At 55.9% G+C, this 54,084-nt stretch carries 71 protein-coding genes, 1 rRNA gene and 1 other annotated feature (1 of these 73 cut by a window edge); of the genes, 4 read left to right on the forward strand and 68 right to left on the reverse strand.

Translation table 11 applies throughout. The features are described from left to right. The 3 genes from M516_RS0121995 to M516_RS0122005 all read right to left on the reverse strand — a co-directional run. Positions 1–769: ribosomal RNA gene (locus M516_RS0121995) — 16S ribosomal RNA — on the reverse strand; it reaches 738 nt to the left of the window's first position. A gap of 194 nt (positions 770–963) precedes the next feature. After that, complete coding sequence (locus M516_RS0122000; RefSeq protein WP_029101031.1) at positions 964–1,197, reverse strand: hypothetical protein; 234 nt, start codon at positions 1,195–1,197, stop codon at positions 964–966. Positions 1,198–1,305: 108 nt separating this feature from the next. Further along, positions 1,306–1,959 carry a stage II sporulation protein M gene (locus M516_RS0122005; RefSeq protein WP_029101032.1) on the reverse strand — a complete coding sequence of 218 codons (654 nt, stop codon included), beginning with the start codon at positions 1,957–1,959 and terminating at the stop codon, positions 1,306–1,308. A gap of 124 nt (positions 1,960–2,083) precedes the next feature. On the opposite strand from M516_RS0122005, the gene pdaB reads away from it, so the two are divergent. Next, a complete protein-coding gene (pdaB, locus tag M516_RS0122010) occupies positions 2,084–2,848 on the forward strand; it encodes a polysaccharide deacetylase family sporulation protein PdaB (protein ID WP_029101033.1) in 765 nt (254 codons plus the stop codon). 27 nt (positions 2,849–2,875) lie between these two features. On the opposite strand, the gene M516_RS0122015 is transcribed toward pdaB, so the two are convergent. Further along, the gene (locus M516_RS0122015) at positions 2,876–3,463 is read right to left on the reverse strand and encodes a KinB-signaling pathway activation protein (protein ID WP_029101034.1); all 588 of its coding nucleotides are present in this window, start codon (positions 3,461–3,463) and stop codon (positions 2,876–2,878) included. Positions 3,464–3,582: 119 nt separating this feature from the next. Here M516_RS0122015 and gerD point away from each other — a divergent pair, with 119 nt between their 5' ends. After that, a complete protein-coding gene (gene gerD, locus M516_RS0122020) occupies positions 3,583–4,206 on the forward strand; it encodes a spore germination lipoprotein GerD (protein WP_029101035.1) in 624 nt (207 codons plus the stop codon). Between the two features lie 46 nt (positions 4,207–4,252). Here the strand turns inward: gerD and M516_RS0122025 are convergent, their stop codons facing one another. The 38 genes from M516_RS0122025 to rpsJ all read right to left on the reverse strand — a co-directional run bounded on the left by M516_RS0122025 (position 4,253) and on the right by rpsJ (position 25,736). Then, entirely contained in the window at positions 4,253–5,356 is a 1,104-nt protein-coding gene (locus M516_RS0122025; protein WP_029101036.1) for an Mrp/NBP35 family ATP-binding protein, read from the reverse strand. A gap of 113 nt (positions 5,357–5,469) precedes the next feature. After that, complete coding sequence (gene cwlD, locus M516_RS0122030; protein WP_029101037.1) at positions 5,470–6,186, reverse strand: N-acetylmuramoyl-L-alanine amidase CwlD; 717 nt, start codon at positions 6,184–6,186, stop codon at positions 5,470–5,472. 130 nt (positions 6,187–6,316) lie between these two features. Further along, a complete protein-coding gene (gene rpsI / locus M516_RS0122035) occupies positions 6,317–6,709 on the reverse strand; it encodes a 30S ribosomal protein S9 (RefSeq protein WP_029101038.1) in 393 nt (130 codons plus the stop codon). A gap of 20 nt (positions 6,710–6,729) precedes the next feature. Then, a complete protein-coding gene (rplM, locus tag M516_RS0122040; protein WP_029101039.1) occupies positions 6,730–7,167 on the reverse strand; it encodes a 50S ribosomal protein L13 in 438 nt (145 codons plus the stop codon). 265 nt (positions 7,168–7,432) lie between these two features. Next, positions 7,433–8,167, reverse strand: coding sequence for a tRNA pseudouridine(38-40) synthase TruA (truA, locus tag M516_RS0122050; protein WP_029101040.1), 735 nt, complete (start codon positions 8,165–8,167; stop codon positions 7,433–7,435). Then, entirely contained in the window at positions 8,164–8,961 is a 798-nt protein-coding gene (locus tag M516_RS0122055; protein ID WP_029101041.1) for an energy-coupling factor transporter transmembrane component T family protein, read from the reverse strand. Before M516_RS0122055 ends, truA begins: the two co-directional genes overlap by 4 nt. A 3-nt stretch (positions 8,962–8,964) precedes the next feature. Then, a complete protein-coding gene (locus M516_RS0122060; protein ID WP_029101042.1) occupies positions 8,965–9,837 on the reverse strand; it encodes an energy-coupling factor transporter ATPase in 873 nt (290 codons plus the stop codon). Beyond that, entirely contained in the window at positions 9,813–10,664 is an 852-nt protein-coding gene (locus tag M516_RS0122065; RefSeq protein ID WP_029101043.1) for an energy-coupling factor transporter ATPase, read from the reverse strand. The genes M516_RS0122060 and M516_RS0122065 overlap by 25 nt, the downstream gene beginning before the upstream one ends. 120 nt (positions 10,665–10,784) lie before the next feature. Beyond that, the gene (rplQ, locus tag M516_RS0122070) at positions 10,785–11,144 is read right to left on the reverse strand and encodes a 50S ribosomal protein L17 (protein WP_029101044.1); all 360 of its coding nucleotides are present in this window, start codon (positions 11,142–11,144) and stop codon (positions 10,785–10,787) included. Between the two features lie 121 nt (positions 11,145–11,265). Beyond that, complete coding sequence (locus M516_RS0122075) at positions 11,266–12,210, reverse strand: DNA-directed RNA polymerase subunit alpha (protein WP_029101045.1); 945 nt, start codon at positions 12,208–12,210, stop codon at positions 11,266–11,268. A gap of 155 nt (positions 12,211–12,365) precedes the next feature. Further along, the gene (gene rpsK / locus M516_RS0122080; RefSeq protein ID WP_029101046.1) at positions 12,366–12,767 is read right to left on the reverse strand and encodes a 30S ribosomal protein S11; all 402 of its coding nucleotides are present in this window, start codon (positions 12,765–12,767) and stop codon (positions 12,366–12,368) included. A 16-nt stretch (positions 12,768–12,783) separates the two neighbouring features. Then, on the reverse strand, positions 12,784–13,152 hold the full coding sequence (gene rpsM / locus M516_RS0122085; RefSeq protein WP_029101047.1) for a 30S ribosomal protein S13: 369 nt from the start codon (positions 13,150–13,152) through the stop codon (positions 12,784–12,786). A gap of 21 nt (positions 13,153–13,173) precedes the next feature. Continuing rightward, positions 13,174–13,287: a 50S ribosomal protein L36 gene (gene rpmJ / locus M516_RS25060; protein ID WP_003333770.1), complete on the reverse strand. Its 114-nt coding sequence runs from the start codon at positions 13,285–13,287 to the stop codon at positions 13,174–13,176. 31 nt (positions 13,288–13,318) lie between these two features. Continuing rightward, complete coding sequence (infA, locus tag M516_RS0122090) at positions 13,319–13,537, reverse strand: translation initiation factor IF-1 (protein ID WP_003333772.1); 219 nt, start codon at positions 13,535–13,537, stop codon at positions 13,319–13,321. Positions 13,538–13,653: 116 nt separating this feature from the next. Continuing rightward, the gene (gene map, locus M516_RS0122095) at positions 13,654–14,400 is read right to left on the reverse strand and encodes a type I methionyl aminopeptidase (protein WP_029101048.1); all 747 of its coding nucleotides are present in this window, start codon (positions 14,398–14,400) and stop codon (positions 13,654–13,656) included. A 6-nt stretch (positions 14,401–14,406) separates the two neighbouring features. Next, the gene (locus tag M516_RS0122100) at positions 14,407–15,051 is read right to left on the reverse strand and encodes an adenylate kinase (protein ID WP_029101049.1); all 645 of its coding nucleotides are present in this window, start codon (positions 15,049–15,051) and stop codon (positions 14,407–14,409) included. Positions 15,052–15,136: 85 nt separating this feature from the next. Then, positions 15,137–16,432 (reverse strand): preprotein translocase subunit SecY, encoded by a 1,296-nt coding sequence (gene secY / locus M516_RS0122105; RefSeq protein WP_029101050.1) that lies wholly within the window; start codon positions 16,430–16,432, stop codon positions 15,137–15,139. Next, positions 16,432–16,872: a 50S ribosomal protein L15 gene (gene rplO, locus M516_RS0122110; RefSeq protein ID WP_029101051.1), complete on the reverse strand. Its 441-nt coding sequence runs from the start codon at positions 16,870–16,872 to the stop codon at positions 16,432–16,434. Before rplO ends, secY begins: the two co-directional genes overlap by 1 nt. A 33-nt stretch (positions 16,873–16,905) precedes the next feature. Then, on the reverse strand, positions 16,906–17,091 hold the full coding sequence (gene rpmD, locus M516_RS0122115) for a 50S ribosomal protein L30 (RefSeq protein WP_029101052.1): 186 nt from the start codon (positions 17,089–17,091) through the stop codon (positions 16,906–16,908). 16 nt (positions 17,092–17,107) lie between these two features. After that, on the reverse strand, positions 17,108–17,605 hold the full coding sequence (gene rpsE / locus M516_RS0122120) for a 30S ribosomal protein S5 (protein ID WP_029101053.1): 498 nt from the start codon (positions 17,603–17,605) through the stop codon (positions 17,108–17,110). Positions 17,606–17,623: 18 nt separating this feature from the next. Continuing rightward, entirely contained in the window at positions 17,624–17,986 is a 363-nt protein-coding gene (gene rplR, locus M516_RS0122125) for a 50S ribosomal protein L18 (RefSeq protein WP_029101054.1), read from the reverse strand. A 33-nt stretch (positions 17,987–18,019) separates the two neighbouring features. Continuing rightward, positions 18,020–18,556 carry a 50S ribosomal protein L6 gene (rplF, locus tag M516_RS0122130; protein ID WP_029101055.1) on the reverse strand — a complete coding sequence of 179 codons (537 nt, stop codon included), beginning with the start codon at positions 18,554–18,556 and terminating at the stop codon, positions 18,020–18,022. 32 nt (positions 18,557–18,588) lie between these two features. Beyond that, positions 18,589–18,987, reverse strand: a complete 399-nt coding sequence (gene rpsH, locus M516_RS0122135) for a 30S ribosomal protein S8 (RefSeq protein ID WP_029101056.1) — start codon at positions 18,985–18,987, stop codon at positions 18,589–18,591. Positions 18,988–19,014: 27 nt separating this feature from the next. After that, the gene (locus M516_RS0122140; RefSeq protein WP_019123526.1) at positions 19,015–19,200 is read right to left on the reverse strand and encodes a type Z 30S ribosomal protein S14; all 186 of its coding nucleotides are present in this window, start codon (positions 19,198–19,200) and stop codon (positions 19,015–19,017) included. Positions 19,201–19,224: 24 nt separating this feature from the next. Further along, on the reverse strand, positions 19,225–19,767 hold the full coding sequence (gene rplE, locus M516_RS0122145) for a 50S ribosomal protein L5 (RefSeq protein WP_029101057.1): 543 nt from the start codon (positions 19,765–19,767) through the stop codon (positions 19,225–19,227). A gap of 26 nt (positions 19,768–19,793) precedes the next feature. Next, complete coding sequence (rplX, locus tag M516_RS0122150) at positions 19,794–20,108, reverse strand: 50S ribosomal protein L24 (RefSeq protein WP_029101058.1); 315 nt, start codon at positions 20,106–20,108, stop codon at positions 19,794–19,796. 50 nt (positions 20,109–20,158) lie between these two features. After that, entirely contained in the window at positions 20,159–20,527 is a 369-nt protein-coding gene (rplN, locus tag M516_RS0122155; protein WP_029101059.1) for a 50S ribosomal protein L14, read from the reverse strand. Between the two features lie 42 nt (positions 20,528–20,569). Continuing rightward, positions 20,570–20,836, reverse strand: a complete 267-nt coding sequence (gene rpsQ, locus M516_RS0122160) for a 30S ribosomal protein S17 (protein ID WP_029101060.1) — start codon at positions 20,834–20,836, stop codon at positions 20,570–20,572. 22 nt (positions 20,837–20,858) lie between these two features. After that, positions 20,859–21,056 carry a 50S ribosomal protein L29 gene (gene rpmC / locus M516_RS0122165; RefSeq protein ID WP_029101061.1) on the reverse strand — a complete coding sequence of 66 codons (198 nt, stop codon included), beginning with the start codon at positions 21,054–21,056 and terminating at the stop codon, positions 20,859–20,861. Beyond that, on the reverse strand, positions 21,046–21,480 hold the full coding sequence (rplP, locus tag M516_RS0122170; protein ID WP_029101062.1) for a 50S ribosomal protein L16: 435 nt from the start codon (positions 21,478–21,480) through the stop codon (positions 21,046–21,048). Before rplP ends, rpmC begins: the two co-directional genes overlap by 11 nt. 2 nt (positions 21,481–21,482) lie before the next feature. Next, a complete protein-coding gene (rpsC, locus tag M516_RS0122175) occupies positions 21,483–22,145 on the reverse strand; it encodes a 30S ribosomal protein S3 (RefSeq protein ID WP_029101063.1) in 663 nt (220 codons plus the stop codon). A gap of 13 nt (positions 22,146–22,158) precedes the next feature. Further along, on the reverse strand, positions 22,159–22,491 hold the full coding sequence (gene rplV / locus M516_RS0122180; protein ID WP_029101064.1) for a 50S ribosomal protein L22: 333 nt from the start codon (positions 22,489–22,491) through the stop codon (positions 22,159–22,161). Between the two features lie 29 nt (positions 22,492–22,520). Beyond that, complete coding sequence (rpsS, locus tag M516_RS0122185; protein WP_029101065.1) at positions 22,521–22,802, reverse strand: 30S ribosomal protein S19; 282 nt, start codon at positions 22,800–22,802, stop codon at positions 22,521–22,523. A 51-nt stretch (positions 22,803–22,853) separates the two neighbouring features. Then, a complete protein-coding gene (gene rplB, locus M516_RS0122190) occupies positions 22,854–23,684 on the reverse strand; it encodes a 50S ribosomal protein L2 (RefSeq protein WP_029101066.1) in 831 nt (276 codons plus the stop codon). 32 nt (positions 23,685–23,716) lie between these two features. Next, positions 23,717–24,007, reverse strand: a complete 291-nt coding sequence (gene rplW / locus M516_RS0122195) for a 50S ribosomal protein L23 (protein ID WP_029101067.1) — start codon at positions 24,005–24,007, stop codon at positions 23,717–23,719. Next, the gene (gene rplD, locus M516_RS0122200) at positions 24,007–24,630 is read right to left on the reverse strand and encodes a 50S ribosomal protein L4 (RefSeq protein ID WP_029101068.1); all 624 of its coding nucleotides are present in this window, start codon (positions 24,628–24,630) and stop codon (positions 24,007–24,009) included. The genes rplW and rplD overlap by 1 nt, the downstream gene beginning before the upstream one ends. A gap of 17 nt (positions 24,631–24,647) precedes the next feature. After that, positions 24,648–25,280 (reverse strand): 50S ribosomal protein L3, encoded by a 633-nt coding sequence (gene rplC / locus M516_RS0122205; protein ID WP_029101069.1) that lies wholly within the window; start codon positions 25,278–25,280, stop codon positions 24,648–24,650. Positions 25,281–25,427: 147 nt separating this feature from the next. After that, a complete protein-coding gene (rpsJ, locus tag M516_RS0122210; protein ID WP_029101070.1) occupies positions 25,428–25,736 on the reverse strand; it encodes a 30S ribosomal protein S10 in 309 nt (102 codons plus the stop codon). A gap of 435 nt (positions 25,737–26,171) precedes the next feature. On the opposite strand from rpsJ, the gene M516_RS0122215 reads away from it, so the two are divergent. After that, positions 26,172–26,573 carry a globin domain-containing protein gene (locus M516_RS0122215; RefSeq protein WP_029101071.1) on the forward strand — a complete coding sequence of 134 codons (402 nt, stop codon included), beginning with the start codon at positions 26,172–26,174 and terminating at the stop codon, positions 26,571–26,573. 34 nt (positions 26,574–26,607) lie between these two features. Here the strand turns inward: M516_RS0122215 and M516_RS0122220 are convergent, their stop codons facing one another. The 26 genes from M516_RS0122220 to M516_RS0122345 all read right to left on the reverse strand — a co-directional run bounded on the left by M516_RS0122220 (position 26,608) and on the right by M516_RS0122345 (position 53,343). Further along, positions 26,608–27,528 (reverse strand): DMT family transporter, encoded by a 921-nt coding sequence (locus M516_RS0122220; RefSeq protein WP_029101072.1) that lies wholly within the window; start codon positions 27,526–27,528, stop codon positions 26,608–26,610. Between the two features lie 165 nt (positions 27,529–27,693). Then, on the reverse strand, positions 27,694–28,884 hold the full coding sequence (gene tuf, locus M516_RS0122225; protein WP_029101073.1) for an elongation factor Tu: 1,191 nt from the start codon (positions 28,882–28,884) through the stop codon (positions 27,694–27,696). Positions 28,885–29,006: 122 nt separating this feature from the next. Beyond that, the gene (gene fusA, locus M516_RS0122230) at positions 29,007–31,085 is read right to left on the reverse strand and encodes an elongation factor G (RefSeq protein ID WP_029101074.1); all 2,079 of its coding nucleotides are present in this window, start codon (positions 31,083–31,085) and stop codon (positions 29,007–29,009) included. A gap of 69 nt (positions 31,086–31,154) precedes the next feature. Continuing rightward, the gene (gene rpsG, locus M516_RS0122235) at positions 31,155–31,625 is read right to left on the reverse strand and encodes a 30S ribosomal protein S7 (protein ID WP_029101075.1); all 471 of its coding nucleotides are present in this window, start codon (positions 31,623–31,625) and stop codon (positions 31,155–31,157) included. A 58-nt stretch (positions 31,626–31,683) separates the two neighbouring features. Next, the gene (gene rpsL / locus M516_RS0122240; protein ID WP_029101076.1) at positions 31,684–32,118 is read right to left on the reverse strand and encodes a 30S ribosomal protein S12; all 435 of its coding nucleotides are present in this window, start codon (positions 32,116–32,118) and stop codon (positions 31,684–31,686) included. Between the two features lie 117 nt (positions 32,119–32,235). Continuing rightward, a complete protein-coding gene (locus M516_RS0122245; RefSeq protein ID WP_029101077.1) occupies positions 32,236–32,490 on the reverse strand; it encodes a 50S ribosomal protein L7ae-like protein in 255 nt (84 codons plus the stop codon). Between the two features lie 149 nt (positions 32,491–32,639). After that, entirely contained in the window at positions 32,640–36,266 is a 3,627-nt protein-coding gene (gene rpoC / locus M516_RS0122250; protein ID WP_029101078.1) for a DNA-directed RNA polymerase subunit beta', read from the reverse strand. Between the two features lie 29 nt (positions 36,267–36,295). Beyond that, positions 36,296–39,835 (reverse strand): DNA-directed RNA polymerase subunit beta, encoded by a 3,540-nt coding sequence (rpoB, locus tag M516_RS0122255; protein ID WP_029101079.1) that lies wholly within the window; start codon positions 39,833–39,835, stop codon positions 36,296–36,298. A 244-nt stretch (positions 39,836–40,079) separates the two neighbouring features. Beyond that, positions 40,080–40,676: a class I SAM-dependent methyltransferase gene (locus M516_RS0122260; protein ID WP_029101080.1), complete on the reverse strand. Its 597-nt coding sequence runs from the start codon at positions 40,674–40,676 to the stop codon at positions 40,080–40,082. A gap of 95 nt (positions 40,677–40,771) precedes the next feature. Further along, entirely contained in the window at positions 40,772–41,140 is a 369-nt protein-coding gene (rplL, locus tag M516_RS0122265; RefSeq protein WP_029101081.1) for a 50S ribosomal protein L7/L12, read from the reverse strand. Positions 41,141–41,221: 81 nt separating this feature from the next. Continuing rightward, positions 41,222–41,737 (reverse strand): 50S ribosomal protein L10, encoded by a 516-nt coding sequence (gene rplJ / locus M516_RS0122270; protein WP_029101082.1) that lies wholly within the window; start codon positions 41,735–41,737, stop codon positions 41,222–41,224. Between the two features lie 24 nt (positions 41,738–41,761). Continuing rightward, positions 41,762–41,931, reverse strand: a sequence feature (ribosomal protein L10 leader region). Positions 41,932–41,978: 47 nt separating this feature from the next. Beyond that, positions 41,979–42,662 carry a 50S ribosomal protein L1 gene (gene rplA, locus M516_RS0122275; protein WP_029101083.1) on the reverse strand — a complete coding sequence of 228 codons (684 nt, stop codon included), beginning with the start codon at positions 42,660–42,662 and terminating at the stop codon, positions 41,979–41,981. Positions 42,663–42,751: 89 nt separating this feature from the next. Beyond that, on the reverse strand, positions 42,752–43,177 hold the full coding sequence (rplK, locus tag M516_RS0122280) for a 50S ribosomal protein L11 (protein WP_029101084.1): 426 nt from the start codon (positions 43,175–43,177) through the stop codon (positions 42,752–42,754). 254 nt (positions 43,178–43,431) lie between these two features. Then, the gene (gene nusG, locus M516_RS0122285) at positions 43,432–43,968 is read right to left on the reverse strand and encodes a transcription termination/antitermination protein NusG (RefSeq protein ID WP_029101085.1); all 537 of its coding nucleotides are present in this window, start codon (positions 43,966–43,968) and stop codon (positions 43,432–43,434) included. Between the two features lie 43 nt (positions 43,969–44,011). Beyond that, entirely contained in the window at positions 44,012–44,227 is a 216-nt protein-coding gene (secE, locus tag M516_RS0122290; protein ID WP_029101086.1) for a preprotein translocase subunit SecE, read from the reverse strand. A gap of 33 nt (positions 44,228–44,260) precedes the next feature. Continuing rightward, positions 44,261–44,410, reverse strand: coding sequence for a 50S ribosomal protein L33 (gene rpmG / locus M516_RS0122295; protein WP_029101087.1), 150 nt, complete (start codon positions 44,408–44,410; stop codon positions 44,261–44,263). Positions 44,411–44,644: 234 nt separating this feature from the next. Then, a complete protein-coding gene (gene sigH / locus M516_RS0122300) occupies positions 44,645–45,295 on the reverse strand; it encodes an RNA polymerase sporulation sigma factor SigH (RefSeq protein ID WP_029101088.1) in 651 nt (216 codons plus the stop codon). A gap of 80 nt (positions 45,296–45,375) precedes the next feature. Then, entirely contained in the window at positions 45,376–45,900 is a 525-nt protein-coding gene (locus tag M516_RS0122305; RefSeq protein ID WP_029101089.1) for an NYN domain-containing protein, read from the reverse strand. Position 45,901: 1 nt separating this feature from the next. Beyond that, on the reverse strand, positions 45,902–46,657 hold the full coding sequence (gene rlmB / locus M516_RS0122310; RefSeq protein WP_029101090.1) for a 23S rRNA (guanosine(2251)-2'-O)-methyltransferase RlmB: 756 nt from the start codon (positions 46,655–46,657) through the stop codon (positions 45,902–45,904). Beyond that, on the reverse strand, positions 46,650–47,063 hold the full coding sequence (locus tag M516_RS0122315; protein WP_029101091.1) for a Mini-ribonuclease 3: 414 nt from the start codon (positions 47,061–47,063) through the stop codon (positions 46,650–46,652). The genes rlmB and M516_RS0122315 overlap by 8 nt, the downstream gene beginning before the upstream one ends. A gap of 15 nt (positions 47,064–47,078) precedes the next feature. Further along, on the reverse strand, positions 47,079–48,485 hold the full coding sequence (gene cysS, locus M516_RS0122320; protein WP_029101092.1) for a cysteine--tRNA ligase: 1,407 nt from the start codon (positions 48,483–48,485) through the stop codon (positions 47,079–47,081). Further along, on the reverse strand, positions 48,466–49,131 hold the full coding sequence (gene cysE / locus M516_RS0122325) for a serine O-acetyltransferase (protein ID WP_029101093.1): 666 nt from the start codon (positions 49,129–49,131) through the stop codon (positions 48,466–48,468). The genes cysS and cysE overlap by 20 nt, the downstream gene beginning before the upstream one ends. Positions 49,132–49,472: 341 nt before the next feature. After that, entirely contained in the window at positions 49,473–50,939 is a 1,467-nt protein-coding gene (gltX, locus tag M516_RS0122330) for a glutamate--tRNA ligase (RefSeq protein WP_029101094.1), read from the reverse strand. 113 nt (positions 50,940–51,052) lie between these two features. Continuing rightward, complete coding sequence (gene ispF, locus M516_RS0122335) at positions 51,053–51,541, reverse strand: 2-C-methyl-D-erythritol 2,4-cyclodiphosphate synthase (protein ID WP_029101095.1); 489 nt, start codon at positions 51,539–51,541, stop codon at positions 51,053–51,055. Continuing rightward, positions 51,538–52,230, reverse strand: coding sequence for a 2-C-methyl-D-erythritol 4-phosphate cytidylyltransferase (ispD, locus tag M516_RS0122340; RefSeq protein WP_029101096.1), 693 nt, complete (start codon positions 52,228–52,230; stop codon positions 51,538–51,540). Before ispD ends, ispF begins: the two co-directional genes overlap by 4 nt. A gap of 21 nt (positions 52,231–52,251) precedes the next feature. Continuing rightward, on the reverse strand, positions 52,252–53,343 hold the full coding sequence (locus M516_RS0122345) for a PIN/TRAM domain-containing protein (protein ID WP_029101097.1): 1,092 nt from the start codon (positions 53,341–53,343) through the stop codon (positions 52,252–52,254). A gap of 290 nt (positions 53,344–53,633) precedes the next feature. Here M516_RS0122345 and M516_RS0122350 point away from each other — a divergent pair, with 290 nt between their 5' ends. Continuing rightward, a complete protein-coding gene (locus tag M516_RS0122350; protein WP_029101098.1) occupies positions 53,634–54,029 on the forward strand; it encodes a nucleoside triphosphate pyrophosphohydrolase family protein in 396 nt (131 codons plus the stop codon). The last annotated feature ends 55 nt before the right edge of the window (positions 54,030–54,084 follow it).

The raw sequence follows: 54,084 nt of genomic DNA on the forward strand, positions 1-54,084 counted from the left end.
CCTCAGCGTCAGTTACAGACCAGAAAGCCGCCTTCGCCACTGGTGTTCCTCCACATCTCTACGCATTTCACCGCTACACGTGGAATTCCGCTTTCCTCTTCTGCACTCAAGTCGAGCAGTTTCCAATGCGTACCGGGGTTGAGCCCCGGGCTTTGACATCAGACTTACCCGACCGCCTGCGCGCGCTTTACGCCCAATAATTCCGGACAACGCTTGCCCCCTACGTATTACCGCGGCTGCTGGCACGTAGTTAGCCGGGGCTTTCTCGTCAGGTACCGTCAAGGTACCGCCCTGTTCGAACGGTACTTGTTCGTCCCTGACAACAGAACTTTACAATCCGAAGACCTTCATCGTTCACGCGGCGTTGCTCCATCAGGCTTTCGCCCATTGTGGAAAATTCCCTACTGCTGCCTCCCGTAGGAGTCTGGGCCGTGTCTCAGTCCCAGTGTGGCCGGTCACCCTCTCAGGTCGGCTACGCATCGTCGCCTTGGTAGGCCGTTACCCCACCAACTAGCTAATGCGCCGCAGGCCCATCCGCAAGTGGTAGCTTGCGCCACCTTTCCGCACCCTCTCATGCGAGAAGGTGCCCTATCCGGTATTAGCGTAAGTTTCCCTACGTTATCCCGGTCTTGCGGGCAGGTTGCCTACGTGTTACTCACCCGTCCGCCGCTAACCTGTCTGAAGCAAGCTTCAAACAGGTCCGCTCGACTTGCATGTATTAGGCACGCCGCCAGCGTTCGTCCTGAGCCAGGATCAAACTCTCCAATAAAGTTGAGTTGAATCATTAGCTTCAAGAAAAAGAATTGCTAGGCTCGTTCAACGCTTTCGCTGTTCAGTTTTCAAGGAGCATGATCACTGTTTTCGCCTCGAGCTCCTCGTCGTTTTTGACTTGTTCTCTCGAGGACAAGAATTAATCTATCACGTGTACCCACTTTAAGTCAATAGGTTTTTTAAAAATATTTATCAGGTAAAATATTCCTTTTGTGAGTTCCTGCGTCTGACGTACTTGGAGAGCTCGTTGGGCGAGGCGATGCGGGCGTACATGCGAAAGATAATCGAATACCTTTCCTCCATGGCCCGCTTGACCAGATAATCAATCCGCTTGTCGCCAAAGTCCAGCAGCATCTCTTCCAGTTCTCGCTTTAGCAGATACTCCAGCTCTTGCACTTCTTTTGCATTGAATAAAAACCCCAGCAACCATATCGACCTCCGCCTCACCGAGTCTACCCTTTATCATGTCCAACCAATTTCGGGCATATTCACGAACAAAACAAACCCCCTCTGATCAGAGGGGGTCCGGCGAAGCTACTGGAGCCATTTCACTTGTTGAAGCTGTTCCCCTATGGTCGAGTGGAGAAGCAACGGGGTCACCACGCTCTCCACCACGGCAGCCACAAACAGCAAACCAATGACGGTCAGCACGGCAGTGGGGAATTGTTTCAACACGTCGTACCAGTCGTTTTTTACCCGCTCCCAACTGCTCGGCTGAAAAAGTCCGCCAACGGAACGCAAACTGAGCACGCCCAAACGCATGCCCAAGCCGGCAGCGAACAGGACCGTCGGCAGCTCAATGATGCCATGCGGCAAAATGCCGACCGCGAAGATGAGCCACGGGCTTATTCCCGCCGCGCTGTACTGCGCCAGGATATAGCCGAACAGCACGCCGTTGGCCACCATCCCGATCACGGGGAAAACGGCAAAAAACAGCCCCAACGCCATCATCATCAGCGAACTGGTGACGTTGTTGACAAAGATCGCCCAAAACAAAGCCGTCACCCCTTGGCCGCTATCCCTGATGCGCTGGGCCATGTCCTTCAATTCGTCCATCAGGCCGCTGACCATATCGTGCACGGTATGGGACTGCAGAAAGCCGACCATGGCTCCACCCAAAAACAGCAGGCAGGCGGTCACAATGTACCACTTGTTGTCCGTCCACAGGCGTCGAAACCGAGTGTTCATGAAGTACGCTCCTTTACAGCCTGGTTAGTACACTATATGCATTGTACCGCAACAATACCCACCCGGACAAAGAATATCCTCCTCAATCCGGCATAAACTGTAAGGGGACAAAGGAGGTGCCGTCATGAAATTCATGTTCGTCTTGAGCGCGCAACGCTTGAAACAGGTGCTGATCATCCTCACCGCTCTCCTGATGGCGGCTGGCATCGCCTATGCCGAACGGGACGCCATCACCGTCATCTCGGACAGCAGCAAAGCTCCCCAAGCCATTTACAAGGTGGATACCAAAGAGAAAAAAATCGCCCTGACCTTCGACATTAGCTGGGGAGAGACGAGAGCCGTGCCCATTTTGGACATCCTGAAGGAAAAAAAGGTAAACAAAGCGACCTTTTTCCTGTCTTCCCCCTGGAGCCAGCGTCATCCGGAGATCGTCAAGCGGATCGTCGACGACGGATTTGAAATCGGTTCCCACGGGCATAAACACGACTATTACAGCAAATATACGGACGAGGAAATTCGCGCCCAGATCGGCAGGGCCCACACGATTCTGACCGAACTGACGGGGAAAAAGCCCAAGCTGATCCGCATGCCGAACGGAGACTTCGACAAGCGCGTGCTGCGGATTGCCGATGAAATGGGCTACACGGTCATCCAGTGGGACACCGACTCCAAGGACTGGATCAATCCCGGCGTCGACACGATTGTAAACAACGTCTTGTCCAAAGCCCATCCGGGCGACATCGTGCTGCTCCACGCCAGTGATTCCTGTAAGCAGACCCACCTCGCCCTGCCCCGGATTATCGACAAGCTGCGGGCCGACGGCTACGAGTTCGTCACCGTCTCGGAACTGATTGCCGGTTCCCAGGTACAAAGCCAGGAAGTCAAGTAAGCGAAAAAAGCTGACCGTTGACAGCGGTCAGCTTTCCCGTTTGACCAGACGATGCAATTGCATGACTTGCCAGACGTTGCAAAACAAGAGCGGCACCAGCATCGACAAGGTAGCGTGCACGTTGTATTGTTTCAACGCGGGAATCCATTCGATGGCGGAAAACACGAACATGAAAAACAGCGTGGGCACCCATGCCGTCTGGTTGGTCAGGCGCGCTTTCCCGTAGGCGGTGACCACGGCGACCAGCAGGAGCAGGATCGGCTCCACGAAAAACGGCCAGACGGAGCCGTCTTCGCCCAACAGGGTGTAACGCAGGTACACCATGTCAAAAAATACAAACAACACCAAAAATACCTGGATGCTCTTCCACAACGAAGGGTTTTTGAACAGCCCTCGCGCAAGGTAATTGATCGTCATGTAGGCAAAAAAACCCATTTGCGCCACAATGCTGATGGTCATCCCGTACAGCATTTGCATGAACGTGCCCATAAAAAAATTGGCCATGCCGCCTTCCAGCAATTTTTCCGATGCGAAAATCATGCCGACCAGAATCCCGCCCAACCCGCCAAGCAGCAGGGTGGTAAAAAACAGCCAGCCGTACTTGCGCAGACTCACCGTACGTCCCTCCTATCCACATCGATAATGATTGTACCAACCCGTGCAAGAAAATACTAGCGTAAGAACAAAACAATCGGTGCACGTTAAGGGTAGCCGGGTAAAGGAGGTCACCGCCCATGAGGAAGCGAACCGTATCGTTTTGGTTGTTGCTGGCGGTCAGCCTGATCATGACAAGCTGCGGCGTCGGCGGACCAGCTCAGAACACGACACAGCCTGATTATAGAAGCATGAAGGACATGGTCCTGGACATTTTGAAGACGGACGAAGCCAAAAAATCCGTAATCAACATGATGAAGGACGAATCGTTCAAGCAAAGCCTCATCATGGACGAGTCCACGGTACGCACCGCGCTGATCCAGAGCATTTCCAAGCCGGACAATCCGCAAATCAAAGAAGCGTTCAAGGACCCGAAATTCACCAGCACGCTGGCCAAATCGATGAAGAACGAGCACAAGGCGCTGATAAAAGACCTGATGAAGGATCCCGAGTACCAGAAAATGATGATCAGCATCATGCGGGACCCGGAGTTCGAAAAAAATATGATGGAACTGATGAGAAGCTCCGCGTACCGGAAACAAACCATGCAAATCATGAAGGAAGCGATGCAAAGCCCCCTGTTCCAGGCCGAGATGATGACGTTGATGACCAAGGCCACGGAAGACATGATGAAGCCGAAAACCATGAAAAAAGGCAAGAAAAAAAGCGGCAGCGGGGAAGGCGGCGGAGACAGCCAATCCTAAAGAGAAAGGTGAGCTCCCATCAAGAGCCCACCTTTTTGTTTTTCGCTTATTGGCCGATGGCTGCTTCGCACTTTTCGGCGACGCGCTTGGCCATATCCAGATACAGCTTGCCGATCGGCGAATCGGCCCGGTAGACGGACGGCGAATAGTCCGGCTCGGCCGGATGGTTGTCCGGCTGACCGAGCGGAATCTGGGCCAGCAGTTCGGTGCTGAGCACCTCGGCCAGTTTCGCCCCGCCTCCTTTGCCAAACACGTACTCCTTGGAGCCATCCTTCGCCTCGTACCAGGCCATGTTTTCCACGACCCCGAGGATCTCGTGTCCGGTCCGTTTGGCCATCGCCCCCGCCCGGGCGGCTACAAACGAGGCTGTCGGGTGCGGCGTCGTCACAATGATTTCCTTGCTCTGCGGAATCATCGTGTGCACGTCCAGGGCCATGTCTCCCGTTCCCGGCGGCAGGTCGAGCAGCAAATAGTCGAGGTCATCGCCCCAGTGCACTTCCGTAAAGAAGTTGCGCAGCATCTTGCCCAGCATCGGACCGCGCCAGATCACCGGCGAGTTGTCCTCCACGAAAAAGCCCATGGACATCACTTTCACGCCGAATTGTTCCACCGGCAAAATCGTTTCGCCGATCACCGTCGGACGCTGTTCGATGTTCATCATGTCCGGTACGCTGAACCCGTAAATGTCTGCGTCGATAATGCCGACGCGTTTTCCCATGCGGGCCAGCGAGACGGCCAGATTGACGGTGACGGTGGACTTGCCGACACCGCCTTTTCCGGAGGTGATGGCGATAAAGGTGGTGTGGGAGTCTTTGGCCAGAATCGGGTTCAACAGCGGCGCTTGTCCCGCAGGAGCAGCCGGTGTCTGCCCCCCGCGCAATTGGGCGCTTAGGGCGGCCCGCTCCTCGTCTGTCATCGCTCCAAATTGGAGGCGTACCTCTTTGGCCCCCAATTGCTTGAGCGCGTCGATGACGTCCTGCTCGATCTTCGCCTTCAGCGGACAGCCGGTAATCGTCAGCACGACGGTCAGGCTGACCGTTTCTCCGTCGATGCGGATGTCGCGAATCATGTTTAATTCCACCAGGCTGCGGTTAATTTCCGGGTCTTTTACGTCACGCAGCGCTTCCAGCACTTGTTCTTTCGTCAACATATCGTCCACCCCAGGCATCAATATTTGTCAAGATGTCCCAACCATTTGTCCTACAGTCGTACGCGCGTCCATTATAGCATATCCAACAGGGCTGGACACGTTTGCGGGCGCGCTTACGGCAGGTTTGGCACCTTTTCGCCCGAATAATGGCGCAGCATGCCCTGGTAAATGGCGTTGGCCAGCGCTTTCTGATACTCGACGGAACGAAGCCGTTTCGCTTCCTCCGGGTTGCTGGCAAAGCCCACCTCCACCAGCACGGCCGGGCAGTTCACTTCGCGGATCAGGAAGACGTCATCCGTCTTGATCGGATGGCGATCGGTATTGTTCAGCACCCGTTTGATTTCGTTCTGGATCAGGTAGGACATTTCCGCGCTCTTCTTGTAGGCCGGATAGTAGAAGGTCTGCGCGCCGGACCACCGCGGCGAGGGAATGGCATTGACGTGAATGCTGACGAGAAAATCGGGCGTGCTGTCGTTGACCAGCTTGACCCGGTTGCGAATGTCTTCCGACTTGCGCTGCCGCAGCTTCTGCACCTCCGGGGAAGCGAGGTCCTTGTCTTCCTCCCGGGTCATGATCACGTAAGCTCCCGCCTGCTGCAGGAAATCGCGCAGATACATGCTGATGGCCAGGGTCACCTCTTTTTCCACGACCGTGCCGTCCGCGGAAACGGCCCCGCCGTCCGGTCCGCCGTGCCCCGGATCAATGGCGATCACCGTACCGGCCAGCGGCAGCGACCAGGCCGTCCAGGAGGAGCGTTCCGGCGCTTCATAGGTGAACAACACCAGCAGCAAAAAGAAGGCAAGCACCCAGCCGACTACTTTTCGAGCCACCTTGCACCGTCCCCTTTGTCCCATTCTCTTTCCCATCATATGGACAATACCGGACAATTATGACGGCTCACGGGAAAAACAAAAACCCCTGTCTGCAAGCCAGACAAGGGGTTTTGCATCGAACAGCCGATTAGCGCTTGGAGAATTGCGGAGCGCGGCGAGCTGCTTTGAGACCGTATTTTTTACGCTCTTTCATGCGCGGATCGCGAGTCAGGAAGCCGGCGCGTTTCAGGGCGCCGCGCAGTTCCGGATCTGCTTTCAGCAGCGCACGAGCCACACCGTGACGGATGGCACCAGCTTGACCGGTGGTACCGCCACCTTTTACGTTGACCAATACATCGTAGCGACCCAGCGTTTCAGTCAGTACGAGCGGTTGTTTCACAATCAGTTTCAGGGTTTCCAACCCAAAGTAGTTATCCATGTCACGCTTGTTGATCACAATGCGACCTTCGCCAGGAACCAGGCGAACGCGTGCTACGGAGTGCTTACGACGACCTGTACCGTAGTATTGTACTTGTGCCACGAGTCTTTCCTCCCTTTACCTTATCCGCGGATTTGCCAAACTTCCGGTTTTTGTGCTGCGTGCGGATGTTCCGGACCAGCGTATACTTTCAGCTTGGTGAAGATTTGACGTCCCAGGCTGTTTTTCGGCAGCATGCCTTTTACAGCCAGTTCAAACATTTTTACAGGTTTGTTTTTCAGCATGTCGCCTGCTGTCGTCTTTTTCAGACCACCCGGGTAGAGGGAGTGGGAGTAGTAGATTTTGTCCTGCAGTTTTTTCCCGGTCAGTTTTACTTTGTCCGCGTTGATCACGATTACGAAATCGCCGGTGTCAACGTGCGGGGTGAATTCCGGTTTGTATTTGCCGCGCAGAATGGAAGCGACTTCGCTAGCCAGACGCCCGAGCGTTTGACCTTCTGCGTCAACGATGTACCATTTGCGCTCGACTTCGAGCGGTTTCGCCATATATGTGGTACGCATGTTTGTCCCTCCTAAATTGTTACCGTTCCATCTGGAATCATGGAAATCATGAAGTGGAGAACGCTGCCTGTAACGGGTGAGCAACTTCTCCAGGTGTTTCATTGAAACCACGTTCTTGTTTTTCAATCCCGGGGCTAGAGTGGGGCTAGCGGGGTATGAAAATACCAAGGAATATCGTACTACATCGGAGAGGCTGAGTCAAGAGCCGACTTCCTCCCCAACGGCTGGAAAAAGGCCTGTCCGGTCTTGAGCCGGTCGCCGAGCGTCAATAGATGACCTCCCACATCGTCAGCCCTTTCGCGGGCGCCGTTTTTCCGGCCTGTTCCCGGTCCCTCGCCCGCAGAATCTCCTTTACCTCGTCCGGGTGGCGCTTGCCCTGGCCCACTTCCACCAGGGTGCCGACGATGATCCGCACCATGTTGTACAAAAACCCGTTGCCCCGGCAGACGACCCAAATCTCGCTGCCCGTCCGCTCCACGCGCAGGTCGTTCACAGTCCGCACCTTGTCCTCGACAAAGGTTTTGGCCGAACAAAACGACGTGAAGTCGTGCTCGCCGATCAGGTGAGCGGCAGCACGCCGCATCGCCTCCAGATCGAGCGGGTGGCGGATATGGTCGGCGTAGCGATGGCGGAAGACGTCGGGGACCGGTCGGTTGTCGATGCAGTAGCGGTACTCCTTGACCTTGACGTCGAAACGGGCGTGAAACGCCGGATCCGCCTCCTCCACCGAGCGGATGACGATGGAATCGGGGAGCTGATTGTTCAGCACAAACGCCCACTTGTCGATCGGAATGCCGCTGGCGGTATCGAAGTGGAAAACCTGGCCGCGGGCGTGGACGCCGGCGTCGGTCCGGCCGGAACCGACAATCTGGATCTCCTCTCCGGTGATCCGCCGCAGCGCGGCTTCGATCTCGCCCTGAACCGTAATCTGATCGGGCTGTACCTGAAACCCGCTGTAATCCGTGCCGTCGTAGGCCACGACGCACTTCAAACGCCTCATGTGCGCCACCATCCTATCACAAACGTAAGTGCACAAGCCGCCGCGGCCACGCAGCCGTCCCGCCAGCTCCACTTCAGCCTGCGTAGACGCGTGCGCCCCACTCCCCCGCGATAGCCGCGCGCCTCCATCGCCAAAGCCAGCTCTTCTGCCCGGCGGAATGCGCCGACAAACAGCGGAATGACGATCGGCATCAGACTGCGGGCGCGGCGGACGAGGCTGCCCTCGGTCAAATTGGCCCCCCGGGCCGTCTGCGCCTTGATGATCTTGTCCGTCTCCTCCATCAGCGTGGGGATGAAGCGAAGCGCGATCGACATCATCAGGGCGATCTCATGCACGGGAACGCCGATCCGGCCGGTGGGACCGAGCAGCCTCTCCAATCCTTCCGTCAGGTCAATCGGGGACGTCGTCAGCGTCAAGAGGGAGCTGATCAGCACGAGCAGCGTCAGGCGAAGCGAGATGAACACCGCCTGGCGGACCCCCATTTCCTCCACGCTCAGCCATCCCCAGCGGAAGTAGACCTCTCCCCCCTTGGTGATCACGAGGTGCAGGACCACGGTAAAGAGGATCAGCAGCCAGATAGGGCGCAGGCTTTTCAAAATGTACGACAGCGACAGTCGGGACAACAGGACGCCTGCCAGCATGAAACCCACCAGGACGGCATAGGTGGCCGCGTTGTTGGCCCAAAAGACAAGCGCGGCGAACAGGATGACAAACAGCAGTTTGCTGCGGGGGTCGGTCTGGTGGAGAAACGATTGTCCCGGCACGTACTGGCCGATCGCAATGTGCTGCAGCATGGCCTATCGCTCCTTTGCCACGGACAGCCGCGCCAACAGATGTTCGATCAGCGCTTCTTCCCGATACAGGGACGAAGGCAGCCGTTCCGTTTCCGGCAGCCGTTGATTCAATTGCGTGACCAGCGCCACTGTCTCCGGCACGTCCAGCGCCAGCTCCCGCAGTCGGTCGGCGTGCGCGAACACCTCATCCGGGCTGCCTTCCAGCACCGCCCGTCCCTGTGCCATGACAATCAGCCGGTCGGCGTAGCGGGCCGCTTCTTCCATGCTGTGCGTGACCAGCACGGTGGTGAGCCGCTGTTCGCGATGAATCCGGTAAATGGCTTCCAAAATCGCCTTGCGCCCGGCGGGATCAAGCCCTGCCGTCGGTTCGTCCAAAATCAGCACCTTGGGCTGCATCGCCAATACGCCGGCAATCGCCACGCGCCGCATCTGCCCGCCGCTCAGATGAAACGGGGAGCGGTCCTTGACCGCTTCATAGTCAAGGCCGACGATCTCGAGCGCCTCCCGGACCCTAACCTCCACCAGCTCCGGCGGCATGTCAAAGTTGAGCGGCCCAAACGCCACATCCTTGGCGACCGTCTCTTCAAACAACTGGTGTTCCGGGTACTGAAAGACGAGGCCGATGTCGCGCCGGCGGGCATGGGGCATTTTTTCCCGCGGGGTCACCTTTACGTCCCCCAGGGTGATCGTACCCGACGTCGGCTGCAGCAGACCGTTGAGGTGCTGGATCAGCGTGGACTTGCCCGATCCCGTTTGGCCGATGATGCCCACAAACGAGCCCGCCGGAATGGTCAGCGAGACGTCGCGCAGCGCCGTCCGTTCAAACGGCGTTCCTCTGCCGTAGATGTGGCTTACCTGGTCAAAAGTAATCTGCATAAGTGCTCCACCAGCTCCTCTTGGTGCAGTACAAACGGAAGCTGTACTCCCTCGTCCGCCAGCGCGCGGCGAAGCCGGACGGCAAACGGCACGTCCAGGCCCAGTTCCTGCAGGCGCTCCGGCCGGGCAAACACCTCGGAAGGGGAACCGTCCAGCTCAATCCGCCCGCCGCTCATGACGATGACCCGATCGGAAAAGACGGCTTCTTCGGGAAAATGGGTGATATTCACCACCGTGATTCCCTCTTCCCGGTTGAGCCGGCGGGCCAACGCCAACACGTCACGCCGTCCCTGGGGATCCAGCATCGCTGTCGCCTCGTCCAGAATGAGCACGGATGGGCGCATCGCCATGATGCCGGCGATCGCCACGCGCTGCTTCTGACCGCCCGACAGGTGGTGGGGTTGGTCGTGCAGGTGGCGCTCCATCCCGACGGCCGCCAGCGCTTCGTCCACACGGCGGCGCATCTCGTCCGGCGGCACGCCCATGTTCTCCAGGCCGAATGCCACATCGTCCTCCACAGTGGCCCCCACGATCTGATTGTCCGGATTTTGAAACACCATGCCGACGTGGCGGCGCACTTCCCAGAGCAGCTCGCCGTCCCTGGTGTCCATGCCGCTGACGATGACGGCTCCCTCGTTCGGGAGCAGCAGGCCGTTCGACAGTTTGGCCAGCGTCGACTTGCCCGATCCGTTGGGACCGAGGATGGAGACAAAGGTTCCTTTGGCAATCTCCAAGTCGATCCCGTTCAGCACCGGTACGGCCGCCCCTCCCTCGCCCTCGTAGGCAAAAGAGACGCCCTGGAAAGCCAGCAGTTGTTCCTCCTTCATGAGGCGCTCACATCCTCCCAGCCTTGGACAGGGATTTGAACAAAGAAAAAAGGGCATGAATCAGAGTCCAGCCTAAGACCAGAGTCTGTCCCCACCCTTTTTCACAATCTGAGTGTGCTATTACACTAATTCGATGTACGCCATCGGTGCTGCGTCGCCGCGGCGAGGACCTGTCTTCAGGATACGGGTGTAACCGCCGTTGCGCTCTTTGTAACGAGGCGCGATCTCATCGAACAGCTTTTGAACCGCATCGCGGCCTTCTTCATTCGCCACTTCCTTGCGAACGAAAGCAGCGACTTGACGGCGAGCATGCAGGTCACCGCGCTTGGCCAGCGTAATCATTTGTTCAGCGATGGAGCGCAGTTCTTTTGCCTTCATCTCGGTGGTTTCAATGCGCTCGTTGATGATCAGGTCGGTTACCAAGTCGCGGAACAGCGCTTTGCGCGCCGCGCTACGACGACCCAATTTACGGTATGCCATGTTCTTACCTCCTTTTTCACGCTGGCACCGCTCAGCCATGGCTGGAGCGAAGCCAGATCTGAAATCCCCTCTCCGGAGGGAATGTTCCGTGAGGACGGAGTCCAGGCGCTGTCAGCCTTCCCTAGTCGTCGCTGCGCAGGGACAAGCCCAACTCAGCCAGCTTTTCCTGCACTTCTTCCAGGGATTTGCGGCCCAAGTTGCGCACTTTCATCATGTCCTCTTCGGTCTTCTGCGTCAGCTCTTGCACGGTATTGATACCGGCACGCTTCAAGCAGTTGTAGGAACGGACAGAGAGATCGAGCTCTTCGATGGTCATCTCGAGCACTTTCTCTTTCTTGTCCTCTTCTTTTTCGACCATGATTTCCGCATCTTTCGCCTCATCCGTCAGGCCGACAAACAGGTTGAGATGCTCCGTCATGATTTTGGCGCCGAGACTAACGGCTTCTTCCGGACTGATGCTGCCGTTGGTCCATACTTCAAGCGTCAACTTGTCATAGTTGGTCATTTGCCCGACACGGGTATTTTCCACTTGATAGTTGACGCGCTTGATCGGCGTATAAATCGAATCAATCGGAATCACACCGATCGGTTGGTCTTCCGATTTGTTACCATCTGCTTGAACATATCCACGTCCACGTCCAGCTGTCATACGAATGTGCAGACGACCGCCATTTGCTAACGTTGCGATATGAAGATCAGGGTTCAAGATCTCCACATCGCTGTCGGCGCGGATATCTCCCGCCTTGACGACGCCTTCGCCCTCTGCGTCAATCTCGATGACTTTTTCTTCATCGGAATGAATCTTCAGCGCCAGGCCCTTGATGTTCAGGATGATTTCCGTCACATCTTCCACAACGCCTTCAACCGTAGAGAACTCGTGAAGGACCCCGTCAATTTGAACGGTGCGCACTGCCGCGCCTGGCAAAGACGAGAGGAGAATCCGTCTCAGCGAGTTGCCAAGAGTGGTGCCGTATCCGCGCTCCAGAGGTTCAACAACGAACTTCCCGTACGAGTTGTCGTCGCTTACTTCCACAACCTCGATTTTCGGTTTTTCTATTTCTATCATTAAACAAACCCTCCTTCAAAACGTCGAAATTCTTGGGTGGGCCGATTCAGCCCACTCAGGAATTTCCCCGGCGGTTTACCGTTTGCGTGCATGACAAGCTATTGAATCAGAATTTACCATTCTAGTATGGACATGTTCTGAACGATATAAACCCGTTACACGCGGCGACGTTTTGGCGGACGGCAACCGTTGTGCGGAATCGGCGTCACGTCTTTGATCATGTTTACTTCCAGACCTGCTGCTTGCAGGGAACGGATCGCGGCTTCACGGCCAGCGCCCGGTCCTTTTACCAGCACTTCGCAAGAACGCATGCCATGTTCCATTGCTACGCGCGCAGCGGCTTCGGCAGCCATTTGCGCAGCGAACGGCGTGCTCTTGCGGGAGCCCTTGAAGCCGAGGGCACCTGCACTGGACCAGGAAATTGCGTTGCCGTGCGGATCAGTGATGGTTACGATCGTGTTGTTAAACGTGGAGCGGATGTGAGCTACGCCGACTTCCACGTTTTTGCGATCACGACGACGGGTACGAGTAGCAGTCGCTTGTTTTCTTTTCGCCATGTCCAATTACCCTCCTTTACTTCTTCTTGTTCGCTACAGTACGGCGCGGGCCTTTGCGCGTACGAGCGTTGGTTTTCGTGCGTTGACCGCGAACCGGCAGGCCACGGCGGTGACGGATGCCGCGGTAGCAGCCGATTTCCATCAGACGCTTGATGTTCAGGGAGATCTCACGACGAAGATCGCCTTCCACCTTCAGGTTTTTGTCGATGTAATCGCGCAGTTTGCTGACTTCTTCTTCTGTCAGGTCACGAACGCGAGTATCCGGATTTACGCCGGTAGCGGACAGAATTTTTTGGGACGTGGGACGGCCGATACCAAAGATGTAGGTAAGAGCGATTTCCACGCGCTTTTCGCGAGGCAAGTCAACGCCTGCAATACGTGCCATGTGTCAAAAGCACCTCCTTGATTACCCTTGTTTTTGCTTATGCTTAGGATTTTCACAAATAACCATTACGTTACCTTTCCGACGGATAACCTTGCACTTTTCGCAAATCGGTTTAACCGAAGGTCTCACTTTCATGGTTCTTGCCTCCCTCTTCTAGGGGTTTCGCTTATTTGTAGCGGTACGTAATGCGTCCGCGTGTCAAGTCGTACGGCGACAGCTCAACCGTTACCTTATCCCCAGGCAGAATGCGGATAAAGTGCATGCGGATCTTTCCGGAGACGTGAGCGAGCACCTTGTGCCCATTCTCTAATTCTACCCGAAACATCGCATTCGGCAAAGGCTCGATTACCGTACCTTCCACTTCAATCACATCGTCTTTTGCCATGGCAAGCTCTCCTTTCCTCTGTCTTCAGTCAGACCATGAGTTTTGCGTTTGGCTCACACAACGAACTTAACGTCGACACGTTGGACGACAATTCCGAAGCGAACCCGGGGCTTCGGCTACGCCCGCGTTAAAATCTCATAGCCCTCTTCCGTAATCGCGATGGTGTGTTCAAAATGAGCACATTTTTTTCGATCCACTGTCACAACCGTCCAATTGTCCTCCAAAGTGCGGACATAACGTTCGCCGGCATTGACCATTGGTTCGACTGCCAACACCATTCCCGGTTTCAACCGTGGACCGCGTCCAGGCGGGCCGTAGTTGGGAACCTGGGGGTCTTCGTGCAAGTTTTGCCCGATCCCATGCCCCACATACTCGCGAACGAGCGTGAAGCCGGCAGCCTCTGCGTGGATCTGAATCGCGTGGGAAATGTCAGACAGCCGCGCACCGGGCATGGCTTTCTCCAGCCCCTTGTACAGCGACTCTTCCGTCACTCGCAGCAAACGCTGATCTTCTTCCGAAATGTTGCCGACCGGATACGTCCAAGCGGAGTCTCCATGATACCCTTGGAACTGGGCACCGATGTCGATGCTGATGATGTCTCCTTCTTGCAACGTCCGTTTTCCTGGGATCCCGTGTACGAGTTCTTCATTGACTGAAGTACAGATACTTCCTGGAAAGCCACCGTAGCCTTTGAACGATGGAATGGCTCCCATGCTGCGGATAAAGGTTTCGGCGAGTTCGTCCAGTTGCTTTGTCGTCACGCCAGGCTTGATGGCCTTGGCCAGCTCTTGATGGGTGAGTGCGACGATCCGACCAGCTTCGCGCATAACCTCAAGCTCTGCTTTCGACTTCAGGATGATCATGCTCCCTTACCCTCGCAACACAGACGTGATTTCCGCGAATACGACCTGGATATCCTGTTCACCATTGATGTTTCGCAGGAGGCCTTGCTCAGCGTAGTAGTCGATGAGCGGTTGTGCTTGGGCGATGTTGACATCGAGGCGCTGCGCCACCACTTCCGGCTTGTCGTCATCGCGCTGGAACAGCTTGCCGCCATCCTTGTCGCACACGCCTGCCTCTTTCGGCGGATTGAACAGCGTGTGGTAGCTCGCTCCGCAAATCGGGCAGATCCAGCGACCGGTCAGACGTTCGATCAGGAACTCCCGGCGAACGTTGATATTGATCACATGGTCGATCTCGCGGCCCAGCTCCTTCAAGGTAGCCGTCAATGCCTCCGCCTGCGGCACCGTGCGCGGAAACCCGTCGAGCAGGAATCCCTTTGCGCAATCATCCATCGCCAGGCGCTCCCGCACGATCCCGATGACGATCTCATCGGGGACGAGCAGCCCTTTATCCATGTAGGACTTGGCTTCAAGTCCGAGCGGCGTCTCGTTTTTGACCGCTGCCCGGAACATGTCGCCAGTCGAGATGTGCGGGATGTCAAACTCTTTTACGATTCGTTCCGCCTGCGTACCTTTGCCGGCCCCAGGCAAACCCATCAAAATTATATTCACGTCCATTCCCTCCGTCCCGTGCGAAAAGCTTCACCGCGCATCGCGCAGCCTCCGGTCGGCTGAAGAAAGCTTTTCAACACCTCGGTTACTTGATGAACCCTTGGTAGTGGCGCTTGATCATCTGGCTTTCGATCTGCTTCATCGTATCGAGCGCAACCCCGATCACGATCAAAAGCGACGTACCGCCGATGTAAATCGACTGCGGCAGGTTCGCCAGCTTGCTGAAGAAGAATGGCATGATGGAAATCACCATCAGGAACAGAGCGCCCGCCAGTGTCAGACGGTTCAACGTACGGGTAATGTACACCTCGGTGTTTTTACCGGGTCGGATACCAGGAATGTAACCGCCATTTTTCTTCATGTTCTCCGCCAGTTGTACAGGGTTGATCTGTACAAAGGTGTAGAAGTAGGTGAACCCGATAATCAAGAACGCGTAAAGCGTCATCCCAAACGGTGCGCTGGGTTGGAAATGCGTGTAAATCCAGTTGGCGATTCCCGTTCCGGATGGATCCACCCAGAACTGTGCAATGGTAGAGGGGAAAATCACCAGCGAGACGGCGAAGATGACCGGAATCACACCCGCCGAGTTAATCTTCAGCGGGATGTGCGTGGATTGACCACCGTACATTTTGCGGCCAACCACGCGTTTGGCGTACTGTACCGGAATCTTGCGCACACCTTGCTGCATGAAAATGACCCCGACAATAATGGCGATGATCACCAGCAGAATGAGCAGTACCTTCACGATACTGAAGAACAAATTTTGGCTCGGATCGCTGAACTGGGACGTGTAAATCGTCGCGATGCCGGTCGGGATGTTGGCCACGATCCCGGCCACGATGATAATCGAAATCCCGTTGCCGATCCCTTTCTCCGTAATTTGTTCGCCCATCCACATCAGGAACGAGGTCCCTGCTGTAAGGGTGATGGCAATCAATGCGTAACTGCCAATGGACGTGTCTTTCAGCAAACCAGGCGCCATGTTGTTGAAGCCGATAGTCATCCCCACCGACTGGATGAGGGCGAGGACCACCGTGAAGTAACGGGTCACCGTCGCGATCTTGCGGCGTCCCACTTCCCCTTCACGGGCCCACTGCGTAAACTTCGGCACCACATCCATGGACAGGAGCTGCATGATGATCGATGCCGTGATGTACGGCATGATCCCCATCGCAAAAATCGAGAAGTTTTGCAGCGCCCCGCCGGAGAAGGTGTTCAACAACCCCAGCAGATGGTTCGTGTTCTGCTGAAACAACTCGACATTCACGTTGGGGACAGGGACGAAGCTCCCGATTCGGAAGACGACCAGCATCATCAGTGTAAACAAAACCTTACGACGCAGGTCGCCTATCTTAAAAATGTTAGTGAGCGAGGCTAACATTAGATCACCTCGGCTGTTCCACCGACTTGAGCGATCTTCTCAGCAGCAGCAGCGGAGAACTTGTGAGCTTTTACGGTCAGCTTCACGTTCAGTTCGCCGTTGGCAAGAACTTTTACACCGTCACGCAGAGCGGAAATAACGCCGGTTTCTTTCAGCAGTTCAGGCGTCACCACGGTGCCTTCTTCAAAACGGTTCAGCGCGTCCAGGCTCACAATCGCGTATTCCTTGCGAGAGATGTTGGTGAAACCGCGCTTAGGCAGACGACGGTACAGCGGGTTTTGACCACCCTCGAAACCAGGGCGAACACCGCCGCCGGAACGGGCGTTTTGACCTTTGTGACCTTTGCCGGCGGTTTTGCCGGTACCGCTACCGATACCGCGACCGACGCGCTTACGAGTGTGACGGGATCCTTCTGCAGGTTTCAGTTCATGCAATTTCATTCCTTGCACCTCCTAACCTTATGGAAATGGTGATTACGCTTCTACTTCTTTTACTTCAACCAGGTGCTTCACTTTGAAGATCATCCCGCGGATTGCCGGATTGTCTTCTTTCACAACGGTTTGGTGAATTTTACGGAGACCCAGTGCTTTGACGGTATCCTTTTGATCGACGGTGCGGCCGATCAGACTGCGCTTGAGGGTGATTTGCAGTTTTGCCATGTTCATTCCCTCCTTATTAACCCAGCAACTCGTCAACAGTCTTACCGCGCAGTTTCGCGACTTCTTCCGCTGTTTTCAGGCGGCTGAGGCCTTCCAGCGTAGCGTTGACCATGTTGATGGGGTTGTTGGAACCGAGAGACTTGCTCAATACGTCGCCTACACCAGCAAGCTCCAGTACCGCGCGGACAGGACCGCCGGCGATGACACCGGTACCTTCGGAAGCCGGCTTGATCAGCACTTTGCCGGAGCCGAACTGGCACAGGACTTCGTGCGGAATCGTCGTTCCTTTCAGCGGTACGCGGATCAGTTTTTTCTTAGCGTCTTCAATCGCCTTGCGAATGGCGTCCGGAACTTCCTGCGCTTTCCCCATACCGGCGCCTACATGACCGTTGCGGTCGCCGACAACAACCAGGGCGCTGAAGCTCATGCGACGGCCACCCTTAACCGTTTTCGCGACGCGGTTAACGGCGACAACTTTTTCTTCCAGCTCTAATTTGCTAGGGTCGATACGCATTCCTTACCCTCCTTGTTGTTAGAATTGCAGGCCAGCTTCGCGAGCTGCTTCTGCCAGTGCTTTGATACGTCCATGATAAATGTAACCGCCACGGTCAAAGACCACTTCGGTCAGGCCTTTTTCCTTTGCGCGTTTTGCGATCAGTGTGCCGACTGCTGCAGCAGCTTCCACGTTTGCGCCGTTTTTCAGGCCCAGCTCTTTATCCAGCGAGGATGCGGCTGCCAGTGTGTGGCCGGCCACATCGTCAATCAGTTGAGCATAGATGTGCTTGGAAGAACGGAATACGTTCAGGCGCGGACGTGCGGCAGAACCTACGACGCGCTTGCGGATACGCAGATGACGTTTTTTCCGAGCTTTGTTTTTATCAGGTTTCGTAAACATTACGCGGCCTCCCTTCTCATGAAACTACGAAGCTTATTTACCCTTTTTGCCTTCTTTGCGGCGAACCACTTCATCGCTGTACTTGATCCCTTTGCCTTTGTACGGTTCAGGTTTGCGGATCGAGCGGATTTCGGCAGCAACCTGGCCTACGCGCTCCTTGTCGATGCCTTTTACCACCAGCGTGGTTTGGTTCGGTACTTCGATTTCGATCCCCTCTTCAGGAGTGATCTCTACCGGATGGGAGAAACCGAGAGAAAGCGTTACGCCCTTGCCGGACTTGGCGGCACGGTAACCGACACCCACCAGCTCCAGCGTACGGGAGAAGCCTTCGGATACGCCCGTTACCATGTTGGCGATCAGTGCACGCGTCGTACCGTGCAGGGAACGGTGCAGTTTGTTGTCGCTGGGACGTTCAACGATAACCTCGTTATCGCTGATGTTGATTTTCATATCCGGATGGAATTTACGAACAAGTGTACCCTTAGGGCCCTTTACCGTCAGCTCGGTACCGTTCAGAGTGAGGGTAACGCCTGCAGGGACCACGATCGGTTTTTTACCGACACGAGACATGTGGTGCACCTCCTGTGCTTTTCAATCTGTAATTACCAAACGTAAGCGAGAACCTCGCCGCCCACGTGTGCTTGGCGTGCTTGTTTGTCGGTCATCACGCCGGCAGACGTGGAGATCAGGGCAATGCCCAGACCGCCGAGAACTTTCGGGATCTCGGTGCTTTTCGCGTACACGCGCAGACCCGGTTTGGAGATACGCTTCAGACCGGTGATAACGCGCTCGTTGTTCGGGCCGTATTTCAGGAACACACGGATAATCCCTTGTTTGTTGTCTTCAACGAATTCCGCATCGCGAATGAAACCTTCTTCCTTCAGGATGCGAGCGATTTCCTTCTTGATGGTGGACGCCGGAATTTCCACTTTCTCGTGGCGAACCATGTTGGCATTGCGAATGCGGGTAAGCATATCTGCGATTGGATCAGTCATAACCATGAGAGAGAACCTCCTTCCCGTTTCAAATTACCAGCTTGCTTTTTTCACGCCAGGGATTTGGCCTTTATAAGCAAGTTCACGGAAGCAAATACGGCAGAGCTTGAATTTGCGCAACACGGAGTGAGGACGGCCGCAGCGCTCGCAGCGGGTGTAAGCGCGAACCGCAAATTTCGGTTTCCGTTGTTGCTTGACGATCATCGATTTCTTTGCCACATTCTTCCCTCCTTACGATGGGGTTTATTTACGGAATGGCATACCCATTTGAGTCAGCAGTTCACGTGCCTCTTCATCCGTTTTTGCGGAAGTGACGATGACGATGTCCATACCGCGAACCTTGTCGATCTTATCGTACTCGATCTCCGGGAAGATCAGTTGTTCCTTCAGACCGAGCGTGTAGTTGCCGCGACCGTCGAACGCTTTGGAAGAAACGCCGCGGAAGTCGCGCACGCGCGGAAGCGCAACGTTCATCAGTTTGTCGAGGAAGTGATACATGCGTTCGCCGCGCAGGGTTACTTTCGCGCCGATTGCCATGCCTTCACGCAGTTTGAAACCGGCGATGGATTTTTTCGCACGGGTTACGACCGGCTTTTGGCCAGCGATGGTTTGCAGATCTTCCACTGCGGAATCCAGCGCTTTGGCGTTGCCTACCGCTTCACCCACGCCCATGTTGATGATTACTTTTTCCACTTTCGGAACCTGCATGATGGAAGAGTAGTTAAACTTGCTCATCAGGCTAGGCACGATTTCTTTCAGGTATTTTTCTTTCAATCTTGCTGCCATCTAGGACATCCTCCTTTCCGATCTGACTACTTGTCGATAACTTCGCCAGATTTTTTCGCGTACCGAACTTTTTTACCGTTTTCCAGTACCTTGTAACCGATGCGAGTAGCTTTGCCGGTCTTCGGATCGATCAAGGATACGTTGGAAACGTGAATCGGTGCTTCTTGAGTTACAATGCCGCCTTGCGGATTGGTTTGAGACGGACGGGTGTGTTTTTTCACGAGGTTGATACCTTCAACCAGAACGCGCTCTTTCTTCGGATATGCAGCGAGAACGCGACCTTTTTTGCCTTTGTCTTTGCCCGCAATTACGATTACAGTGTCGCCTTTCTTTACGTGCATCGCTTGGTGCACCTCCTATCGAACAAACTACCTGAGTATTTCCGTTCAGATTAGATAACCTCTGGAGCCAGAGAGATGATCTTCATGAAATCTTTCTCGCGGAGTTCACGAGCCACCGGTCCAAAGATACGGGTACCGCGAGGAGATTTGTCTTCACGGATGATAACCGCTGCGTTTTCGTCAAAACGGATGTAGGAACCGTCCGGGCGGCGAACGCCACGTACGCTGCGTACCACAACCGCTTTTACTACTTGACCTTTCTTGACAACGCCGCCGGGTGTTGCGGATTTAACGGAGCACACGATTACGTCACCGATGTTCGCCGTTTTGCGACCGGAACCACCCAGAACCTTGATGCACATAAGTTCTTTTGCACCGGAGTTGTCAGCAACAGCCAATCTCGTCTGAGTTTGGATCATTTACTGTTCCTCCTTTCGGATGTGTTTACCCGAAAATCTAGCTTATACGATTACTGCCTCTTCGACGATGCGTACCAAGCGGAAGCGCTTGTCTTTGGACAGCGGACGAGTTTCCATGATTTCCACGATGTCGCCCACTTTTGCCGTGTTGTTCTCGTCGTGAGCCTTGAACTTCTTGGAGTACTTCACGCGCTTGCCGTACAGCGGGTGCTTTTTGTAGGTCTCAACCAAAACCACAATGGTTTTGTCCATTTTGTCGGAAACGACACGACCTACCATCGTTCTACGCATATTGCGTTGTGCGGTCATTGTTCCAACCTCCTTCCTTTAATTAGCCGATCCCCAATTCTCTTTGGCGCAGGATGGTTTTCGCACGTGCGATATCCTTACGTACTTGCTTGATGCGAGCCGTGTTTTCGAGTTGACCGGTAGCCAACTGGAAACGAAGGTTGAACAACTCTTCTTTCAAAGAGGCGATGTTTTGTTCGATCTCGGCAGTGGTCAAATTGCGGAACTCATTAGCCTTCATGTGCGTCACCACCCACTTCTTCACGCTTCACGAACTTGCACTTGATCGGCAGTTTGTGCATGGCCAAGCGCATAGCTTCGCGAGCGGTTTCTTCAGGTACGCCGGCAAGTTCGAACATGATCTTGCCAGGCTTCACTACCGCTACCCAGTGCTCAGGAGAACCTTTACCGGAACCCATCCGTACTTCCAGCGGCTTTTGCGTAACTGGCTTGTCAGGGAAGATTTTGATCCATACTTTACCGCCACGGCGGATGTAACGGGTCATCGCAATACGGGCAGCCTCGATTTGACGGTTGGTCACCCATGCCGGCTCCAGTGCTTGCAGACCGTATTCACCGAATGCAACAGTGGTGCCGCCTTTTGCGTTACCGTGCATTTTGCCACGATGTTGTTTGCGGTGTTTCACGCGTTTCGGCATCAACATGATTACTTGCCTCCTTCCTCAGTAGCGACGTTCTTTTTCGTCGGAAGGACTTCTCCGCGGTAGATCCACACTTTTACGCCGATACGACCATAGGTGGTGTGAGCTTCAGCCGTGCCGTAGTCGATGTCAGCGCGCAGCGTGTGAAGCGGAACCGTGCCTTCGCTGTAACCTTCGGAACGTGCGATGTCAGCACCGCCGAGACGACCGCTGACCAGTGTTTTGATCCCTTTCGCGCCTGCACGCATGGTACGAGAGATGGCCTGCTTTTGCGCACGACGGAAAGAAATGCGGTTTTCCAGTTGACGAGCGATATTTTCAGCTACCAGGGTAGCATCCAGATCCGGTTTTTTCACTTCGTTGATGTTGATGTGAACGCGCTTGCCGGTCAGCTCCGTCAGCGATTTGCGCAGAACCTCAACTTCCGCACCGCCCTTACCGATTACCATACCAGGCTTAGCGGTGTGAATCGTTACGTTCACGCGGTTCGCTGCGCGTTCGATTTCAATGGTGGATACAGCAGCATCTTTCAGACGCCCTTTGATGAATTTGCGGATTTTCAGGTCTTCGTGCAAGAGCGTAGCGAAGTCCTTGTCAGCGTACCATTTGGACTCCCAGTCGCGGATAATGCCAATGCGAAGACCAACCGGGCTTACCTTTTGACCCACACGTAATCCCTCCTTATTTCTCGTTTAATACCACGGTGATGTGGCTGGTGCGTTTATGGATGCGGCTAGCGCGACCCATAGCGCGCGGACGGAAACGCTTCAGCGTCGGACCTTGGTCGACGAAGATTTTGCTCACCACGAGGTTGTTCGGATCCATCTCGTAGTTGTGCTCAGCGTTAGCGATAGCCGATTTCAGGAGTTTCTCAACAACGGGAGAAGCCGCTTTCGGCGTGTGCTTCAGGATCGCCAGCGCTTCACCCACCTGCTTGCCTCGAATCAAGTCAACCACCAGGCGAACTTTACGAGGAGCGATGCGAATATAGCGAGCAACTGCTTTAGCTTCCATCTTTGTACCTCCTCTCTGTCAAGAGAAAATTAGCGCTTCTTGGATTTCTTGTCGTTGTCGACGTGACCCTTGAAGGTACGAGTTGGTGCAAATTCACCCAGTTTATGACCAACCATGTCTTCCGTTACGTATACCGGTACATGCTTGCGGCCATCGTACACGGCAAACGTGTGTCCGACGAATTCCGGGAAGATGGTCGAACGGCGAGACCAGGTTTTAATCACGCGCTTCTCGTTTTTTTCGTTCAGCTCAACAACTTTTTTCATCAAGTGGTCATCCACGAAAGGACCTTTCTTCAAGCTGCGTCCCATAAGTGAACCTCCCTTCGCCAAAGGCGTTCGGTTAATTGTCTAAAGCCGGCCTTACTTCTTGCGGCGGCGAATAATGTACTGATCGGATTTGTTTTTCTTCTTGCGGGTTTTGAGACCCAGAGTAGGTTTACCCCAAGGCGTAACAGGCGCTTTGCGACCGATCGGAGCGCGGCCTTCACCACCACCGTGCGGGTGATCGTTCGGGTTCATTACGCTACCGCGAACAGTCGGACGGATACCCAGCCAGCGGGAACGACCTGCTTTACCGATGTTGATCAGCTCGTGGTCGAGGTTGCCGACTTGACCGATGGTTGCGCGGCAGTTGTTGTGAATGCGGCGAGTCTCACCGGAAGAGAGACGTACGATGACGAAATCGCCGTCACGGCCGAGCAGTTGAGCGGATGCGCCGGCTGCGCGAACCAGTTGGCCGCCTTTGCCAGGTTTCAGCTCGATATTGTGGATCGTCGTACCAACCGGAATGTTTTCCAGCGGCAGAGCGTTACCGATTTTGATGTCGGCATTCGGACCGGAGATGATCTCGTCGCCTACTTTCAGACCCAGCGGCGCGATGATGTAGCGCTTTTCGCCGTCCACGTAGTTGATCAGCGCGATGTTGGCGGAACGGTTCGGGTCGTACTCGATGGAAGCTACGCGGCCTACGATGCCGTCTTTGTTGCGTTTGAAGTCGATGATGCGATATTTGCGTTTATGACCGCCACCTTGATGACGAACGGTGATTTTCCCTTGGTTGTTGCGGCCTGCTTTTTTGGTCAGGGGCGCCAACAGGGATTTTTCAGGAGTCGACTTGGTGATCTCCTCGAAAGTAGAAACCGTCATTTGGCGACGACCAGGAGAAGTCGGTTTAAACTTTTTGATACCCATGTAAATTCCCTCCTTTTCTGTAGCCGTCGGGGTTATACACCTTCGTAGAACGTCAGCTCTTTGCTGTCTTCAGTCAGCTTAACGATCGCCTTTTTCCACTCGGAGGTGTAACCGGAGTATTTGCCGTAGCGCTTCGGTTTCGCAGGAACACGCATGGTGTTGACTGCCGCCACTTTCACGCCGAACACTTTCTCAACCGCTTGCTTGATCTCGGTTTTGTTCGCTTTGAGAGGTACTTCAAACACGTACTTCTTCTCTGCCATCATGTCAGTGGTGCGCTCCGTAATGACAGGGCGCTTGATGATGTCGTGAAGGCTCTTCATTAGGCGAGCACCTCCTCTACTTTCGCAACCGCATCTTTCGTTACGATTACTTTGTCGTGCGCCACCAGGTCGAGAACGTTAATGCCAGCAGCATCTACGAACTTCGCACCCGGGATGTTGCGGGAAGAGAGCGCTACGTTTTGATCGAATTCGGACGTTACGATCAGCACTTTGCGATCTACTTTCAGGTTGTTCAGGACAGCCTTCATATCCTTGGTTTTCGGAGCCGGGATATTCAGCGCGTCCAGAACCAGCAGTTCGTTGTTTTGCACTTTCGCGGACAGCGCGGATTTCAGCGCCAGACGACGAACTTTGCGGTTCAGTTTGTATCCGTATTTACGCGGAGTCGGACCAAATACGACACCGCCGCCTTTCCATTGCGGAGCGCGAATGGAACCTTGGCGGGCACGACCCGTACCTTTTTGGCGCCACGGTTTGCGGCCACCACCACTTACTTCAGAACGGTTCTTTACATCGTGAGTGCCCTGGCGTTGGGAAGCTTGCTGCATCACGATTGCGTCGAAGAGCACAGCGTTGTTGGGTTCGATGCCGAATACGCTGTCAGCCAGCTCGATTTCGCCCACTTGAGAACCGGCTTGGTTGTAAAGAGCTACTTTTGGCATGTCAGTTCCTCCTTTCCTTACTTGTTCTTCTTGACTGCCGTGGATACTACAACGTAGCTGTTTTTCGGGCCAGGCACGGAGCCTTTTACCAGAATCAGGTTGCGATCCGCATCTACCTTGATGATCTCCAGGTTTTGGATGGTTACGTTGTCGCCACCCATTTGACCCGGCAGGGTTTGACCCTTGAATACGCGGTTCGGAGCGATCGCACCGAGAGAACCAGGTCCACGATGGTAACGGGAACCGTGAGCCATCGGACCGCGGGCTTGGTTGTGGCGCTTGATGGCACCTTGGAAACCTTTCCCCTTGGTTACTCCGGCAACGTCTACGAATTCTCCTTCGGCAAAAATGTCAGCTTTCAGTTCTTGACCAACCTCGTAATCTGCGAGGTTTACTCCGCGAATTTCGCGAATGAAGCGCTTAGGTGCAGTGTTTGCTTTCGCTGCGTGTCCTTTTTCCGGTTTGTTTGCACGCTGTTCTTTCTTGTCTTCGAAGCCGAGTTGGATCGCTTCATAGCCATCGTTCTCTTGATCCTTCTTTTGCAGAACGACGCAAGGACCAGCTTCGATAACCGTAACAGCGATGGCTGCTCCGTTCGGACTAAAAACTTGCGTCATGCCAAGTTTTTTCCCTAAGATTCCTTTGGTCATGTGTGCCACCTCCTGTACTTATCTCCAAAAAACATTCGTGTTGTATCAAGTCCCTGCCGATGCGCAGGGGTGCCGTTTACGGGGTTTGAAGACTTGGTATATCGCGTTCGTTAAGACAACGCCCGCGCGTGTATCACTTTTACAAGCTTACAGTTTGATCTCGATGTCCACACCGGACGGCAGATCCAGACGCATCAGAGCGTCAACCGTTTGCGGCGTCGGGTTCAAAATGTCGATCAAACGCTTGTGCGTACGCATTTCGAACTGTTCACGAGAGTCTTTGTACTTGTGAACAGCGCGGAGAATCGTGTAAACCGCTTTTTCCGTCGGAAGCGGAATCGGACCGGATACGCTGGCACCGGAACGCTTCGCGGTGTCTACGATTTTCTCAGCAGACTGATCGAGGATTTTGTGATCGTACGCCTTTAAACGAATACGAATCTTTTGTTTTGCCATTTTAGTCCCTCCTTTTTCGCCCATTTTATAAACGGACATTTCTCCGTGGAAATATCCTGCACCCCGGTCATGGCAAAGGGGCCGGGTGTGTCAGCAACCTCCCACATCATCGCAAGTCCATGACCAACATTCAATATTGTACTAAAATGCACTGGGCAACGCAAGTTTTTTCTTGCCGCACAAGGGATTTTCCTGCTTTCCTCCGTCCCGCTGCCCACCTGCGCGCCGGTGCGTTCTCGTACAACATGAGCCCGGATATCGACTCACTTTGACCATCTTACCCAATTTCCCCGTGTGAACGCAAGCGGGATCGGCTGGCAATGGAATCCGGCATGTTCCGCCGTATATATAATAGAGGAAACGCGCTATACTGAAGAAGGTACGCGCTTGTGTGTACCTGCCATCCGAAAAGCGGCACGCGAAGGAGGTTACCCGATGTCCCAACCCCTGGAGACACCCTATGAATTGATCGGCGGGGCGGAAACTCTGGCCCGCCTGGTGGATACGTTTTACGACCTGGTCAAGGAGCATCCCGATCTGGCTCCCCTGTTTCCGGAAGACTTTACCGAGGTCAAGGAACGGCAGTATCTGTTCCTGACCCAGTTTCTCGGCGGCCCGACGCTGTACAGCGACCGATACGGCCATCCGATGCTGCGTGCCCGCCACATGCGCTTTCCCGTTACGCCGAAGCGGGCGGAGGCGTGGCTCGCCTGCATGAGCGAAGCGATGGACCGCACCGGCCTGGAAGGAGACGTGCGCCGGCACATATTCGAACGCCTCAGACTGACGGCGTACCATATGGTCAATCAATGGGAATCGGACGAAGAAAAAGCGTAGGAGCTGCTCCTGCGCTTTTGTCGTCATATCCGGTTCAGGTTTGTTTGTTCGCCGCCCCCCAGAGCTGCCGCTTCGACACCTGCCGGGAGCCGAGATAGACCCCTGTCACGATCATCACCAAAGCGAACAGATGCAGCAGTTGAAGCCGCTCGTTCAAAAACAGCGCAGCAAAAAAGAGGCTGGCAAGCGGCATGCCGTTGAGAAAGACCGCCGTGCGGCTGGCCCCCAGGTGACGGATGCCGTAATTCCACCCCACCGATCCGAGAGCCGTGGCCAGACAGCCGGACACCAGAATTACCAGCCATTGAAACGGTGTGACTTCCAGTGACACATAGTAGCTGATCGGCTCCGCATAGAGGGCTGCCCCCCAGAGAAAGACGACACCAAACATCTGCGAAACGGCGGTCACCAGCAGCACCGGTACCCCGCGCGTCGTCAGCTTGCGGATCAGCAGACCTCCCGTGACGTACATGAGCATGGAGGCAAACATGATGACATCTCCCCAACCGTTTACGGCAATCGCCCCGTGCTGGGTCAACACGACGACCAGGACACCGCTGAACCCGACTGCGATTCCCACCGCTTTTCGCCAGGACATCGCTTCCCCGAGAAACACCATCGCCAGCAGCGCCGTGGCCAGCGGATTCAACCCCAGAATCAGCGAAGCATTGCCGGCGGACGTATACTGCACACCAGCGGCAAGCGTAATCTGGTGCAGGGCGATCGAACTTGCGCCCACTCCGGCGAGCAGCAGCCAGTCGATCGCGTTCAGCTTCAATTGGCGCCTGTAGGTCCACAGAATCGGGCTCAGGCAGACGCCCGCCACCGTCATCCGGATCGCTGCCACGTACAGGGGTGGAAACGTCGTCAAATACTTCACCATTACCACATTCAGCCCCCATAACGTGACGACACCGGCCAGTATGAGGTACAACCAACGTTCATTTCTTCCCATCCCATGCCCTTCTTCCCCTTGAGGTTGCTTCTGATTTCCTCATTGTAGCACAGGCAGACCGCACGATTTATTCGATGTTTTGATCGATGCGATGCAAAAGAGACATCAACTGTCAAATACAAAAAAACCCGACAGCCAACACTGTCGGGTTTGATCGTAATGCGATTACTCGATGATGGAGGATACTACGCCAGCACCAACGGTACGGCCACCTTCGCGGATAGCGAAGCGAGTACCTTGCTCCATCGCAACCGGTGCGATCAGTTCAACGGTGAACTCGGTGTTGTCGCCCGGCATTACCATTTCAACGCCTTCCGGCAGTTGGATGATACCGGTAACGTCAGTGGTGCGGAAGTAGAATTGCGGACGGTAGTTGGAGAAGAACGGAGTGTGACGGCCGCCCTCTTCTTTGGACAGAACGTATACTTCCGCTTTGAATTTGGTGTGCGGAGTAACGGAACCCGGCTTAGCCAGAACTTGGCCGCGCTCGATGTCTTTACGCTCAACACCGCGCAGCAGGGCACCGATGTTGTCACCCGCTTCAGCTTGATCCAGCAGCTTGCGGAACATTTCCACGCCGGTTACGGTAGTGGACTTGGTTTCTTCAGCCAGACCCACGATTTCTACTTGGTCACCCACTTTAACAGTACCGCGCTCTACGCGACCGGTAGCAACGGTACCACGACCGGTAATGGTGAATACGTCCTCTACCGGCATCAGGAACGGTTTGTCGGTAGCGCGTTCCGGAGTCGGGATGTAGTTGTCAACTGCATCCATCAGTTCGATGATTTTCTTAGCCCATTCGCCAGTCGGGTTGTCCAGAGCTTCTTTCGCGGAACCTTTGATAACCGGAATTTCGTCGCCCGGGAACTCGTATTGGGAGAGCAGGTCGCGAATTTCCATTTCAACCAGTTCCAGCAGCTCTTCGTCGTCAACCATGTCGCATTTGTTCATGAATACGACGATGTACGGAACGCCTACTTGGCGGGACAGCAGGATGTGCTCGCGAGTTTGCGGCATCGGACCGTCAGCAGCGGACACAACCAGGATTGCGCCGTCCATTTGAGCGGCACCGGTAATCATGTTTTTCACGTAGTCGGCGTGGCCCGGGCAGTCAACGTGAGCATAGTGACGGTTTTCCGTTTCATACTCAACGTGAGCGGTGTTGATGGTGATACCGCGCTCTTTTTCTTCCGGAGCAGCGTCGATGCTGTCGTACGCCATCGCTTTGGCTTTACCTTGTTGAGCCAGAACGGTGGTGATGGCAGCAGTCAGCGTGGTTTTACCGTGGTCAACGTGACCGATCGTACCAATGTTAACGTGCGGTTTCGTACGTTCGAACTTTTCTTTTGCCATGAGAGTTGAAGCCTCCTTAAATGATAAGGGTTTTATAGGGTGAAGAAAGGTTTACCCTATCAACGGATGTCCCCTCAATATTGTAAACCTTTCTCGTTTCAAGATAAAGTCAGTCCAGCCGATTATTCACCTTTGGACTTCTTGATGATTTCATCGGCAATGAACTTCGGTACTTCTTCGTAGTGGTCGATCACCATGGAGTAAGTACCGCGGCCTTGCGTACGGGAACGCAGTACGGTGGAGTAGCCGAACATCTCGGACAGCGGCACCATGGCGCGGATGACTTGCGCGTTTGCGCGAGCTTCCATACCTTCGATGCGGCCGCGGCGGGAGTTCAGGTCACCCATTACGTCACCCATGTACTCTTCCGGTACGGTTACTTCCACTTTCATGATCGGCTCCAGCAGAACCGCGTTACATTTCTTCGCCGCTTCTTTCAGCGCGAGAGAACCAGCCACTTTGAACGCCATCTCGGAGGAGTCGACGTCGTGGTAGCTACCGTCAAACAGCGTCGCTTTGATATCGACGAGCGGGAAGCCGGCGAGAACACCGTTTTTCATCGCTTCTTCGATACCTGCTTGTACCGCCGGAATGTATTCCTTCGGCACTACGCCACCGACGATCTTGTTCTCGAATTCGAAGCCTTTGCCCGGCTCGAGCGGAGAGAATTCCACCCAAACGTGACCGTATTGACCGCGGCCACCGGACTGGCGAACGAATTTCCCTTCCACCTTCGCGGTACCGCGGAAGGTTTCGCGGTAAGCAACCTGAGGTGCACCTACGTTCGCATCCACTTTGAATTCGCGCTTCAGGCGGTCGACGATGATCTCCAGGTGGAGCTCACCCATACCGGAAATAATCGTTTGACCGGTTTCTTCGTTTGTATAGGTTTTGAAGGTCGGGTCTTCCTCGGCCAGTTTGGCGAGGGCCATACCCATTTTGTCTTGGTCTGCCTTGGACTTCGGCTCGATCGCAACGGAGATAACCGGCTCTGGGAAGGTCATGGACTCCAGGATAACCGGTGCCTTTTCGTCGCAGAGCGTGTCGCCGGTCGTCGTGTCTTTCAGACCAACGGCAGCGGCGATATCACCGGAGTAAACCTGAGAGATTTCCTCGCGGTGGTTTGCGTGCATCTGCAGGATGCGGCCGATGCGCTCGCGCTTGCCCTTGGTGGAGTTGAGCACGTAGGAACCGGAGTTCAGCACACCGGAGTACACGCGGAAGAAGGTCAGTTTACCCACGTACGGGTCGGTCATGATCTTGAACGCCAGAGCGGCGAACGGACCATTGTCGTCAGCCGGACGGGTCACTTCTTCATTGGAATCGGGCAGAACGCCTTTGATCGCCGGGATATCAACCGGAGACGGCAGGTAGGCTACTACCGCGTCCAGCATCGGCTGAACCCCTTTGTTGCGGTAGGAAGAACCGCACAGCACCGGAGTGATTTTGCACTCGATGGTGCCTTTGCGCAGAGCCGCACGAATTTCGTCGTTGGTCAGCTCTTCGCCTTCCAGGTATTTCATCATCAGCTCTTCGTCTTGTTCCGCAGCCGCTTCGACCAGCTGCAGACGCAGCTCTTCGCACTTGTCTTTCAGTTCGGCCGGGATTTCGGTAGCGTCAGAGGTTTTGCCCAGGTCGTCGGTGTAGATGATCGCTTTCATCTCGATCAGGTCTACCATGCCGACAAACTTGTCCTCTGCGCCGATCGGGTATTGAATCGGTACGGGATTCGCACCGAGGCGCGTACGGATTTGCTCGACGCACATGTCGAAGTTGGCGCCAATGATGTCCATTTTGTTGACGTAGCAGATACGCGGTACGCCGTATCGGTCAGCTTGACGCCATACGGTTTCGGTCTGCGGCTCAACGCCACCCTTTGCGTCAAAGACGGTAACGGCACCGTCGAGTACGCGCAGGGAGCGCTCAACTTCAACAGTGAAGTCTACGTGGCCAGGCGTATCGATGATGTTGATTCGATGGCCTTTCCATTGAGCAGTGGTAGCAGCCGAAGTGATGGTGATACCGCGCTCTTGCTCTTGTTCCATCCAGTCCATGGTGGCAGCGCCTTCGTGCACTTCACCAATCTTGTGAACGCGACCGGTGTAGAACAGAATACGCTCGGTAGTGGTCGTCTTACCGGCATCGATGTGAGCCATGATACCGATGTTTCGCGTATTCGGCAGAGAGAACTCGCGAGCCATGTGGTATGCTCCTTCCATACTCGAGTGTGAGAATATACGGGTATCCAAAGCGGACACCCGCTTTGGATACTACCAGCGATAGTGTGCAAACGCTTTGTTTGCTTCAGCCATCTTGTGCGTGTCCTCACGCTTTTTCACTGCTGCACCAGTGTTGTTAGCCGCGTCGATGATTTCCGCCGCGAGACGCTGCTCCATGGTTTTCTCACCACGGGTACGCGCGTAGTTTACCAGCCAGCGCAGACCGAGTGTGGTACGGCGCTCCGGCTTCACCTCAACCGGTACTTGGTAGTTGGCACCGCCGACACGGCGAGCTTTCACTTCCAGTACGGGCATGATGTTTTTCAGCGCTTCTTCGAATACTTCCATCGGGTTGCGGCCGGTACGCTCCTCAACAATCTTGAATGCATTGTACAGGATGTTTTGCGCAACACCGCGCTTGCCGTCGTACATCAGCTTGTTGATCAGTCGGGTAACCAGCTTGCTGTTGTAGATCGGATCAGGCAGCACGTCACGACGGGCTACAGGACCTTTACGAGGCATCGTATTCCCTCCTTCTGTTTTATATTTTTCTCACGCCGTTTCACGTAGGCGATGGTTGTTATTTTTTCGCTGCAGCTTGGCCCGGTTTCGGACGTTTGGTACCGTATTTGGAACGACCTTGCTTGCGGTTGTTCACACCGGCAGTGTCAAGCGCACCGCGGACGATGTGGTAACGAACCCCCGGCAGGTCTTTTACACGGCCGCCGCGAACCAGCACCACGCTGTGTTCTTGCAGGTTGTGGCCAATACCACCAATGTAAGCTGTAACCTCAATACCGTTGGTCAAACGCACACGAGCGTATTTACGCAGCGCGGAGTTTGGCTTTTTCGGAGTCATGGTACCCACACGAGTGCAGACACCGCGTTTTTGAGGAGAGCTTTGGTTGGTTTGGGTTTTCTTGAAGCTGTTGTACCCCTTTTGCAGAGCAGGGGACTTCGACTTCACAACCTTGTCCTTGCGACCTTTGCGCACCAATTGGTTCATTGTAGGCATGGATGTTACCTCCCTTCTTATTACCCAATCTCAAGACCACAGATCCAGGTGAGTCATTTTTGGGTCAAATAGAAAGTCTTTGCAAGCAACCCGTAGGGATCGCCAACAAAAACATCGTTAACCACTTTTCTTGATCGCGGCAGTCGCCGCTCCCACCTCGATTCCGCACGCTTTGCCCAAACGGCGCATGGAATCGACGTAGATGACTGGCACACCCTTCTCTTTGCAAAGGAGCTCGACCTTTTGGGTCAGTCGGCGATCGGCGTCCGTGGCGATAAAGACCGTGTCCGCCTGCTGGTGTTCCACGGCTTTCATCGTCTGCTTGATGCCGATTGTCAGCTCCTTGGCCCGCTCTACTTTTTCATAAGACATGATGATCATATCCTCCAAAGTACAGATGTCAGGCACACTTGAATATAATATCAGTTGGGTGCTTGAATGTCAACGCCTGCGACCCTTAATTTTTTATGCAAGACAAGGTGCCCCTCCCGAGCGGAAGGGCACCTTGCTTGTGTCACGGTCTATTCTACCGAAACAGCTTCGAGCTGTTCCTGGCCTCCGTTGGCCTGCGCTTCGTGTTCGGCGCGGCTCATCACCTTGATGTTGCGGTAGCGCGACATGCCGGTACCGGCCGGAACCAGTTTCCCGATAATGACGTTTTCCTTCAGGCCGAGCAGGCGGTCCACCTTGCCCTTGATCGCGGCGTCGGTGAGGACGCGCGTCGTTTCCTGGAAGGATGCGGCCGACAGGAAGGAGTCGGTTTCGAGCGACGCCTTGGTAATCCCCAAGAGGACCGGACGACCCACGGCAGGCGTTTTGCCTTCCATGAGCACCTTGGCGTTTGCCTGCTCGAACTCGTGCACTTCCACGTAGGAACCCGGCAGCAGGTCGGTGTCGCCGCTGTCGATGACGCGCAGCTTGCGCAGCATCTGACGGATCATGACCTCGACGTGCTTGTCGTTAATTTCTACCCCCTGCATCCGGTACACTTTTTGCACCTCTTGCAGGATGTAGTTGGACACACCGCGCTGGCCGCGTACTTTCAGCATTTCTTTCGGGTCGACGGAACCTTCGGTGAGCTCGTCGCCGGCACTCAGCTTGGTGCCTACGGACACCTTGATGCGGGAGCCGTACGGTACGGCGTACACCTTGTTCTCCGCCTCGCCGCGCACCTCGATCTCGCGGCGGTCTTTGCCTTCGCGGATGTCGATCACTTCCCCGTCGATCTCGGAGATGACCGCCTGCCCCTTCGGATTGCGGGCTTCGAACAGCTCCTGAATCCGCGGCAAACCTTGGGTAATGTCGTCACCCGCAACCCCGCCGGTGTGGAACGTCCGCATCGTCAACTGGGTACCCGGTTCACCGATGGACTGAGCGGCGATGATGCCGACCGCTTCGCCGATCTCCACTTCGGCCCCGGTCGCCAGGTTGCGGCCATAGCAGCGTTTGCAGACGCCGTGGCTGGTACGGCAGGACAGCACGCTGCGGATGTACACCTCGGTGATGCCGGCTTTTTCGATCTTGTCGGCGATCTCCTCGGTGATCTCCTGATTGCGGCCGACGATGATCTCGCCGGTCTCCGGATGGCGCAGGGTCTCGAAGCAGGTGCGGCCAATGATGCGGTCAGCCAGCTTCTCGATTTCTTCCTTGCCGTCCTTGATCGCGGAGACGCGGATGCCCTTGTCGGTGCCGCAATCCTCTTCGCGGACGATCACGTCCTGCGCCACGTCGACGAGACGGCGGGTCAGGTAACCCGAGTCAGCCGTCCGCAGCGCCGTGTCGGCGAGACCTTTCCGCGCGCCGTGCGTGGAGATGAAGTACTCCAATACGGTCAGACCTTCGCGGAAGTTGGACTTGATCGGCAGCTCGATAATCCGGCCGGACGGGTTGGCCATGAGACCGCGCATCCCGGCCAGCTGCGTAATCTGCGACACGTTACCGCGGGCACCGGAGTTGGCCATCATGAAGATCGCGTTGAATTTGTCCATGGACTTCATCAGGACGTCGGTCACTTCATCCTTGGCCTTGGACCAGATGGAGATGACCCGGTCGTAGCGCTCGTCCTCGGTAATCAGACCGCGGCGGTACTGCGTCATGACGGTTTGTACCTTTTTGTCTGCTTCTTCCAGGATCTCTTTCTTTTTCTCCGGCACGACGATGTCGGCGACGGCGATGGTGATCCCGGCCTTGGTCGAGTACATGAAGCCCAGTTCCTTGATCTTGTCGAGGATCTTGGACGTTTCCGTCGTTCCGAAGCGGCGGAAGCACTCGGAGATGATCGTTCCAAGGAAGCCTTTTTTCACGGCTCCCTGGTCCGGCAGCTTCTTGATAAACTCTTTCACGTTCGTGCCTTTTTCAAAGATAAAGTACTCGTTCGGCACGCCTTTTTGCAGGTTGGCCTTGGTCGGCACATTGATGTACGGCAGTTCCGGCGGGAAGATCTCGTTGAAGATCAGTTTCCCGACGGTCGTGACCAAGAGCGCGTTCTTCTGCTCTTCGGTGAAGCTGGTTTTGTTCAGGCTCTTGGTCGGCAGCGCGATGCGCGTATGCAGGCTGATGTAGCCGTGCTGGTACGCGGCGATCGCGTCATGCGGATCGCGGTATACCGTACCTTCGCCCTTGTCGCCCTCGCGCTCCAGGGTCAGATAGTACGACCCCAGCACCATGTCCTGGGACGGCGTAACGACCGGTTTTCCGTCTTTCGGGTTCAGGATGTTTTGCGCCGCCAGCATGAGGATGCGGGCTTCCGCCTGTGCCTCTGCGGAGAGCGGCACGTGCACGGCCATCTGGTCGCCGTCGAAGTCGGCGTTGTACGCCGTACATACGAGCGGGTGCAGACGGATCGCGCGGCCTTCCACCAGGACCGGTTCGAACGCCTGGATACCGAGACGGTGCAGGGTGGGGGCGCGGTTCAGGAGCACCGGGTGTTCGCGGATGACGTCTTCGAGAACGTCCCACACCTCAGGCTGCACGCGTTCCACCTTGCGCTTGGCGCTCTTGATGTTGTGAGCGAGGCCCTTGGCCACCAGCTCCTTCATCACGAACGGCTTGAACAGTTCCAGCGCCATTTCCTTCGGCAGACCGCACTGGTACATCTTCAGGTTCGGACCGACGACGATTACGGAACGGCCGGAGTAGTCCACGCGCTTACCCAGCAGGTTTTGGCGGAAACGGCCCTGCTTCCCTTTCAGCATGTGGCTGAGGGATTTCAGCGGACGGTTGCCCGGACCGGTCACCGGACGGCCGCGGCGGCCGTTGTCGATGAGCGCGTCCACCGCTTCCTGCAGCATGCGCTTCTCGTTTTGTACGATGATGTCCGGAGCGCCCAGTTCCAGGAGGCGCTTCAGACGGTTGTTGCGGTTGATCACGCGGCGGTACAGGTCGTTCAGGTCGGAGGTGGCGAAACGGCCCCCGTCCAACTGAACCATCGGACGCAGCTCCGGCGGAATGACCGGCAGCACGTCCAGCACCATCCACTCCGGACGGTTGCCGGAGTTGCGGAACGCCTCCAGCACTTCGAGGCGCTTGATCGCGCGGTTTCGGCGCTGACCCTGTGCCGTCTTCAGTTCTTCCTTCAGCGCTTCCACTTCTTTGTCCAGGTCGATTTCCTGGAGCAGGCGCTTGATCGCTTCCGCCCCCATCATCGCCTGGAAGGAGTAGCCGTATTTTTCCCGGTAGTTGCGGTATTCCTTTTCGGACAGCAGCTGTTTTTTGTCCAGCGGCGTATCGCCCGGATCGGTTACCACGTAGGATGCAAAGTAGATAACTTCCTCCAGGGAGCGCGGCGACATGTCGAGCACGAGGCCCATGCGGCTCGGGATCCCTTTGAAGTACCAGATGTGAGAGACGGGTGCAGCCAGTTCGATGTGCCCCATCCGCTCACGACGAACCTTGGCGCGGGTCACTTCCACGCCGCAGCGGTCGCACACGACGCCTTTGTAGCGAACGCGCTTGTACTTGCCGCAGTGGCACTCCCAGTCCTTGGTCGGACCGAAAATGCGCTCACAGAACAAACCGTCCTTTTCCGGCTTCAATGTGCGGTAGTTGATCGTCTCCGGCTTTTTCACTTCCCCGTACGACCAGGAACGAATCTTGTCCGGGGAAGCCAAGCCGATCTTCATGTATTCGAAGTTGTTCACGTCTATCACAGGGCGTTACCTCCCTTTGTACCGGAATCTTACTCTTCGTCCAAGCTTCCAGCTTCAAGCACGAGGTTCAGCTTTTCACCGGTGCCCTCGTCCTCTTCTTCCATTTCGCGCATTTCAATTTCCTGCTCGTCTTCGGACAGGATCTTCACGTCCATACCCAAGCTTTGCAGTTCCTTGATGAGAACCTTGAAGGACTCAGGAACACCCGGCTCCGGTACGTTTTCGCCTTTGACGATCGCTTCGTACGTCTTCACGCGGCCCACGACGTCGTCGGACTTGACGGTAAGGATTTCCTGCAGGGTGTACGCAGCGCCGTACGCTTCCAGCGCCCACACCTCCATCTCCCCGAAACGCTGTCCGCCAAACTGGGCTTTCCCACCCAGCGGCTGCTGCGTGACGAGGGAGTACGGACCGGTGGAACGGGCGTGAATCTTGTCGTCGACCAGGTGCGCCAGCTTCAGCATGTACACGCAGCCGACCGTGACGCGGCGGTCAAACGGTTCGCCCGTGCGGCCGTCGTACAGGATGGTTTTCCCGTCGCGGTCCAACCCGGCTTCTTCCAGGGTCTGGAACACGTCTTCCTGACGCGCTCCGTCGAATACCGGCGTTGCCACGTGGATGCCCAGCATCTTGGCTGCCATCCCCAAGTGGGTCTCCAGCACCTGACCGATGTTCATCCGGGACGGTACGCCCAGCGGGTTGAGCACGATCTCGACCGGCGAGCCATCCGGCAGGAACGGCATGTCTTCCTCCGGCATGATGCGGGCGATAACCCCTTTGTTACCGTGGCGGCCCGCCATCTTGTCGCCCACGGAGATTTTCCGTTTTTGCGCGATGTAGACGCGCACCAGTTGGTTGACGCCCGGCGGCAGTTCGTCGCCGTTTTCGCGCGTAAACACCTTGACGTCGACGACGATACCGGAACCGCCGTGCGGCACGCGCAGGGAGGTGTCGCGCACTTCACGCGCCTTTTCCCCGAAGATGGCGTGCAGCAGGCGCTCTTCCGCGGTCAGCTCGGTAACCCCTTTCGGCGTCACTTTCCCGACCAGAATGTCGCCGTCCTGAATTTCCGCACCGACGCGCACGATACCGCGCTCGTCCAGGTTTTTCAACGCGTCTTCACCCACGTTCGGGATGTCGCGCGTGATTTCTTCCGGACCCAGCTTGGTGTCGCGGGCTTCGGACTCGTATTCCTCGATATGGATAGACGTATAGACGTCGTCTTTTACCAGTTTTTCGCTCAGAAGGATGGCGTCCTCGTAGTTGTACCCTTCCCAGGTCATGAACGCAACGATGACGTTGCGGCCCAGCGCCAGTTCGCCTTTTTCCGTGGACGGACCGTCAGCGATGATGTCGCCCTTCTCCACCCAGTCGCCTTTTCTCACGATCGGGCGCTGGTTGATGCAGGTGCCCTGGTTGGAACGGATAAACTTGTGCAGCTTGTATTTGTCGAGGTCGCCCGCCACCTTCTTGCCGTCGATCTCCTTGTAGCGGCGCACCCAAATCTCGCGGGCGGTCACGCGCTCCACCTGGCCGTCGTGCTTCGCCACGATCGCCACGCCGGAGTCCTGTGCCGCCTTGTGCTCCATCCCGGTGCCGACAAACGGCGCCTGCGGCACGAGCAGCGGAACGGCCTGCCGCTGCATGTTGGAACCCATCAGCGCGCGGTTGGCGTCGTCGTTTTCCAGGAACGGAATCAGCGCCGTCGCCACCGATACGACCTGCTTCGGCGAAACGTCCATGAAGTCAACCTTGTCGCGCGGCACGCTCAGGATCTCGCCCTTGCGCCGACAGATGACCATCTCGTTGATGAAGCGGCCTTCCTCGTCAAGCGGCTGGTTGGCCTGCGCCACGTTGTACACGTCCTCTTCGTCCGCCGTCAGGTAGACGATTTCGTCCAGCACGCGGCCCGTCTCCGGGTCCACTTTGCGGCGCGGCGTTTCGATGAAGCCGTAGTCGTTGATGCGGGCGTAAGTGGAGAGCGAGTTGATCAAACCGATGTTCGGACCCTCCGGCGTCTCAATCGGGCACATCCGGCCGTAGTGGGAGTGGTGAACGTCGCGCACTTCGAAACCGGCCCGTTCGCGGGTCAGACCACCGGGACCGAGCGCGGACAGACGGCGCTTGTGCGTCAGCTCCGCCAGCGGGTTGGTCTGGTCCATGAACTGGGAGAGCTGGGAGCTGCCGAAGAACTCCTTGATGGCAGCGATCACCGGACGAATGTTGATCAGGGCCTGCGGCGTGATCTGGTTCTGATCCTGGATCGACATGCGTTCGCGGACCACGCGCTCCATCCGGGACAGACCGATGCGGAACTGGTTCTGCAGCAGTTCGCCCACGGAGCGGAGACGACGGTTGCCCAGGTGGTCGATGTCGTCGGTCGAACCCACGCCGTGCAGCAGGTTGATAAAGTAGTTGATCGCAGCCACGATGTCGGCCGGCGTAATGTGCTTGATGGATTTGTCCACATTGCCGTTGCCGATCACCTTGATGATCTTGCCGTCTTCGTTCGGAGAGAAGATGTTGATCGCCTGCAGGCGCAGCGTGTCTTCCTCCAGAACGCCGCCGTGGGTGCGGACTTCCACAAACCCGACGCTTTCTTCCAGCGCCGGCAGGATGCGGTCCAGCAAACGGCGGTCAATCACCTGGCCGGCTTCGGCAATGATCTCGCCGGTTCGGGTGTCCACGAGCGTCTCCGCCAGCCGTTGATTGTAGAGGCGGTTTTTCAGGTGAAGCTTCTTGTTCATCTTGTAACGGCCGACAGACGCCAGATCATAGCGCTTCGGATCAAAGAAGCGGGAAATGAGCAGGCTCTTCGCGTTTTCCACCGTCGGCGGCTCACCCGGACGCAGGCGCTCGTAGATTTCGATCAGCGCCTTTTCCACGGAATCGGTGTTGTCTTTTTCCAGAGTGTTCTTGATGTATTCGTCCTCGCCCAGGAGGTTGAGAATTTCGATGTCGGAGCCAAAGCCGAGCGCACGCAAAAGGACCGTTACCGGGATTTTGCGGGTACGGTCGATGCGGACGTAAATGACGTCTTTCGCATCGGTTTCCAGCTCCAGCCATGCGCCGCGGTTTGGAATCACCGTCGCGGTAAACGTCTGCTTACCGTTTTTGTCCACTTTGGTGTTGTAATATACACTGGGGGAACGAACAAGCTGGCTTACGATGACACGCTCAGCCCCGTTGATAATGAAGGTTCCCGTTTCCGTCATGAGCGGGAAATCCCCCATGAAGACCTCTTGTTCCTTCACTTCGCCCGTCTCTTTGTTCAGCAAGCGGACCTTCACGCGCAGAGGCGCCGCATACGTGACGTCGCGTTCTTTCGACTCGTCCACGTCATATTTCGGTTCACCCAGGCTGTAATCGATGAACTCCAGCACGAGGTTTCCGGTGAAATCCTGGATCGGCGAAATATCCTGAAACATTTCGCGCAGTCCTTCGTCCAAGAACCATTGGTAGGACTTCTGCTGAATCTCGATCAGATTGGGAAGGCCCAGCACTTCGTTAATGCGTGAGTACGTACGACGCTGGCGGTGTCGGCCACTTTGAATCACTTTACCTGCCAACTTATTCACCCCTCAGGTTGTGTTTTCACACAAAATAAAAATGGGTTAAAGCAGTAACACCATTTTTAACCCAGAGAAACTCTATTTTAAAAGAATTCCCATATTTTTACACCCACATTCCTCCTCTATGTAAAAAAGAAGAAAACGGTTGACAAAACGGGAATTGCTGAAAAATAGACATTGATCCCATATTGACATTTTATAATGCTACCACAACGAAATATTCGCGTCAAGGGCGTTTTTTCTACTTCACCGCGCGGAAAATATGGTACCCCTTGCTCCGTTCCACTTCCTCCACGTCGCGGTACGTCTCCTGCAGCTTTTTCCAGGCGGATGGCGCTCCCTGCTTCTTTTGGATCACCACCCACAGTTCGCCCCCCTCCCGAAGCAGCCCGTGCCCTTCGGTAAAGATGCGGTGAACGATTTCCTTACCGGCGCGGATCGGCGGGTTGGTGAGAATCACGTCAAACGTCTCCCCCTGAACCGCAGCGTACACGTCGCTGACCCGGACCTCCACATTGCCAATGCCGTTCAGTTGGGCGTTGCGGCGAGCCAGTTCCACGGCCCGTTCGTTGATGTCGATCATCGTGACCCGCCCTTGGTCTGCCAGCTTGGCGGCCGCAAGCCCGATCGGTCCGTACCCGCAGCCCACGTCGAGCACGCGCGCGTCCCGGTCAACCTGCATCGTCTCAATCAACAGGACACTGCCGAAGTCCACCCGGTCGCGGGAAAAGACGCCGGCATCGGTAATGAAGCGCAGTTCGTGCCCGCGCAGGGTAAAGGAAAACTGGCGCTCGTCATGCGCGGCGCCGGGGCGGCTGGTGTAGTAATGGTCTGCCACGGTTCATCCAACCTTTCCTCGTCCGATCTGGGTGCATGTGTACAGAAAATCCCCCTGCCGCAGGCAAGGGGATGTTTCCGTTTCAGGAAGCCAACTTACTTGATTTCTACAGTTGCGCCAGCTTCTTCGAGTTTTGCTTTGATGGATTCGGCTTCTTCTTTGGACACGCCTTCTTTGAGTGTTTTCGGAGCGTTGTCCACCAGGTCTTTTGCTTCTTTCAGACCCAGGCCGGTCAGCTCGCGAACCACTTTGATCACGTTGATTTTGGAAGCGCCGCCGCTTACCAGGTTTACGGTGAATTCGGTTTGCTCAGCAGCAGCATCAGCAGCGCCAGCACCGCCAGCAACTACAGCTACCGGAGCAGCAGCGGTTACGCCGAACTCTTCTTCGATTGCTTTAACCAGTTCGTTCAGTTCCAGAACGGACATGCCTTTAATCGCTTCAATGATTTGCTCTTTGCTCATCTTCTAATCCTCCCATTCCAGGAAATTGTATTGGCGACGGCCGTTTACGCGGCCCGTCGAATGTGAAGTCCGTTTACGCTATTACGCGCCTTGGCCTTCTTTTTGATCGGATACTGCTTTGACAGCCAGCGCGAAGTTGCGGATCGGCGCCTGCAGTACGCTGAGGAGCATGGACAGCAGACCTTCGCGGGACGGCAGGGAAGCCAGCGCCTTGATTTGCTCCGGACCTACCACTTTGCCCTCGATGACGCCGCCTTTGATTTCGAGCTGCTCGTTTTTCTTCGCGAATTCCACCAGGACTTTCGCCGGAGCAACCGCATCATCCTTGCCAAACGCCAGCGCGTTCGGGCCCGTCAGATACTGATCCAGTTCAGTCAGGTTTTCTTTCGCGGTCGCCAGGCGGGTGAGCGTGTTTTTCAACACTTGGAACTCAACGCCTGCTTCGCGCAGTTGTTTGCGCAGTTCGGTCACCTGCGCTACGGTCAGGCCGCGGTAGTCAGCCACCACGGTGGTTTGGCTTTCGCGCAGTTTGGTTGCGATCTCATTTACCGCTTGTACTTTCTCTTCACGAATAACGGTTGGACGGATTTCTGCCAATGTTTACACCTCCCGTGCTCTATCCTCGAAAAAGAAGAATGCCCTCGTAGACATACGAGGGCATAATGTTCTATCGTCAAAGGAACGCAGCGGCTCCTTTTTCCGTACCATTACACGCCTCGGAGGGATATTAAGCATCGCTTGGACAAGCCAAACTCCGCACCTTCTGTCTACGGCATGACATATTCTTTTCATCAACAGGCACTATCATAGCAACTTCCCCACAGGAAGTCAAGTGTCATTATTTTACAGCGACGCGCACGCCCGGACCCATCGTGGAGCTGATGGATACGTTTTTCATGTAAACGCCTTTCGCTGCTGCCGGTTTCGCACGGTTGAGCGCTTCGGTCAGCGCAGCCAGGTTTTCCGCCAGCTTCTCGACGTCAAAGGACACTTTGCCGATCGGCGCGTGGATGTTACCTGCTTTGTCTACGCGGTACTCGATTTTACCGGCTTTGATTTCGTTGACGGCTTTGGCTACGTCGAAGGTAACGGTGCCGGTTTTCGGGTTCGGCATGAGGCCTTTCGGACCGAGTACGCGACCCAGTTTCCCTACTTCACCCATCATGTCCGGGGTGGCTACCACAACGTCAAAGTCAAACCAGCCGCCTTGGATTTTGGCGATCAGATCAGCATCGCCCACGTAATCGGCGCCAGCCGCTTCCGCTTCTTTCGCTTTTTCACCTTTCGCGAACACGAGAACGCGCTGTACTTTACCGGTACCGTGCGGCAGTACCACCGCGCCGCGGATTTGCTGGTCAGCACGCTTCGGGTCTACCCCCAGGCGAAACGCCGCTTCCACCGTTTCGTCAAACTTGGCGGACGCTGCTTTTTTCACCAGCTCGATCGCTTCGGTTACTTCGTATACCTTGTTTTTGTCAATCAGCTTGGCAGCTTCTTGATACTTTTTGCCTCGTTTTGCCATGTGTAAAATCTCCCTTCAATGTGGTCGTAGCGGTTTGATCCTCCCACAAATAGGGGGCACATTACCTGTACCCCCTCACAACAGCACCATTAGTCTTCGATCACGATACCCATGGAACGAGCCGTCCCTTCGATCATGCGCATAGCCGCTTCCACGGATGCAGCATTCAGGTCAGGGCGTTTCAGTTCCGCGATCTCGCGTACTTTGTCACGCTTCAGGGTAGCGACCTTGGTTTTGTTCGGTACGCCGGAACCGGACTCGATGCCAGCAGCTTTTTTCAGCAGAACAGCAGCCGGCGGAGTCTTCGTGATGAAGGTGAAGGAACGGTCTTCATAAACGGTAATTTCTACCGGAATGATCATTCCTGCTTCGCTCTCTGTACGAGCGTTGAATTCTTTACAGAATCCCATGATGTTCACACCAGCTTGGCCGAGAGCCGGACCTACCGGAGGTGCAGGATTTGCTTTACCTGCCGGGATTTGTAACTTAATTACGCGGATAACCTTCTTAGCCACGTAAGACACCTCCTTACTTCACATGTGGTTAATGCGGGGGCATGCCCCCTCCCACCGTTTTGTCGAAAGCCTATGTAGACTTTCCATCTATAGTGAGAGTGCAAGAAACCCCAGAGTTTGCGGCGGGATTGCAAAGACGGCGTCGCCGTTTTTGCTGCCCTTTGGGGGCACATCATCTTTTTTAAAAATCGCCGAGACGATTTTTAAAACAAAATGAAATGTACCACATAGCGCGATACTTTTCAAGATCAATCCTAATCCAATTTTTGAACCTGCGTAAAGTCCAATTCCACCGGTGTTTCACGCCCGAAGATGTCCACCAGCACACGGACCTTCTGTCTGTCTGGGTGAATCTCGATGATTTCTCCCGTCCGGTTGGAGAACGGACCGTCCGTCACCCGCACCATATCGCGGAGAGCGAAGTCGACTTTGACCTTGGGAATCTCGATCCCCATCTGACGGAGGATCGCATCCGCCTCTTCAGGACGCAGCGGAGTCGGTTTGGAACCGGCGCCCGTGGAACCGACAAAGCCGGTAACCCCAGGGGTGTTGCGCACGACATACCACGAGTCGTCCGTCATCACCATTTCAACAAGGACGTATCCGGGAAACACTTTTTTCGTGACGGTGCGTTTTTTGCCGTCCTTCGTCTCCACCTCTTCTTCGGTGGGGACGAGAACGCGGAAGATCTTGTCTTCCATGCCCATCGACTCGACGCGTTTCTCCAGATTGGTCTTTACCTTGTTTTCATAACCTGAGTACGTATGAACGACATACCATGCTTTTTCCATATCCACAAGGACGTTTCCGTCCGTCCCTCCTAGGCTTGCAAAATTACTTTCCTAAAATCAAATCGATCACGCGCGAGATACCCAAGTCGATGACGAAGAAGAACAGCGCAAGCAGCGTCACCGTTACAAGAACGACGATCGTGTAGCTGGTCAGTTCTTTCCGGTTGGGCCAGCGGACCTTCTTCAGTTCGGACATGACGTCGCCGAAAAATTCGCCTGTCCGGCGAAATCCGGCACCGATTCGTGCTAGGAAACCCACAGTGCCACCCCCAGACTTCGTCGCTTCCATGCGTTACTTCGTCTCGCGATGAAGGGTATGCTTCTTGTCACGGGAGCAGTACTTTTTCAGTTCCACACGCTCGGTAGTCGTGCGCTTGTTTTTGGTGGAGATATAGTTACGCTCACCACACTCGGTGCACGCCAACGTGATGTTTACTCGCATTTATTGCCACCTCCATCTCATTTCAAACCTTCGCTGCTGATAGAAAGGGAACAAAATAGTACGGGAAAACCGCTACTTTTCCTGACCATTTGTGAGACAGCAGCCATCAAACACGAGAGAAAATCGTTTATGGCTACCTAAACAAATTTATCACACCCGTCTACCCATGTCAACAAAACGGCTTGACAAGAGGAAAGTATTTTGTTCCAGAATGCAAAAAAGAGATTCTCTGTATCACAGATGAATCTCTCTTCCTTCCAGATACCGTTCCAGCTTGCGCTTCACCCGCTGCAGGGCGTTGTCGATCGACTTGACGTGACGCTTCAGCTCCACGGCGATCTGCTGGTAGGAACGTCCGTCCAGATACAGCATCAGCACCTGCCGTTCCAGGTCGCTCAGGATCTCGCTCATCTTTCCCTCGATGTCGTCAAATTCCTCGCGGTTGATGAACAGCTCTTCCGGATCGGTCACCTTGGTGCCGCAGATGACGTCCAGCAGCGTACGGTCGGAATCTTCATCGTAGATGGGCTTGTCCAGCGATACGTAGGAGTTGAGCGGAATGTGTTTTTGGCGGGTAGCCGTTTTGATGGCGGTAATAATCTGGCGGGTGATGCACAGTTCGGCAAACGCTTTGAACGATGTGAGCTTGTCCCCTCGGAAATCGCGAATCGATTTGTACAGGCCGATCATGCCTTCCTGCACAATGTCTTCGCGGTCGGCCCCAATAAGAAAATAGGAACGCGCTTTGGCCCGCACGAAATTTTTGTACTTGTTGATCAAGTACTCCAGGGCCTCGGCATCATTTTCGCGAACCAGGTCGACTATCTCTTCGTCGGACATCATCTCATATTGGGCATGTTTCAACTCCTTGAGGTCAACACTCACGAATGATCCCTCCGCCAACCGGTTTCTCACAGATACGGCTATTATACATGCGGCATAAAAAAGCGTCAACCGAATCCAAGTTATTCCCTTCGCCATTTTTCGAATATTTTCGCTATTTCCCCGTCCAGCGAAATGCGGGTGGAAAACCGCTCTTCATGCGTTTTGTCCACCTGCTGCTTGATCTCTTTCCCGACACTTTCCATGTCCAGAAGAAGTTCCCTGGCCGACTTGCGCAGCGCCCCCTGGCCGAAGATGACGCGCTGGGAGGTGTAGTCGGACGTCGCTACATAAATTTGTCGATTTTTTTCGTGAAATTCCAAGACCAACTGTTCAATTTTTTCGTCGGCTGTCTCTTTCTGTTTGGTGTAGTAGATGTCCACCCGGTAGTCCTGCATCTGCCGGCCGGCACCAGGCACGTTGTAGGCGTCAAACACGATGATCACCTTGATCCCGGTAAAGCTCTGGTACTCGGCCAGCTTGGAGATGAGCAGGTCGCGCGCTTCGTCCATGCGATCCTGGTCCTTGAGTGCGCGCAGGTCGGGCCAGGCCCCGATGATGTTGTAGCCGTCCACAATCAACAGTTGTTTGGCTTTCCTTTTCGCCATTTCACTTCACCCGTGCCGGCAGCGGACTCCTGGCGCGGTAGACTTCGTACATGAGCAGGGCGGCGGCGACGGAGGCGTTGAGCGAGGTGACGTTTCCCGCCATCGGCAGACGGTAGAGAAAATCGCAGTTCTCCCGGACCAGGCGGCTCATGCCTTTGCCCTCACTGCCGATGACCACGGCCAGCGGCATGGTGTAATCGCCCTCGCGGAAGTCCTGCCTGGCCCCCGCGTCCGTGCCGGCAATCCAGACGCCCCGCTGTTTCAGCTCCTCCATGGTCCGGACCAGGTTGGTTACCCGGGCGACGGGCACGTAGTTGATCGCCCCCGCAGACGCTTTGGCCACGGTCGCCGTCAGCCCGACGGAGCGCCGCTTGGGAATGATGATGCCGTGCGCCCCGACCGCATCGGCCGTCCGCATGATCGAGCCCAGGTTGTGCGGGTCTTCCAGCTCGTCCAACAAGAGCAGGAACGGCGGTTCGTTCCGCTCCTCCGCCCGCCGGAGAATGTCCTCCACCTCGACGTAGTCGTAAGCCGCCACCGACGCGATGACGCCCTGATGGTTGTCGGTGCCGCTGAGCTGATCCAGTTTTTTGCGATTGGCCGTGGTGACTACCACACCCTGATCCCTGGCCAGGGAGAAAATCGGCCCCATCAGGTTTTTGTTCGTCCCTTCGGCAATCCAGATCTTGTTGATGGCGCGCCCCGACCGCAGCGCTTCGATGACCGGGTTTTTCCCGACAATCCACTCTTCACTCATGTTCAGATGCTCCTTCCACAATGGCAAAGGCCTGCTGCACGATTTCAGCGACCCGCTCTTCTTTTCCGCACAGATACAGGTACCCGATCAGGGCTTCGAACGCGGTGGCGTGCCGGTAGTCAATGATGTCGGCGTTTTTCGCGCTGGAACCGGACTTGGCGTTGCGTCCGCGCCTCACCACTGCCTGTTCCTCCTCCGAAAGGGACGGCAGCAGGGCGTGCAGGATGCCCGCCTGCGCCCTGGCCGACACGTACCGGTTGGCCGCCTTGTGGAGCTGGTGCGGCTTCACCAGCCCCTTGGCGATCAAATGGTAGCGGACGCAGTGGGCATAGGTGGCGTCGCCCAAAAAGGCCAGCACCAGCGGATTCATCAGGTTGGGGTCTCGGGACAGTTCTTCCTTCTGCATCGTGTCACCGGCCCTTTACTTGCGGCGCCAGCGAACGCCCTGCGGGGTGTCTTCCAGCACGATTCCCTTTGCAGCCAGCAGGTCGCGAATCTCGTCTGCGCGAGCAAAATTGCGCGATTTGCGCGCTTCCGTCCGCTCCGCGATGAGCGACTCCACTTCGCTGTCCAGGAGCTCCTGTTCCTGCTCCAGCTTCAGGCCGAGCACGCCGGTCAGCTCCAGCAGCAGGTCGCGGTAGGCGGCAAGCTGCTCCCGGCCGACGTTTTGGTTGCGCATGTACAGGTTGGCTTCCTTCACCAGGTCAAACAGCACGGTAATGGCATTGGCCGTGTTCAGATCGTCGTCCATCTCGGCGATAAACCGCTCCCGCAGTTCGCTTACGATCCGGGCCTGCTCCTCGGCCTGGCCGTTTGGCTCCTCCGGACGGGCCGTCTCCAGCCGGTGCAGCAGGTTGGCGTAGGCGGTCGTGATCCGCTCCAAACCGTTGGCCGCCTGCTCCAGCAGATCGTCGCTGAAGTTGATCGGGTTGCGGTAGTGGCCCTGCAGCATGAAAAAGCGGATCAGCTGCCCGCCGTACCGCTCGATCAGCTCCCGCGCCAGGAGGAAGTTGCCGAGCGACTTGGACATCTTTTCGTTGTTGATGTTCAGCATGCCGTTGTGCAGCCAGTAGCGGGCAAACACTTTGCCGGTGTAGCATTCCGACTGGGCAATTTCGTTTTCGTGGTGGGGAAACACCAGGTCGGACCCGCCGGCGTGGATGTCGATCTGCTCGCCGAGGAATTTGAGCGCCATCGCGGAGCACTCGATGTGCCAGCCCGGCCGTCCCTGGCCCCACGGACTTTCCCAGCTCACTTCGCCCGGCTTGGCCGCTTTCCACAGCGCGAAGTCGAGCGGGTTTTCCTTCTTTTCGTTTACCTCCACGCGGGCACCCGCCTGCAGATCGTCCAGCGGCTGGTGGGAGAGCTTGCCGTATTCGTTGAACCGGCCGGTGCGGAAATAGACGTCCCCTTCGCTCTCATACGCATAGCCTTTCTCGATCAGTCCCTCGATAAAGCGGATGATCTCGGGAATCGTCTGCATCACGCGCGGCTGAACGTCGGGCGGCAGCACATTGAGGGCCCGCAGGTCTTCGTTGTAGGCCGCCATGTAGCGGTCGGCCACTTCCTTGACGGTCGTGCCCTCCTCGTTGGCGACGCGAATCAGCTTGTCATCCACGTCTGTAATGTTCTGCACAAACGTGACCTGGTATCCGCGGTACTGCAAATACCGGCGCAGGGTATCAAACACGATCGCCGGGCGGGCGTTGCCGATGTGAATGTAGTTGTACACGGTCGGTCCGCATACGTACATCTTCACCTTGCCCGGCTCAAGCGGAACGAACGGTTCCTTTCGCCGGGTCAGGGTATTAGTAAACTGAATGCTCATTGCTTTTCTTTTCCTCCCTCAATGCGTTCACTTCGTTGCGCAGCTGCTCGATTTCCCGCTGCATCTGCCGAATCGTGTCAGCCAGCGGGTCGGGCAGATTGACATGATCCAGGTCGCACGTGACGCGCTTGCCGTCCTGAATGACGATGCGGGCTTTGATCCCGACCACGGTGGAGTTGGGCGGCACCTCCTGCAGCACGACCGCTCCCGCTCCGATTTTGGAGTTGTCGCCGATCTTGAACGAGCCGAGCACTTTCGCTCCGGTGGCGATAATCACATTATTGCCGATGGTGGGATGGCGCTTGCCTTTTTCCTTGCCCGTACCGCCCAGCGTCACCCCCTGGTAGATGGTGACGTTGTCGCCGATTTCGCAGGTCTCGCCAATGACGACGCCCATCCCGTGGTCGATAAAGAGCCGTCTGCCGATCTTCGCTCCCGGGTGAATCTCGATGCCGGTCATAAACCGGACAAACTGAGAAACGACCCGGGCCAGCGTACACCATCCGGCCTTCCACAGTTTGTGGGCAATCCGATGGCCCCAAATGGCGTGCAGGCCGGAGTAGGTCAGGACCACCTCCAGCGTGCTCCGGGCTGCCGGATCGCGCTCAAATACCGCTTGAATGTCGTCTCGCATCTGTCTGAACATAGGGTGACACCTCCTGCCAGATTGTTTTCGTTGGAATAAGAAAAACCGCCCCGGCCGCCTTCGCGTGCGAAGGAGGCAGAGACGGTGTGAACCGCGGTTCCACTCTGCTTAGACCGTCCCGGAAACGGCGCCTTGGGCCCGTGCGGACGATCTCGCTCATCTCCCGGTAACGGCGGGGTACCGTCTGCCCTACTGCCGCGCCCCAAACGGACGCGGGTTCAGGTCACTGCTCCCAGGGGCATTTCCAAACAGCGCGCGCCGGATGGCTCCCACCTGCCCATCCTCTCTGGAGACGCGGAGGCTGCCGTACTTCTCCTGTTCCTCGCATTTGCCTTTATCCATTATTCGCCGTGCGTCAGGACGCGCTTGACGCGTTCCAGCACCTTGTCTTTGCCCAGCAGATAGAGCGTCACGGCCAAATCGCGCCCGTGAGCCTGACCGGTAGCCGCCACGCGCACCGGCATGAACAGGGCCTTGCCTTTGTGGCCGGTTTCTTTTTGCACCTCTTTCAGCACCGCTTTGATTGTATCCGTATTATATTCGTTCTGCGCCGACAGGTGTTTGACAAACGATTCCAGCACCTCGGGCAATTGCGGTTCCTTCAATACCGCCTTCGCTTCTTCATCGTACACCACTTCGTCGAGGAAGAAAAGCGCCGCCAGCGGCACGATCTGCGCACAGTAGGACATCTGCTCCTGGTAGAGCGAGACGATCTCGCGCACCCATGCCCGCTTCTCGTCGGACAGCGTCTCCTCGATGAACCCCGCCTTTTGCAGGTGCGGAATGCACATGTCGGTGATGAGGTCAAGCGGCTGCCGCTTCAGGTAGTAGTTGTTCATCCAGTTCATCTTGGCCGTGTCGAAGACGGCCGGCGACTTGCTGACGCGGTCCAGGGAGAACAGCTTGATGATGTCCTCCATGGCGAAGATCTCTTCCTCCCCGCCCGGCGACCATCCGAGCAGCACCAGGAAGTTGACGATCGCTTCCGGCAAAAAGCCCAGTTCACGGTACTGTTCGATAAACTGGATAATGCTCTCGTCGCGCTTCGACATCTTTTTGCCTTCCTGGTTGAGAATCAGCGCCAGGTGCGCGAACTGCGGCGGCTCCCAGCCCAACGCTTCGTAAATCATCAACTGGCGCGGGGTGTTGGACAAGTGCTCCTCGCCGCGGATGACGTGGCTGATCTCCATCAGGTGGTCGTCGATCACGACCGCAAAGTTGTAGGTGGGAATGCCGTCCGGTCGACAGATGACGAAATCGCCCATCTCTTTGGTTTCAAACGTCACCTGTCCGCGAATCAGGTCGTTGACGACGTACACCTTGTCGTCCGGCACCTTGAAGTGAATGGACGGAACGCGGCCCTCCCGCTCGTACTGCTCCCGCTGTTCCGGCGTCACGTTGCGGTGTTTTTCCGAAATGCGCGGAGTCTCGCCGCGGGCGATCTGCTCCTCCCGCTCCGCGTCCAGTTCTTCCTTGGTCGCGTAGCAGTAGTACGCCTTGCCCTCGGCCAGCAGTTGGTCGATGTATTTGCGGTAAATGTCCAGCCGGTCCATCTGCCGGTACGGCCCGTACGGCCCGCCGATGTCGGTGCCTTCTTCCCACTGGATGCCGAGCCATTTGAGATTCTTCATCTGCTCTTCGTCAGCGTTTTCCACGTTGCGTGTTTGGTCCGTATCCTCGATGCGGACGATGAATTCGCCCCCCATATGCTTGGCAAACAAATAGTTGAACAGCGCCGTGCGCGCGCCGCCGATATGTAGATGCCCCGTCGGACTGGGAGCGTATCGCGTACGGATTTTTTTCGCCATGAGAAGCACCATCCTATTCGTTGAAGGTGTAAAAAAGGCGGAAACAGGGCTGAACTGCGGCGCCCATGTTTCCGGGTCTGCATCACTGTCTTTTTCGTTTCTAAGGTCTTATCTTACACCTCTCCCCGCTGCTTGACAAGCAAGCAGACGGCCTGTGCAGCAATTCCCTCTCCGCGGCCGGTAAAGCCCAGCTTTTCGGTGGTGGTTGCCTTCACGTTCACCTGGGACAGCTCGTCCGCTTCCAGCACGCGGGCAATGATTTCCCGCATCTGCGGAATGAACGGCGCCATTTTCGGCGCCTGGGCGATAATCGTGGCGTCCACGTTGCCCAGGCGGTATCCCCGCTCCTTGACCAGCTTCCAGACGTGTTCCATCAGCTTGACGCTGTCCGCGTCCTTGAACGCCGGATCGGTATCGGGAAAATGGCGGCCGATGTCCCCTTCGCCAATCGCCCCGAGCAGTGCGTCGCTGATCGCGTGCAGGAGCACGTCCGCGTCGGAGTGGCCCAAAAGCCCTTTTTCGTAGGGAATGGTCACGCCCCCGATAATGCAGGGGCGGCCTTCCACCAGTTGATGCACGTCAAATCCCTGTCCAATTCTCATCGCTGCTCTCCCCTTCTTCTGCGCAAAATCTCCTCGCCCAGCCACAAATCGTCCGGCGTGGTGATTTTAATGTTTTCATAGCTTCCCGGCATGACGGTGACGGGATGGCCCAGCCACTCCACCAACATGGCGTCGTCCGTGCCCGTTTTGCCCGCCTCAAGGGCCGCCTGATGTGCCTCCCGCAACAAGGAAACACGAAAAGCTTGTGGGGTTTGCACCGCCCACAAGCTCTCGCGCGCCGGGGTCGACTGGACCTTGCCGTTCGCCCCTACCACTTTGATGGTATCCTTGACAGGAACGGCCATGATCGTCGCCTGATCCCGCCGAACCTGCCGAATCAACTCGCTGATCTGTTCCCTGGTCACGAAAGGACGGGCGGCGTCGTGCACAAGTACGTACGAGCAGTTCGGGGAAAGTGCGGCCAGCCCGCTGCGGACGCTGTCCTGCCGTTCGGCACCCCCCAGCGCGACGGTCAGCTTCAGCTTCTCCCGTTTGAGCCAGGCGAGCACATCGGCGTGGTCGCGCTCGCTGACCACCAGAACCACTTCACCGATCTCCGGGTGAGCGGCAAACAGGCGGACGGTATGGGCCAAAATCGGCTCCCCGCCCAGCGGCAGCCACACCTTGTTGCGCTCCGCTCCCATTCGCCTGCCGGAACCGGCTGCGACTATCACGACTCCCGTGTTCACGTCCCCATTCCTCTCCAGTCTCTACAACGCTTTTTCCAACAGCTTGGGCTTGGCGAAGATCATCCGCCCCGCCGAGGTTTGCAGCACGCTGGTGACCAGCACGTCGACGTCGTTGCCGATGTATTCGCGTCCCCCTTCGACGACGATCATCGTGCCGTCGTCCAGGTACGCCACCCCTTGGCCGTGCTCCTTGCCGTCCTTGATCACCTGGACGGTCAGCTCTTCGCCGGGGAGAACCACCGGCTTGACCGCATTGGCCAGATCGTTGATGTTCAGCACCGACACGCCCTGCAGTTCGCACACCTTGTTCAGGTTGAAATCGTTGGTGACGACCTTGCCGTTCATCACCTTCGCCAGCTTGATCAGCTTGCTGTCCACTTCGGAGACCTCTTCAAAGTCTCCTTCGTAGATCTGCACCTTGACCTTCATCTCTTTCTGGATCTTGTTCAGGATGTCCAGTCCTCGGCGGCCGCGGTTGCGCTTCAACACGTCGGACGAGTCGGCGATGTGCTGCAGCTCTTCCAGCACGAAGCCGGGAATCACCAGCACTCCTTCCAGGAAACCCGTCCGGCAGATGTCGGCAATCCGCCCGTCGATAATCACGCTGGTGTCCAAAATCTTGTACTCCACGTTGGACGGCGTTCCGCTGTTTTCCTTTTTGCCTTTTTCCCTGCGTCCGATGGAAAAGACGGCCATGATCTCATCACGTTTGCGGAAGCCCACCTGGAAGCCCAGGTATCCGAGCAGACACGACACCATCAACGGCAGCAGATCGCCTATCACCGGAATCGGGATGTTGCTGATGGGAAGGAATAATAAAAAGGCAACAATTAGACCAATAATCAACCCCATCGCGCCGAACATGACATCCACAATTGGCAGCTTGATCAGCGTTTCTTCTCCCCACCGGACGATGCGCAGCGTGTAATCGACCAGCCAGTTGGCGAGGAAGAAGAAAATCACGGCGCCTAAAACGGCTCCGATATAACTCTTGTAATGCACGTCACCGAAATTGAGCAGCGTATCCAGCAAGTCAAACAGGTCGGGACCAAATTTGTAACCCAGGCCGCCCCCGACCAGCACAAAAAAGCTTTTTCCTAATCGGCGAACCATGCCTTCACCTCCTCTTATTAATATAGACAGAAGTCCGCAGGAAAAACCCTGCTTCCTTAACATGGCTCACACATTTCATGGCGGCACTTCTCCCCCACTATATCAAAGATGAAAACTCAGTGTCAAATAGCCAAAGATTTTAACATACATGTTAAATTTCCGTCAATGGAGAACGCCCGTTTTCCTCCGTTCCCAAATTGACAGGGGACGGATTCCCTTCTTATAATGACAGTAGCAAATTGAATGAAAAATTCTGACGATATCAACAGCCTGAAGCAGAGGTGACTCACATGGACCATCGAAACGTGGACGACTTCCAAACGCAGGTCTCGGAGCTGCTGCTCAGACACCGCAGCGTACTGGACGTCATGTCCAAAATTCAGGAAACAGCGGCCCGTATCAACCGTTCACTGACCAAAGCCATCACCGAATGCGGCTGTGTCGAAGTGGTTGCCAAGAAGCAGTCCTACGATCCCCGTAAAAGTTTGCAGGAAAACCAATCGCTCTTGGACACTCATTTTTCCGGCCCCTTGTGCGAACATTGCCGCGACGTATTGACGGCGGAGCTGGGCAAAAACCTCTTCTACCTCACCGCGCTGTGCAACATTACCGACATCAGGCTGGAAGACGTCATCCGGCAGGAGTCGGAGCGCCTCAATACCCTCGGGGTATTCAACCTGTCATAGACTCCCATTTGGTATTACGATTGTACGCAAAGAAAAGTTGCATGTTCAAAGAAAA

Origin of the sequence: Brevibacillus thermoruber 423 (assembly GCF_000454065.1) — a bacterium.
Classification (GTDB): domain Bacteria; phylum Bacillota; class Bacilli; order Brevibacillales; family Brevibacillaceae; genus Brevibacillus; species Brevibacillus thermoruber.

What these genes read in the sequence shown, in the direction of transcription:
- rpsM (WP_029101047.1), bottom strand. Translation starts at nt 13,152, where the DNA reads ATGGCACGTATTGCAGGCGTTGACTTGCCTCGCGAAAAGCGCGTGGAA.
- rplR (WP_029101054.1), bottom strand. Translation starts at nt 17,986, where the DNA reads ATGTTTACGAAACCTGATAAAAACAAAGCTCGGAAAAAACGTCATCTG.
- rpsK (WP_029101046.1), bottom strand. Translation starts at nt 12,767, where the DNA reads ATGGCGAAAAGAAAACAAGCGACTGCTACTCGTACCCGTCGTCGTGAT.
- M516_RS0122025 (WP_029101036.1), bottom strand. Translation starts at nt 5,356, where the DNA reads ATGTTGACGAAAGAACAAGTGCTGGAAGCGCTGCGTGACGTAAAAGAC.
- rplV (WP_029101064.1), bottom strand. Translation starts at nt 22,491, where the DNA reads ATGGAAGCTAAAGCAGTTGCTCGCTATATTCGCATCGCTCCTCGTAAA.
- rpsS (WP_029101065.1), bottom strand. Translation starts at nt 22,802, where the DNA reads ATGGGACGCAGCTTGAAGAAAGGTCCTTTCGTGGATGACCACTTGATG.
- rplW (WP_029101067.1), bottom strand. Translation starts at nt 24,007, where the DNA reads ATGAAGAGCCTTCACGACATCATCAAGCGCCCTGTCATTACGGAGCGC.
- tuf (WP_029101073.1), bottom strand. Translation starts at nt 28,884, where the DNA reads ATGGCAAAAGAAAAGTTCGAACGTACGAAACCGCACGTTAACATTGGT.
- truA (WP_029101040.1), bottom strand. Translation starts at nt 8,167, where the DNA reads ATGAGGCGTTTGAAGTGCGTCGTGGCCTACGACGGCACGGATTACAGC.
- rpsQ (WP_029101060.1), bottom strand. Translation starts at nt 20,836, where the DNA reads ATGACCGCACAACGCAATATGCGTAGAACGATGGTAGGTCGTGTCGTT.
- gerD (WP_029101035.1), top strand. Translation starts at nt 3,583, where the DNA reads ATGAGGAAGCGAACCGTATCGTTTTGGTTGTTGCTGGCGGTCAGCCTG.
- rplE (WP_029101057.1), bottom strand. Translation starts at nt 19,767, where the DNA reads ATGGCAGCAAGATTGAAAGAAAAATACCTGAAAGAAATCGTGCCTAGC.
- rplM (WP_029101039.1), bottom strand. Translation starts at nt 7,167, where the DNA reads ATGCGTACCACATATATGGCGAAACCGCTCGAAGTCGAGCGCAAATGG.
- M516_RS0122350 (WP_029101098.1), top strand. Translation starts at nt 53,634, where the DNA reads ATGGACCATCGAAACGTGGACGACTTCCAAACGCAGGTCTCGGAGCTG.
- M516_RS0122055 (WP_029101041.1), bottom strand. Translation starts at nt 8,961, where the DNA reads ATGCTGCAGCACATTGCGATCGGCCAGTACGTGCCGGGACAATCGTTT.
- cysE (WP_029101093.1), bottom strand. Translation starts at nt 49,131, where the DNA reads ATGTTCAGACAGATGCGAGACGACATTCAAGCGGTATTTGAGCGCGAT.
- rplX (WP_029101058.1), bottom strand. Translation starts at nt 20,108, where the DNA reads ATGCACGTAAAGAAAGGCGACACTGTAATCGTAATTGCGGGCAAAGAC.
- rplC (WP_029101069.1), bottom strand. Translation starts at nt 25,280, where the DNA reads ATGACCAAAGGAATCTTAGGGAAAAAACTTGGCATGACGCAAGTTTTT.
- rpsJ (WP_029101070.1), bottom strand. Translation starts at nt 25,736, where the DNA reads ATGGCAAAACAAAAGATTCGTATTCGTTTAAAGGCGTACGATCACAAA.
- rplL (WP_029101081.1), bottom strand. Translation starts at nt 41,140, where the DNA reads ATGAGCAAAGAGCAAATCATTGAAGCGATTAAAGGCATGTCCGTTCTG.
- infA (WP_003333772.1), bottom strand. Translation starts at nt 13,537, where the DNA reads ATGGCAAAAGACGATGTGATTGAAGTGGAAGGTACGGTAATCGAGCCT.
- M516_RS0122065 (WP_029101043.1), bottom strand. Translation starts at nt 10,664, where the DNA reads ATGAAGGAGGAACAACTGCTGGCTTTCCAGGGCGTCTCTTTTGCCTAC.
- rpmG (WP_029101087.1), bottom strand. Translation starts at nt 44,410, where the DNA reads ATGCGAGTAAACATCACGTTGGCGTGCACCGAGTGTGGTGAGCGTAAC.
- M516_RS0122305 (WP_029101089.1), bottom strand. Translation starts at nt 45,900, where the DNA reads ATGGCGAAAAGGAAAGCCAAACAACTGTTGATTGTGGACGGCTACAAC.
- ispF (WP_029101095.1), bottom strand. Translation starts at nt 51,541, where the DNA reads ATGAGAATTGGACAGGGATTTGACGTGCATCAACTGGTGGAAGGCCGC.
- M516_RS0122345 (WP_029101097.1), bottom strand. Translation starts at nt 53,343, where the DNA reads ATGGTTCGCCGATTAGGAAAAAGCTTTTTTGTGCTGGTCGGGGGCGGC.
- rplP (WP_029101062.1), bottom strand. Translation starts at nt 21,480, where the DNA reads ATGTTGATGCCGAAACGCGTGAAACACCGCAAACAACATCGTGGCAAA.
- fusA (WP_029101074.1), bottom strand. Translation starts at nt 31,085, where the DNA reads ATGGCTCGCGAGTTCTCTCTGCCGAATACGCGAAACATCGGTATCATG.
- secY (WP_029101050.1), bottom strand. Translation starts at nt 16,432, where the DNA reads ATGTTAGCCTCGCTCACTAACATTTTTAAGATAGGCGACCTGCGTCGT.
- rplB (WP_029101066.1), bottom strand. Translation starts at nt 23,684, where the DNA reads ATGGGTATCAAAAAGTTTAAACCGACTTCTCCTGGTCGTCGCCAAATG.
- rpsL (WP_029101076.1), bottom strand. Translation starts at nt 32,118, where the DNA reads ATGCCTACAATGAACCAATTGGTGCGCAAAGGTCGCAAGGACAAGGTT.
- cysS (WP_029101092.1), bottom strand. Translation starts at nt 48,485, where the DNA reads ATGAGCATTCAGTTTACTAATACCCTGACCCGGCGAAAGGAACCGTTC.
- M516_RS0122075 (WP_029101045.1), bottom strand. Translation starts at nt 12,210, where the DNA reads ATGATAGAAATAGAAAAACCGAAAATCGAGGTTGTGGAAGTAAGCGAC.
- M516_RS0122315 (WP_029101091.1), bottom strand. Translation starts at nt 47,063, where the DNA reads ATGCAGAAGGAAGAACTGTCCCGAGACCCCAACCTGATGAATCCGCTG.
- rpmD (WP_029101052.1), bottom strand. Translation starts at nt 17,091, where the DNA reads ATGGCAAAACTGCAAATCACCCTCAAGCGCAGTCTGATCGGCCGCACC.
- rplO (WP_029101051.1), bottom strand. Translation starts at nt 16,872, where the DNA reads ATGAAATTGCATGAACTGAAACCTGCAGAAGGATCCCGTCACACTCGT.
- gltX (WP_029101094.1), bottom strand. Translation starts at nt 50,939, where the DNA reads ATGGCGAAAAAAATCCGTACGCGATACGCTCCCAGTCCGACGGGGCAT.
- nusG (WP_029101085.1), bottom strand. Translation starts at nt 43,968, where the DNA reads ATGGAAAAAGCATGGTATGTCGTTCATACGTACTCAGGTTATGAAAAC.
- M516_RS0122220 (WP_029101072.1), bottom strand. Translation starts at nt 27,528, where the DNA reads ATGGGAAGAAATGAACGTTGGTTGTACCTCATACTGGCCGGTGTCGTC.
- rplQ (WP_029101044.1), bottom strand. Translation starts at nt 11,144, where the DNA reads ATGGCATACCGTAAATTGGGTCGTCGTAGCGCGGCGCGCAAAGCGCTG.
- rplN (WP_029101059.1), bottom strand. Translation starts at nt 20,527, where the DNA reads ATGATCCAAACTCAGACGAGATTGGCTGTTGCTGACAACTCCGGTGCA.
- rpsE (WP_029101053.1), bottom strand. Translation starts at nt 17,605, where the DNA reads ATGCGTATCGACCCTAGCAAATTAGAGCTGGAAGAAAAAGTTGTCGCC.
- rpmC (WP_029101061.1), bottom strand. Translation starts at nt 21,056, where the DNA reads ATGAAGGCTAATGAGTTCCGCAATTTGACCACTGCCGAGATCGAACAA.
- rpsH (WP_029101056.1), bottom strand. Translation starts at nt 18,987, where the DNA reads ATGGTTATGACTGATCCAATCGCAGATATGCTTACCCGCATTCGCAAT.
- M516_RS0122060 (WP_029101042.1), bottom strand. Translation starts at nt 9,837, where the DNA reads ATGCAGATTACTTTTGACCAGGTAAGCCACATCTACGGCAGAGGAACG.
- rplD (WP_029101068.1), bottom strand. Translation starts at nt 24,630, where the DNA reads ATGCCAAAAGTAGCTCTTTACAACCAAGCCGGTTCTCAAGTGGGCGAA.
- rpsG (WP_029101075.1), bottom strand. Translation starts at nt 31,625, where the DNA reads ATGCCTCGTAAAGGTCCTGTAGCCCGTCGTGACGTGCTGCCTGATCCG.
- pdaB (WP_029101033.1), top strand. Translation starts at nt 2,084, where the DNA reads ATGAAATTCATGTTCGTCTTGAGCGCGCAACGCTTGAAACAGGTGCTG.
- map (WP_029101048.1), bottom strand. Translation starts at nt 14,400, where the DNA reads ATGATCATCCTGAAGTCGAAAGCAGAGCTTGAGGTTATGCGCGAAGCT.
- M516_RS0122215 (WP_029101071.1), top strand. Translation starts at nt 26,172, where the DNA reads ATGTCCCAACCCCTGGAGACACCCTATGAATTGATCGGCGGGGCGGAA.
- rplA (WP_029101083.1), bottom strand. Translation starts at nt 42,662, where the DNA reads ATGGCAAAACGAGGCAAAAAGTATCAAGAAGCTGCCAAGCTGATTGAC.
- rpmJ (WP_003333770.1), bottom strand. Translation starts at nt 13,287, where the DNA reads ATGAAAGTGAGACCTTCGGTTAAACCGATTTGCGAAAAGTGCAAGGTT.
- rplF (WP_029101055.1), bottom strand. Translation starts at nt 18,556, where the DNA reads ATGTCTCGTGTCGGTAAAAAACCGATCGTGGTCCCTGCAGGCGTTACC.
- M516_RS0122005 (WP_029101032.1), bottom strand. Translation starts at nt 1,959, where the DNA reads ATGAACACTCGGTTTCGACGCCTGTGGACGGACAACAAGTGGTACATT.
- M516_RS0122245 (WP_029101077.1), bottom strand. Translation starts at nt 32,490, where the DNA reads ATGTCTTATGAAAAAGTAGAGCGGGCCAAGGAGCTGACAATCGGCATC.
- rlmB (WP_029101090.1), bottom strand. Translation starts at nt 46,657, where the DNA reads ATGAGTGAAGAGTGGATTGTCGGGAAAAACCCGGTCATCGAAGCGCTG.